Raw genomic sequence first — 57,671 nt, 5'->3', positions numbered from 1 at the left:
GGGCGCTGCTGCGCCGGGTGGCGCAGCGTTATCCGGGTCGCTGCTGGCAGCTCGACTGCGAGGATCGCCAGGGGCGGACGCAGCGCTACCGGGCGGACTTCGCGCAGCGCACCCGTGGCGGCAGCGAACTCCCGACGGTCTGGCTGCTGCAGGGCGAACACGCCGGCGACAATGCGCAGCTGACCGCCATCGCCGAGGCCTTGGGGTGGCCCTATGAAATCAAGCAGCCAGGTACCCCTGTCGAAGCGCTGGCAGCGCCATGGCCGGATCTGGTGCTCAGTGCCGGATGGCGCACGGCGCTGCCGGCCCGCTGGATACAGCGCCAGTCGGGGGGGCGTGCGCGTCTGGTGGTGGTGGGCCGACCGCGCGCCGAGCTTTCCGGGTTCGACCTCGTGATAACCACTCCGCAATACAGGCTGCCGCTGCGGGACAACGTCGTCGATCTGCCGGCGCCGGTGATTGCCGCGCACCCGCTCGACGAGGCGACCCTGGAAACCTGGCGACAGCGGTTTTCCCATCTGCCGCGGCCCTGGGTCGCCCTGCTGGTCGGCGGCAACAGCACTCCCTATCAATTCGATGCGCCGACGGCCACCGCCCTGGGCCGGGAGGCCAGCGCCGCGGTCAAGGCCCGTGGCGGGTCGCTGCTGGTGTCGACCAGTCCGCGCACGGGCGAGGCCGCAACCGAGGCGTTGCTGGCCGCCATCGATACGCCGGTGTGGAGCTACCGCTTCGGCAGCGCCGCCGACAATCCCTACCGGGCGCTGCTGGCGCTGGCCGACGCCTTCGTCGTGACCGGGGAAAGCGTCTCGATGCTGACCGAGGCCTGCCTGAGCGGCCGGCCGGTGGCGGTGTTCCCCCTGCCGGTCCGGCGGCGCTGGAAGGCCAGGCTGAAGCATGCGTTCGAGCGAAAGATCGGCCTCATCGACCCGGTCGCCGGCAGCCGCGGCGTTCCGCGCCAGCAGAACAAGTTCGGGCGCCTCTACGACCGCCTGATCGAGACGGGCGTGCTCAAGCGCGAACGGCGCATGGAGGAGATCCACCTGGCACTGGGCGTGACGCCCTTGCCGGGGGGGCTGGATCGCGTGCCGGAAATGCCCCCCGAGTTGCTCGTCGCCTCGCGGACGCGGGTGCTCCTGGCGATCCGCGCGATCATGGAAGCCGAGAGGCCCACGAGCTGAAGACGGTTCGCCAGGATCGGCGTGCCCGGGTGCTGGCGGCCAACGGCTTGAACGGCCCGGCGAATGGGGAATGGTCTTGCTCGGGAAAACCCGGGCGGGCACCGGCATGAGCCCCGGCCGGGGAAGTGCGCTGCGTGGGACGTGTTGCCCGGAACAGGTGCCCGACGGTCGCGGGAAGACGACCGGCTTCGTCCGGGCACTGCGCCGCGAAGGGCGAGCCGCCCCGCGGCTCCTCGACGAACCCCGGGGGGAAGGCGATAGCGCCCTCCCCCCGGGGCCGGCGATAGCGTGGCGCCGGGCAACCCCGGTTCGCCCAAGGTCGCCGGGGTGCGGGGTGCGGGGTGCCGACGCGCTACCTGCCGCCGTGCGGCCCCGCTCTCAAGCCGATCGGGGAGCTATTCGAGAAGCGGACGACGCGGCGATCAGGCTGCTCGCTTGAACAGGCCTTTGAATTTCTTGGCAAGCCGCTTGAACGGCCGGTCCTCGTCGATCACCACGATAAAGACCTTGCGGTAAGATCCCGGCGGACAGTTGATCTCGCGCACGCCGTGCCACGAGTTGCCGCGCCGGCAGAACAGCAGGCTGTAGTTGCCCATCGCTTGCGATTCGGTAGCGCTGTCGAAGTCTTCGAATGCCGGCGCGCTTCTGGCGTCGAAACGCCCCTTGTCGTCGAGCACGACGGTCTGTCCGCCCCACTCGGGTCGCCAGTCGTCCCCGGTATTGAAATAGAAGATATGCGAGCCCAGTTTTTCGCGGGCATCGCAATGCGGCGAGACCGAACAACTGGCCGGCGTGTAGTGCCAGTGAAAACGCAGCCTGAAGGCACGCGTACCGAGCATGCGCGCGATGAACTGCCGATAGTCCGGGCCGCTCAGCTCCTTCATGAACGCCTGCCAGGGCGGCGAGAGCGAGAGCGTCGGCGAATACTCCAACGCCAGGCGGTCGTGGGAACGCTGGCCGTAACGGCGTCGCTTACCTACGACCTCCGTGAACTGCTCGACGACCGGCAGGCCTTCGCGCAGGGCGGCATAGCCCTCTTCGGTCAGCAGGCCGGCCGGATTGGTCCAGGGATAGGGATGCTGCGCTTGGAAAGCCTTGGCATCCATGCGCTCCAGGGCCTCGAAATCCAGATAACGCATTTGATACTCCTTTTTCGCAGAATCACGTGTTCAGGATCGCTGTTCGCCGAATTGAATCGACTCCGGGCGGGGCTTGCGCAGGGAATGCAGAATGGCCTCGGGGATGCGCCGGGCCAACGGCGAGCGCAGCAGGCGCAGGTATGCGCCAAGCCCGAGCTGGCGGCGGGCGCGCCGACACAGATCGATCCAGTGTTCGGTCATGACGCGTACCAGCGCTTCGGGAACATAGCGCCGGGTACGCCGGTTGGCGGCATCGATCCGGGCCAGCCACTGCTCGGCCCAGTCGAGATAATCCCAGTCCAGGGCGGCACCGAGCCTCTGGGGGCGCGCCAGGGCATAGTGGCGATCCAGGTCTTCTTCGCTGGGCGTTATGCCGAGTTCGAGCAGCGCGCGACGGCTGATCTCCCGTTTGCGGTCATGGCCCAGCCCATAGTTTTGCCGGGTGAAGCGGCCGCTGTGCTCGCGTCCGCAGACGAGTACGTCGGCAAGATTGGCCATGCGATACGTCCGGGCCAGACGCTGATGCAGTTCGTAGTCCTCGCAGCTCGGGAAGTCCTCGCTGTAGCGATACGCTTGCAGGATCGCGGTGCGCCCCATGATCGTGCGATTGGTCAAGGCACAATAGAACAGCAGGCTGGCATCCACGTCATCGGCGCTCAGCGGCCGGCGGCGAACCCGCTTGATGCGCTGGCCGTTGGCGTCCATGAAATCGCAGGCGCTGCCGATCTGCACCAGCTCGGGATGCCGGTCGAGTGTCTCGACCTGCCGCGCAAGGCGGGTCGGCCAAGCCTTGTCGTCGCTGTCGAGCAGGGCGATGTATTCGCCGCGCGCCAGTTCCAGGCCACGGTTGCGGGTCGCCGGAAGGCCCAGGTTGTGCGGGTTGCATTCCACGCGCAGGCGCGGGTCCCGGTAGCGCGACAACACCTCGAGGGTGGCATCGGTCGAGCCATCGTCGACAACCAGCAGCTCGAAGTCCTCGAAGGTCTGCGCCAGTATGCTGTCGACAGCCGTGCCGATGTAGTGCTGACGATTATGTACCGGGATGAATACGGTCACACGCGGTGTTGGGGACATGGGGAAACTTCCGTAACTGACGGACTGGCGCTGAAACTTCGGACAGCCCCGAAAGTGTGCACGGTAACACAATTGGCCTATGACGATCGGCCGAGGCGGCAGGGCAATCGCGCGATATCCCTCTGGCGTCGAACGAGGATTGCCGGTAGCCAATGGAACTTTTCCGAGTCTCCCACCCTACACCCCAATCCCCTCCCCCAACTTCGCCGGACTCGTCGATCCGCGCCGCGAACCCCGCGGTACGCCGTCCTGCGGGACATCGCTCCGGTCATTTATTGGGAGTTCGAACGCACCGACCTCGAACGTCTTCTTCACAATTCTTACGTGTTTTTTTCATTTTCTTTAGTTGTAACTAAGCAATTAGCCCGAACTTCCCACGACCGCCCGAACTGAAACGGCCGAACTCCTTACGGGCTATACCCTGCGCGCCGAACAGGAGCGCTTGAGGTCACTTCCGTAGCACTGAAAAAATTCAATGCTTTAATGCTTGAACACTGGGCGTTCTCATCGGAAGTCCGGGTCGGCGTCATCAAAAATTGATGATCTGTTTACCAGAAGTTCAGCCATGACGGTGTATTCAGCGGCTAACGGGTAAGGACGCTGGCCGGGTGGCGCTCGGCCTGAAGGCCCCCGAATCGACACCGCTTGACCGCTCTCCCGGCTGTGCATGTGCGATTTCGACGTGATGGATCACAAACTCGGCGAGCTGCGCTTCGGCAGCTCGCCCGCCTATCGGGAGAAAGCATGGATTTCTTCGACAAGACACCGGCCCCTCGGATTCTGCCCTTCCGCCGAGCAGACACCGGCGTCCCCGCTGCGGGGACCGGCGAGTCGACGACGGCGGTGCCGGCCATCGCGCCCGTCGTGCTGGAAGCCCGGCTCGGCGCCAAAGAGGCGCCGGCGGTACGGATCTTCCTCGGCACCCAGCCGGAGCAGCACCGGGCCGAGCGGGTCTTCTTCTACTCCCTGCTGCGGGTGCGCAACCCGGACCGGCGCTACGAGGTCTATCGCATGAGCGGCCTGCCGGGCTTCGACCGGCGCGGCTGGCGCACCGGCTTCACCAACTACCGCTTCGCCATCCCCGACCTGGCCGGACGCCACGGACGGGCGATCTACAACGACGTCGACCAAATCTACCTGGCCGACCCGGCCGAGCTGTTCGACCTGCCGATGGACGAGCACGGCTACCTGGCGCTGCTGCCCGAGGATACGGCGGTGATGCTGATCGACTGCGCGCGCATGGCCCCCTGCTGGAATTTCGCCAGTGCCTGCCACACCGCCAAGAAGACCCTGTGCACCGAGGCGGCCGCCGAGCCGGGCCGCTGGGGAGCGCTCGATCCCCGCTGGCATGCGCGCGACCAGGAGTACCGCCACGGCGAATCCAAACTGCTGCATTACACCGCCCTGCACCTGCAGCCTTGGCGGCCCACGCCCGACCGCTATTCGTACCATATCAATCCCCATGCCGAATGCTTCCACAGCCTCGAGCAGGCGGCCAACCGGGAAGGTTATGAAATCTACACGGCCGAAAACCCCAGCCCCGGCTTCTCCTCCGCCTGCCGGCAGCTAACCGGGGCCGCGGCGACGCGGCCGGACGAGATCTGCCGCCAGGTGCGGGAACGCGGCGCGGCGAGCCTGGCGCTGGTCGGGGCATGGAGCGAGGCGAACGCCAGCGGTCTATCCGTCGCACACCGGCCCATCGAAGCGCTGCGCCGCAGCGACCTTCCGCGCCAGGATACGGTCGCCGTCACGGGTCTCGAGCAACTGCCGCCGGAGGATCTTCCCTGGCTGGTGGATCGCCTGTTCCAACTCGCCCGCCAGCAGGTCTTCGTCAAGGTATCGGTGGGGCCGGAAGGGGCACCGAACGGCGACCTGGAGAGCTGGCGAACCCTGCTGCGGCGGGTGGCGCGGCGTCATCCGGATCGCGGCTGGCAGCTCGACGGCGAGGATCGCCAGGGGCTGGTCCAGCGTTATCGGGCAGACATGGCGCGGCGTATCCAGGACAGCGATACGCTGCCGACGGTCTGGCTGCTGCACAGCATCCACCCCGGCGACAACATGCAACTGATCGACCTCGCCAAGACCCTGGGCTGGCCCTATGAATTCAAGCGGCTACAGGACTGCCTGGCGAAGCCGGCAACTCCTTGGCCGGATCTGGCGATCAGCGTGGGCTGGCTCTCGTCGTGGGTGGCCCGCCGGATAAAGCGCCGTTCGGGAGGGAAAACCCGCCTGGTGGTGCTGGGGCGGCCGTTCGCGCCGCTGTCGCACTTCGATCTGGTGGTGACGACGCCCCAGTACGGGCTGCCGCTGCGGCGCAACGTGGTCGACCTGCCGGCACCCTTCCTCAACGAACGCCCGCTCGATGCGGCGGCACTGGACGCCTGCCGGCAGCGCTTCGCCCATCTGCCTCGACCCTGGATCGCGCTGCTGGTGGGCGGCAGCAGCAAGCCCTACCGGCTCGATGCGCAGACGGCCACCGCCCTGGGCCGGGAGGCCAGCGCCGCGGCCAGGAGCCGGGGCGGCTCGCTGCTGGTCTCGACCAGTCCGCGCACCTCGGATAGCGCGACCGATGCGCTGCTGGCAGCCATCGATGTCCCCGTGTGGAGCTATCGCTTCGGCAGCGCCGGCGACAACCCCTACCCGGCACTGCTGGCGCTGGCCGATGCCTTCGTCGTGACCGGCGAAAGCATCAACATGCTGACCGAGGCCTGCATGACCGGCCGGCCGGTGGCCATGTTTCCCCTGCCGGCCCGGCGACTGCCGCTGGGAGGGCTGCTGAATGCCTCCGAGCGTTTCCTGAACGCCATCGGCCGGATGGCGAGCCGCCGCGGCACGCCGCTGCAGCAGAGTCTTCTCGGGCGTCTCTGCGACAAGGCCGTCGAGGTGGGCTGGTTCAACCGCGAGCGCCTTATCGGACAGGTGCATCGGGCACTGGGCGTGAGTCCCTTGCCGGAGGGGCTGGACCGGCTGCCCGGACTCTCCCCCGAATTGCTCGCCGGCTCCCGCGCGCGGGCCGTCCAGGCGATCCGGGACCTGATGCTGGACCGAGAGGCCCAGGCCTTCCGGAGCAGCCCCGAAGGCGTCGGGCCTGTCGAGGCCGACCTCGCCAAGGCGCTCCAGGCGACCGATCGGAATCGCGGCATGCTCGCCCGCACGGACGCCGCGACCCGGCCTCGCCGCCGCTCCGCGAAGCACTGAGGCGTTGCCGCCGTCGCCCGGAGCAACCGGACGCCCCGGCCCGCCAGCCGGATCTCCGGGCGCGCAAAGGCTTCGACGGGAAACGCCCGAGCGGCGCTGCACCGGCCGCCATCCGGCAACCGTGCTGTACTGAACGTCTGCATCCACCAATACCCGGCAACTTCCCGCGTGAGGACATGCATGAACCTCCAAGCCAATGAATGGCTCGCTCGGTCCCGGTCGATCATCGGATCGCCCAGCCCGGCAGTGAACAGGCTCGACGCCGCACCGGGCATGACGCCCGTCGTCCTGGCGGCTCGGAAGGGCGCCCCGCCTATGCCGGAGGTGCGCATATTCCTCGCGACCCGACCGGAACAGCACCGGGCCGAGCGGGTTTTCTTCTACGCCCTCCAGCGCGTGCGCAACCCGGACCGGCGTTACGCGATCTACCCCATGACCGCGCTTCCGGCATCGCCCCGGAGCAGCGGGTTCGGCCAGGCCCGCTTTGCCGTTCCGGAACTGGCCGGAGCCCATGGGCGAGCGCTCTACAACGAGGTCGGCCAGATCTACCTCAGCGACCCTGCCGAACTCTTCGACCTGCCCATGGACGGACACGGCTATCTGGCCACGTCGCCCACCGACACCACCGTGATGCTGATCGACTGCGCGCGCATGGCCGCGTGCTGGAATGCCGATGCGCGGCGCCGCCTGAGCCCGGAGGCGCTGCAGAGCCTGGCGGCGTCCGAGCCCGACCGCTGGGGCCCCCTCGATCCCCGCTGGCATGCCCGCGACCTGGAATATCGGCCAGGGCAATCCCGCCTGCTGCATTACACGAGCCTGCCCCTGCAGCCCTGGCGTCCCCGGCCCGAGCGCTACTCGTACCACATCGATCCGCGCGCCGAGCTTTTCCATAGCCTGGAGCTGGCGGCCGACCGGGAGGGCTTCGAAGTCCATACCCTCGCCCAGCCCAGCCCCGGTTTTCTGCCGGCCTGCGCACGACTGGCCAAGGCACCCGCGGCGCCGGCGTCCGAGCTGTGCCGCCATCTGCCGGAGTCCGCCCGCCTGCAATGGGCGCTGGTCGGGGCGTGGAGCACGACGGATGCCGGCGGGCAGCCGGCGGCTCGCTGGTCCATGGAGGCGCTGAGGCGCGAGGATCTGCCGCAGCAGGATGTCATCGCCGCGAATGGGCTCGAGCACCTGCCGGTGGAAGATCTTCCCTGGCTGCTCGACCGTTTGTTCCAACTCGGCCGCCACTGGGTCCTGGTGAGGGCGGCGCCGGGGCCCAAGGGGTCGGCCATCGGCAGCCTGGCGGGCTGGAGGGCCTTGGTGCGGCGCATCGCACGGCGCTATCCGGATCGCAACTGGCAGCTCGACTGTCCGGATGCGCTGGGCCGGGCACGACGCTACCGGGCGGACGTCGCCCAACGGACCGCCCCCCCCAGGGTCTGGGTGCTGCAGAGCCGAACCGCCGGCGACTATGCCCAGTTGCTGGACATGGCCAACGCCCTGGGCTGGCCGTACGAAATCAAGCGCTACGGCACCCGGATCGACGCGCTGGCGCCGCCCTGGCCGGACCTGGTGCTCTGCGCAGGGCGCTGCGCGGTACCGCTGGCCCAGGGGATCAAGCACCAGGCCGAAGGGCGCACGCGCCTGGTCATGCTGGGACGGCCGCGCATACCGCTGTCCCGGTTCGACCTGGTGATCTCCACCCCGCAGCACTGCCTGCCGCTGCACGACAACGTGCTCTGCCTGTCCGCGCCCTTCATCGCCGAGCACCCGCTCGACAGCGAGGATCTGGCCCTCTGGAAACAGCGCTTCGCCCACCTGCCCAGGCCATGGATCGCGCTGCTGGTAGGCGGCAGGACTGGCTCCTATTCGCTCGATGCGCAATCGGCCAGGGATCTGAGCCTGGAAGCCTGTGCCGCGGCGCGGGCCCGGGGCGGCTCGCTGCTGGTCTCGACCAGCCCGCGCACGGGCAGTGCCGCGACCGAGGCGTTGCTGGCCGCCATCGACGTGCCGTCCTGGGGTTATCGCTTCGGCAGCGGCGAGGACAACCCTCACCGTGCCCTGCTCGCGCTGGCCGACGCCTTCATCGTGACCGGCGACAGCGTCGCCATGCTGAGCGAGGCCTGCATGACCGGCCGGCCGGTCGCCATGCATCCCCTGCCGGTGCGCCGGCATCCGATGCAGCGTCTCGTGAATGCGCTCGAGGGATGGCTGGGAGTCTTCCCGCGACGGGACCCGTCGCGGGAACAGACCCGGCTCGAGCGCTTTTACGACTGGCTCGTCTGGAGGGGCTGGATCGTCCGCGAGCCGCTCTACGGGCAGGCGCACCAGTTGCTCGGAGTGGCACCGCTGCCGGAAGGACTGGAGCGGACGCCGAAACTGTCCCCCGAGCTGTTCGCCGCCTCCCGTGCGCGAGCCCTGCAGGCAATCCGGGACCTCATGGCCGCCGAACGCCCGATCCGTTCCTGAAATGAAGACGCCGAGTCAGGACATCGCCGTATCGCCAGGCATTCCCTGGCGCCGTTGCCCGGCAGCAACCGCTCTTCGCAGCCCGCTCTTCGAACCAGAACGGCACGCCACATGAGGGACGACTTGCCCGCTGCGGAACATTATCAACCGGTGGGAGAACCATGCGATGCCAAGGATTGCCCTGTACACACCGAGTTTCGCAGGAGGCGGCACGGAGCGTGTCATGCTGTATCTGGCGGAAGGCTTCATAGCCCACGGCCATCAGGTCGATCTGGTGGTCAACGAGGCCGAGGGGGCCTTTCGGGATCAGGTGCCGGACGGCGCCCACATCGTGAAACTCGACCCGGCCCGCCCGCTGGGCGGCCGCTTGCTGATCCTGAGCGCATCGTCGTGGTCCGACTGGAAAGCGCTGGCACGGCCTGTGCTTTTTGCCGACAAGCCCGACAGGCAATTTCCCTACCTGGCCTCGCTGGCCCGCTATCTGCGCGCACAGCGGCCGGATGCGCTGATCGCCGCCAACTCCTACTGCAATCTGACGGCCCTGTGGGCAAAGCGGCTGGCGCGGGTATCGACCCGGGTCATGGTGACCGAGCATAACTCCCTGTCGTTCAAGATCCTCCAGAAAAGCGTCAAGGGCGCCGCCCGCTGGCGGGCGCTGCTGCCGCTGATCGGGCGTGTCTATTCCCGGGCCGATGCCGTCGTGGCGGTTTCCAACGGGGTGGCCGACGACCTGAGCGCCATTACCGGGTTGCCGCGTGGCCGTATCGCCACGATCTATAACCCGGTGATTACGCCCGAGCTGGCGGCCAGGGCCAAGGAGCCCGCTCCGCATCCCTGGCTGACCGCCTGCGATGGGATACCGGTGATCGTCGCCGCCGGACGGCTGGCGCCGCAGAAGAATTTTCCGCTCTTGCTGCAGGCCTTCGCCCTGTTGCGTCGACAGCGGCCGGTGCGGTTGCTGATCCTCGGCGAGGGACGGCAGCGGGCGCAGCTGGAAGCCTTGATCGGCGAGCTGGGGATTGGCGGGGATCTGGCGCTCCCCGGCTTCGTGAGCAACCCCTACGCAGCCTTTTCCCGTGCCGCCCTGTTCGTGCTGTCGTCGGACTTCGAAGGACTCGGCAATGCCCTGATCGAAGCCATGGCGTGCGGCTGTCCGGTCGTGAGCACGGATTGCCCCAGCGGCCCCGCCGAGATACTGGAAGGCGGCCGGTTTGGCGAACTGGTGCCCCCCAACGATGCCGAGGCGCTGTCCGCCGCCATGCGGCGGGCGCTCGACGCGCCCGTGGCGGCCGAGGTTCTGCGTCGGCGTGGCGCCGACTTCACCCTGGAGCGCAGTGTCGAACAGTATCTGGCGCTGCTGTTCGCCAACCGGCAGCCCCGTGAGGCTGCCGGTTGGCGCTCCAGCGGCGGAGCGCTGGGCGATCACCGCTGACCATGCGGACGTTGCATCGGCGCATGCGCCGGCACGGCCCGCGCCAGCCACGCTGCACCAGCGCAAGACCTCGCAGGGACTGTCGGTCGACGTGTCGTCATGCGGCGGTACGCCGATACCATTGGTAGATGCCCTGGTAGAGCCGCTTGAAGGCGGAGCGGCGTTTGCGAATCACGACGATGAACACCTTGCGACAATGACCGGGCGGACAGGTGATCGCGCGCACCCCGTGCCAGGAATTGCCGTTGCGGACAAACAGGAAGCTGTAGTTGCCCATCGCCGTGGAATCGATGGCGCTGTCGAAATCCTCGAACGCGGGGGCGCTGCGAAAGTCGAAGCGCCCGCCGTCATCGAGTACGACGGTCTGGCCGCCCCATTCCGGACGCCAGTCCTCTTCGGTGTTGAAATAGAAGATGTGCGAGCCGTATTTGGACAGGGCGTCGCAGTGCGGCGAGACCGAACAGCCGGCTGGCGCGTAGTGCCAGTGGCATCTCAACTCGTAATTGCGCGTGCCCAGCATGCGGGCGATGAAGTCCTGGTAGACCGGCCCCTTGATCTCCTCCATGAACGCTTGCCAGGCGGGAGACAGCTCCATGCCGGGCGTATAGGACAACGAAAGCCGGTCGTGCGGTTGCTGGCCGTAGGTTCGCTTCTTGCCGAAGCTGGCTTCGAAGCGGTCGACGGACGGCAACGATTGGCGCAGCGCCTCATAACCCTCGTCGGTCAGCACCCCATAGGGATTGACCCAGGGATAGGGACGCTGATGCTGAAAGGCTTGGGCATCGAGTTGATCGAGAGCCTTGGTATTTAGAAAACGCATGGTTTGTCCACCCATCATCCGCTTGGCCCAAAATACTTTTTCTAGAATCCTTTTGTGTCACTTGCAACCGCTCCATCGAGCCGGCCAAGGTAACGGCATGCGTAGGACTCTCCCGGTAGACGAAACGCACGCACCCGAAGGCCTTGGCAAACGGCTCGGCGTGCTCGGGCGCCGGATCGACGCGGTATTGGCAGGCGCATGTCGTCACGCCTTACCAACTCCTGCCCGCACGTTATGTAGGTAGATAGCCAACCCTCAAAGGAGAAGCAAGAACGGGGGTTAAGCCAAGGCTGCCTATTTGGCTCAGCCGGGACTTGCCCTCTCGAACCGGACACCGGTCCCCCATCAAGTGGATACTCCTGCCGGGCACCTGAACGCCCGCGGCCTCCTTCACGGTCTCGATAAGTGCCAAGCAATCATGAGGATTTTTGCCATGCAAAAATTTTTGCATGCTCTTCGCACAGTATGGTCTATCTTCAAAGTGAGCGAATTGAAGGACCGTATGTGCGCAAGTACCTATTTGCCCTCCCCTGCGGAGGGATTTTTTTGCGCAGCAAAAATCACTTCCCCCACGCTGGGGAACCCCGCCTCTCCCGCGCTGTAAGCCATCGCCTACAACAGATCGAGCGTTCTCCCAATTGGCTCGGAACAGCTGCCGGAGTAGATTGAATCCCACAAAGACGTCGACGGAACGACGCAAGCCGACCAAGGATGGCGGCCAGGGAAAGTCGCAGGATAGCGACCTCCTCAGGATGAGGAACCAGGGATGCGGTTGAACGACACGAAGCGGCGAGGCTAACCCCTCGCCGTTTTTGTTCGTGCCGAAGATTTCCGCCTGTCGTGCCGGAGAATTGCTCAGCCAAGCGCGCGGCGGGAAGGAGGTCGACCCGAAAGCGCCGAAGCCCAGGCGCAGCGGCCCGGCGGCTCCGGCGCGGAGCCGTCAGAGCAACGGAATGCTGTAGTTGACGATCAGTCGGTTCTCGTCGCGGTCGCGGGTGTCGTTGCCGCGCTGCATGGCACTTCGCCAGGTGAAGCCGACGCCCTTGAACAGGCCCGACTGCACCGCGTAGTCCACCCGCAGGTCGCGCTCCCATTCCTTGTGGTCGTTGCCGGCGGCATCGATGCCGTCGCCACTGAAGTAGGTCAGGCTAGTCTTCAGACCCGGCACACCGATACTGGCGAAGTCATAGGCGTAGCCAGCTACCCAGGTTTTCTCGCCGGAACTCGCGAACTTGCCCATCTGCGCATTGGTAATCAGGTACAGCGAGCGACCGTTGCCCTGGTTGATGTGTGGAAAGTCGCTGTTGCCGGTGACTTGCTGGTAGCCGGCGCTCAGCTCGTGGCCAGCCAGGGAGTAGGTGAGCATCGCACTCCACAGGTGGCTGTCGACCTCGCCCCTGTGGGACGAGCCGGCACCCCAGTAGCCGCTGCTGACGTAACCGTCGGCGCGCCCGGAAGAGTGGCTGTTCTCGCCATCGGAGTTGCTTTCGAAGTAGCGCAGGTCGGTTTGCAGCGAACCCACCGGCAGCGCCCAGTCGTGGACCAGGCCGAAGAAGTGCTGCGTGTAGAAATCGCGCAGGTTGCCATAGTAGTACTGCAGCAAGAGGTCGTCGGTGACCTTGTAGTCGGCACCGGCGTAATAGAACTCGTTGCTGGAACGCCCATCGTCCGGGCCGTCGGCACCGGCGATCGACAGGCTATCGCTGTTGCTGGAATTGCGCTCGGTGGAGTGCTCGATCTTGCCGGCGATCAGCGTCAGGTTCTTGATCTCCTTGGAGGTGACCTGCGCGCCCTGGAACATCTGCGGCAACAGGCGTCCGTCGCTATAACTCAATACCGGTAGCTTGGGCATCAGGGTGCCGACCTGCGCCACGGTCTTGGAGTAGCGCATCTTGGCGGTCGCCCCGAGCCGACCGAAATCGCGCCTCGCCTTGCCGTTGCTCTCCAGCGGAAAAACCGAGCCCGGGCTACGCTCGACGCCCGCCTTGCCCTCACGCCCGCCGGCATCGAGGCGGACCGCGTACTGGCCCGTCAGGTCGAGGCCGAAGCCGACCGGCCCTTCGGTGAAGCCGGACTTATAGTCGAGGGTGAAGGCCTGGCCCCACTCCTCCGCCTTGGGAGCATCCTGGTTGCGAGTGTCCTGGTTGATGTAGAAGTTGCGCATCTTGAGGGTGGCCTTGCTGTCTTCGAGAAAGGCCGCCTCGGCCGCGGGCATGGCCAGGGCCGCACCCAGCGTGGACAGGGCCACGCGGCGGGCGAGTGGAGTCTTGTACATGTTGTATCTCCTGGATGGATGACGCGCTGCGCTGGCGGTGCCCGGCCTGGCAAAGGCCATACGGGGGCGCACCGGACCGGCCGGACACAGCGTGCAAAAGGGATCGGCAGTGGGTCGAAAGGCGGCAGCCGGGACGACTACGAACCGTCGACGGGGCAACCTCGTCGCACGGACGAAACGCCGGGGGCAGCGGCAGCGGGCGGGGGAACGACGGGCGACATGCACGGCATACAGTGGCTTCCTTTGTTGTTGTAGGGAAATCGCTACCACTGCGTAGGATTTCCTGAGGGAGGCGTGCCGGATCGGCCCGGATGGCCTGCGGTGGTGTGCCTCGCGGCACATCCTAGCCACGCAAGCTTTCGGCAGGCTTTCAAGGAAGGAAGTCAGGGCGCGGCCGCGCGATGAACGACGGACGGGGAAGTCCCTCGGGCCATGCAGCAATAATCACTTACAAAATACCGCCAGCATCCCTATGGACATCGAGCGAACATTTCGATCTTGCAATTAGCTTGCTAAGCAAATACCTTTCGGCGCATTGGTGAAAACAACTTGTTAAATGACATTTTGGTGACAAGCCCCGCTCCGCAGGCCGTCACGCAGTCGATGCACAGATGACAGGTGAAAAGATGCTGATCGGCTACATGCGAGCCTCCGAGACAGACGACGCCCAGACGACCGCCCCGCAGCGCGACGCCCTGGTCGCCGCCGGAGTGCCGGAGACCCATTGCTACGAAGACCGCGCTGCGGGGCGCCAGGATGCGCGACCCGGCCTGGCCGCCTGCCTGAAAGCCCTGCGCCAAGGCGACATCCTGGTGGTATGGAAGCTCGACCGCCTCGGCCAGGACCTGCGCCACCTGATCGGCACCGTGCACGAGCTGATCGCGCGCGGCGTCGGGCTGAAGGTGCTGGCCGGCCACGGTGCGGCCATCGACACCACCCAGGCGGGGAACCTGGTGTCCGGCATCTTCGCCGCGCTGGCCGAGTTCGAGCGGGAGCCAACTGCCGAGCGAACAGCGCCCGGACCGGCCTCGGCGCGAACGCGCGGCCGCAAAGGCGGACGGCCGTTCAAGCTGACCGCCGCCAAGCTGCGCCTGGCGATGGCCGCCATGGGCGAGCCCAGAACCAAGGTGTCGGACCTCTGCAAGGAACTCGGCATTACCCGCCAGACGCTGTACCGGCATGTCTCCCCCGAGGGCGAGCTGCGGCCGGACGGCATGAGGCTGCTGGAACAAGCCCGATAAGCGGCCCGTCACGGGGGGGGCCGGCTGCTGCCCCCGCAGGTCACGATACCGGCGGGCCACGCCCGTCAACGGGGCCATCCCACCCCCTCCACCGGGCGACCCGGAGCCGCCTCTCGCGCATCGACCCGTCATCTCCAGACCCATGAAATCGTCCCGGCCCCGCCGGAAACCTCCGGGCGCATCGTGCCTGCGATCTTCACGCGAAGATTGTCAAAAAACGTGTAAAAAATTTTTTTAATTTATCATTTACATAAAATTTACACTATAAAAACTTATTTCAAATTGTTGCTAAGCGTGTCGTCATCCTGTATCTCTGCACGCCTGTGCACACCGCACCGTGCGGATCGCACCTGTCTCAGGGACGAGAAAGACTGCTCGTCGACATGGCCCGGGCCGGGCCGACACTCGGGCGCTCACCTGTCCTTTCATTGCCAGGACGTCTGTCTACATGAATGCGATTGTCATTACCGCTCTGCGAAGACCCTATACGTTCGTGGTCCTCGCCTTGCTCATCTTGCTGTTCGGTATCCGCTCGGTTTTCCACACCCCGACGGACGTATTTCCCAACATCAGGGTCCCGGTGATCTCCGTCGTCTGGACCTATTCCGGCCTGATGCCGGAAGACGTCGGCGGACGCATCGTGCGCTACTACGAACAAGCCGTGACCTCCACGGTGGAAGGTATCGAGCACATCGAAAGCACGTCCTACTACGGGAGTTCGATCACCAACATCTACTTCCACCCCGGTACCGATCTGGGCCCGGCCGAAGCGGATGTCGCCTCGATTTCCCAGACGGTCATCCCGCAGCTGCCGCCGGGCATCTCGCCGCCGATGATCATGCGCCTGGAGGCGTCGTCGGTGCCGGTGCTGACCATGCAGGTGACCTCCGACTCGCGCACCCCGGCGGATCTCTACAACCTCGCCTTCGCGCGTATCCGGCCGTTCGTGGTGACGGTGCCGGGCGCCATCGTTCCTCACCCCTATGGCGGCAAGCCGCCGTTCCTGCTGATCAACCTCAAGCAGCAACAGCTGCTGGCCCATCACCTGTCGGGCGTGGACGTCGAGAAGGCCCTGGAGAAGCAGAGCATCGTGCTGCCGGCCGGCGACCAGAAGATCGGCGCCAAGGACTGGATGGTGCAGACCAACGCGATTCCGATGGCCATCGACCACTTCGACGACCTGCCGATCAAGAAGATCGGCAACGCCTACATTCACCTGCGCGACATCGCCCACGTGTCCCTCTCCGGGCCGCCGCAGACCAACTCCGTGCTGGTCAAGGGCAAGCAGGCCGTGCTGGTGGTCATCATGAAGAGCGGCGAGGCCTCGACCCTCGACGTGGTCCAGGGGGTCAAGGACCTGATGCCGAAGCTGCAGAAGATCCTGCCGCCGGACGTCCATGTCAGTCTGATGAACGACGCCTCGACCTTCGTGAAGGACTCGATCAAGGACGTGGTGCACGAGATGGTCACCGCCGCCGCGCTGACCGGGATCGTGGTCCTGCTGTTCCTCGGCTCCTGGCGCGCCACGGTGATCATCGCCACCTCGATTCCGCTGGCCATTCTCTGCTCGATCATCGGCCTCGGCTGGGCGGGCCAGACCATCAACGTCATGACGCTCGGAGGGTTGGCGCTGGCCGTCGGCATCCTTGTCGACGACGCGACGGTGATGATCGAGAACGTCGACACCCACCTGGAGATGGGCAAGGACATCGAGACGGCGATCATCGATGCGGCCAACCAGATCGTCATTCCGACCCTCGTCGCGACCCTCTGCATCTGCATCGTCTGGTTCCCGCTGTTCACCCTCGAAGGCGTGTCCGGCTGGCTGTTCATGCCGATGGCCGAAGCCATCATCTTCGCCATGCTCGCCTCCTTCGTCCTGTCGCGGACCCTGGTACCGACCATGGCCAAGTACCTGCTCGCCGGGCATGCCCACCACGCGCCGGCCGGGCATCCGCATGCGCCGCACCATCCGCACGAGGCGGCGGTACTGGATGCCGCGGAAGAGGCGAAGTTCAACGAGGAACACCATCGGCAGCTGCAGCTGGAGAAACGGGATGCCGCACAGAACCACCCGCACACGCCGGCCCAGGGTCACGGCGGCAAGCCGCCGGGCCTCTTCGGGCGCTTCCAGAAAGGCTTCGAACGGGGCTTCTCGAACTTCCGCGAGGGCTATCGCGACCTGCTGGAAAAAGCCATCGCGCACCGCGCCGGCTTCGTCCTCAGCTTCCTGATCCTAGCCGTGGCCTCGACCGGCCTGTTCTACTTCAGCGGCCGCGATTTCTTCCCGGAAATCAAATCGGGCACCCTGCAACTGCACATGCGGGCGCCGCTCGGTACGCGGATCGAAGTGACCGGCCGGATCGTGACCCTGGTCAACCGGGAAATCGAGCGCCTGCTGCCGGGCCAGGTCGAGGAAATCGTCAACAACTGCGGTCTGCCGGTCGGCCCGCACAACCTGGCGTTCATCCCGACGCCGACCATCGGCACGCAAGACTGCGACCTGACCATCTCGCTGAAGAACGAAACCGCCCCCGTGTGGGATTTCCGCGCCATTCTGCGCGACGGCCTGGCGAAGAAATTCCCCGGCACGGTCTTCACCTTCCAGCCTGCCGACCTCACCGCCAAGATCCTCAACTTCGGCTCTCCGGCGCCGATCGACGTGCAGATTTCCGGCCTCGACGCGCAGAAGAACTACGAGTTCGCGCTCAAGCTCGAGGACAAGCTGAAGAAGATCACCGGTGCCTCCGACGTCAACATCCAGCAGACCATGCGCACCCCGACCATCCTGGTCAACGGCAACCGGACCCTGGGTCTGAGCAGCGACACCACCGAAGAGGATCTGGCCAACAACGAACTGATCACCCTGTCCGGCAGCCAGCAGGTCCACCAGAGTTACTGGCTGAACCCGGAAAACGGCCTGTCCTATCCGATCAACATCTATACCCCGCAGGAGCAGCTCACCAGCGTCAACGACCTGCTGACCACCCCGCTCGGCAACGGCGACGGCAACCCGGACGGCAAGCCGACCCAGTTCCTCGGCAGCATGAGCACGCTCACCACCAAAGGCACGCCGGGCCAGGTCTCGCACTACAACCTGATCCCGCTCTTCGACATCTATGTCTCCAACGAAGGACGCGATCTCGGCGGCGTGACGGCGGACGTCGAGCAAGCCATCGCCTCCCTGGAACACGAGTTGCCGCCAGGGTCGGCCATCGACATCCGCGGCCAGACGGAAACCATGGCCAGCTCCTACGGCCAGCTGGTCGTCGGCCTGGCGATCTCGATCGTGCTGATCTACCTGCTGATCGTGGTGAATTTCCAGTCCTGGCTGGACCCGTTCATCATCATCACCGCCCTGCCGGGCGCGCTGGCGGGGATCGCCTGGGGCCTGTTCCTCACCGGGACCAACCTGTCCATACCGGCGCTGACCGGCGCCATCATGTGCATGGGCACGGCGACGGCGAACTCGATCCTGGTGGTGTCCTTCGCCCGCGAACGGCTGGAGGTGCACGGCGATGCCATCCGGGCGGCCATCGAGGCCGGCTACGGGCGGATTCGCCCGGTCATCATGACCGCCGCGGCGATGATCATCGGCATGGTGCCCATGTCCATCAGCAACTCCCAGAACGCACCGCTCGGCCGGGCCGTGATCGGCGGTCTGACGGTCGCCACCATTTCCACCCTGCTATTCGTGCCCTGCGTCTATGCCATCGTTTACTACCGGAAAAACCGCAAGAAGGAGAACGCCTGATGCGCAAGAGTAAGAGCAAAGGCGGCGCGATCCTCGCTGTCGCGGTCGTCGCAGCCATCGGCGGGATTAGCGGCTATCAGGTCTACAGCCGGGTCCAGCATACCGAAGCGCTGCGCGAGGAAACCCTCGAAAGCGCGATTCCCAAGATTTCCGTCGTCAACCCGCAGGCCGGGCCGAGCGAGGAAAACCTCACCCTGCCGGGATCGGTCGACGCCTGGTACCAGGCGCCGATCTACGCGCAGGTCTCCGGCTACGTGAAGATGTGGCACAAGGACTTCGGCGCCCACGTGAAGACCGGCGACCTGCTGGCCGAGATCAACACCCCGGCGCTCGATGCCGAATACGCCCAGGCCAAGGCCGACCTGCGCTCGGCGGAGGCCAAGTACAACTTGGCGGTGGTCACCGCCAAGCGCTGGGTGGCGCTGCGCAACTCCCAGGCGGTGTCGGAGCAGTCGATCACCGAGCAGGAGGCCAACGCGCAATCCGAGAAGGCCCTCTACGAGGCGGCGCAGCAGAACGTCAAGCGCTTCGAGGCGCTGCAGAAGTTCAAGCAGATCGTCGCGCCGTTCGACGGCACGGTGACCTCGCGCTCGATCAACGTCGGCGACCTGGTCAACGAAGGCGGCGGCAGCCTGGGCGCCAGCGGCGACGCCACGGAGCTGTTCTCGGTGGCCGACACCCACAGCATGCGGCTGTTCGTCTCCGTCCCGGCGGTGTTCTCCTACATGCTCAAGCCGGGCCTGACCGCGGACGTCGAAGTGACGCAATACCCCAACCGCCACTACACGGCGAACTTCCTGACGGTCGCCAAGGGCTACGATCCGAACACCCGCACGGCCGTCACCGAGTTCACCCTCGACAACGGCGATGCCAGCCTGTGGCCCGGCTCCTATGCCACGGTCAAGCTGACGGCGCCGGCGGACAATCGCATCCTGACCATCCCGACCAGCGCCCTGGTCTTCGAGGAAAACGGCCTGCAGGTCGCGACCGTGACGGCCGACCAGCGCATCCATTACAAGCCGGTCACCGCCGGCAAGATTCTCGGCGAACAGGTGCAGATCACCGACGGCCTCACCGCGGGCGACCGGATCGCCGACAACCCGCCCGCCGCGCTGATGGAGGGCGAGGAGGTCGAACTCGTCCCGCCGACCCCGGGCTACAGCCATGTCGCCCCCGCTGCCGAAGCGGCCGGGAGCGAGACGCCCCACCGGCAAACGCCCGAAACCAACCTGCAATCCTCGGCCGGCGAGGTGAAGCGATGAAGCGATTCTTGCGTGCGGTCGGGCGCTCCGCCGGTCTTTCGCTGTTTCTGGCCCTGTCGGCGTGCGACCTGGCCCCGACCTATCAACCCCCGGAACTCGTCGTCCCGGCGAACTGGAACGGGAAAACGCCGTCCGGCGCCCCCGACCAGGTCGTCCAGAGCGATTGGTGGAAGCTTTACAAGGACCCGGTCCTCGACCGGATCGAGGAACAGGCGACCGCCAACAACGCCGACCTGCAAGCCGCTGGCGAGCGTTTCCAGCAGGCGCGCGACACGATGATGCAGGCCCGCTCCAAGCTCATGCCGCAGGCCATTCTCGGCTTCGGCGCCTCCGCCAGCCTGGTGTCCTGGGAACCGGACATCTGGTCGGCGATCCGCAACGAAACGAAAGCGCAAACCGCCGTCGCCCAGCAGCGCGCCGCCGAATACGCGGCGGCGCGCCTGAGCCTGCAGGCCGAGATCGCCCACGACTATTTCGCCTTGCGCGGCCTCGACGCCCAGGATGCGAACTACCGGCAGTCGATCACGCACTACGAGAAATCGCTGGAGATCGTGCAAACCCGCGTGGCCGGCCTCCTCTCGCCCAAGCTCGACGCCGTGCGGGCCCAGGAGCTGCTCTACAACACGCGGGCGGAGGAACTCGACATCCAGGCCCAGCGCCAGGTCATGGAGCACGCCATCGCGATCCTCGCCAACGTCTCGCCGAGCGAATTCCACATCGAGCCGGTCGACAGCAACATGGGCATGCAAGTCCCGGAGACGCCGGTGAGCGTCCCCTCGCAACTGCTGCAGCGCCGACCCGATATCGCCCGCGCCGAACGCATGATGGCCGAGGCCAACCGCAGCATCGGCGTGCAGCGCGCCTCCTTCTATCCGAACGTCTCCCTCGAGGCGACCGACCTCAAGCCGGAGGTGGCCATCGAACTCCCGCTCTTCACCGGCGGGGCGCGGCGGGCCGGGGTGCAGAAAGCCTGGTCGATGTACCGCGAGACCGGCGACAACTACCGCTCGACGGTCCTCAACGCCTTCCGCGAAGTCGAGGACGGCCTGAGCCGGGTGAGCCGCCTGGGCGAGGAGGTCAAGAACCAGCATGCGGCGGTCGACGCGGCGGGCCAGACCCAGAACATGACCATGGAGCTGTACAAGGGCGGCCTCAACACCAGCCTCGACCTGATCGTGGCCCAGGTGAACACCCTGACCTCCCGCAGCCGGGAAGTGCAGATCAAGACGGAGCTGCTCCAAGCCTCGGCCGAACTGATCCGTGCGCTCGGCGGCGGCTGGGAGCGGAGCGCCCTGCCGACGCCCGAGCAGATCCAGCCCTTCGGCACCCTACAATACGGCCACCTGGACAAGTCCCCGCCCGCCGGCGGCATCGACGTGAACACCGACCCCAAAGCCGGCACCGATCTGACCCTGTCCGGGCTGCACGGCACCTCCTCCCCCCATTGATCGCGGACCCGCGGCCTGCGGCGCGGCAAGCCCGGAACGGTGCACCGTTCCGGGCTTGCGAGCACAACGCCCCTCGCCGGACATGACAGGAGCAGCGGCAGCCCGGCTACCTCGCCTCTCCCACTGTCAGGCGCTCGCTGCAGAAGCGGAACACCGGCCTCGCCAAAAACAGTACCAGCAGCAGGCGCAGCACCTGCATCGCGGTGACCAGCGGCACCACCAAGCCCAGCGCCTCGGCGGTGAGACTCATCTCGGCGATGCCGCCGGGCACCATGCCGAGCACCAGCGTCCGCGCGTCCAGGCCCGAAACCCAGCTCATCAGGAGGGCGATCGGCACCGCGAGAAGGACTGCCGCGACCGTCGCCAGCAGGGTGCGCAGCATGAACGCCGGGGCGCGACGGAAGAACGAACGCTCGAAATGGCAGCCCAGGCTGCTGCCCAGCAGCCACTGGCCGACTTCGCCGGCGCCGTCCGGCAGGCCGATGTGCAGGTCGAAGGTGACGCTGAACAGGCCGCTGACCAGCAGGGCGCCGAGTTGCCAGGCGTTGGGGAAACGCCAGCGCTGGAAGACCAGCGCGACCAGACCGCCGAGGACGAACAGCAGAGCCAGCCAGCCGGCATCGGGGCAGAGGTGGGTGACGGTAGCCGCCTGCCCGCCGGCGAACAGCCAGGTGTAGATGGCAGGGATGCCCACCAGCACCAGCATCATGCGCAGGCTGTGGCTGGCGGCCACGTGCTGCAGTTCGGCGCCATGCGGCCGGCCCAGGTTGACCATCTCGCTGGCGCCGCCGGGCATGCTGGCGAAGTAGGCGGTGGCGAAGCTTTCCCCGTGACGCCGGTGCAGGACGATGCCAATGACGCAGGTGAGCACGGTCAGCAAGGTGCCGACCAGCACCAGGCCGAGGTGGGCGAGGATCTGCTCGAGCACTGCCGGGTTGAAGTGCAGGCCGATCCCGGTGGCTATGATCCACTGGCCGACCTTGATGCCATGGGGCATGGGGAGGGTCAGGCAGCCCAGGCAGCGCAGCGCCGCGACGCCGAGCAGCGCGCCGATCATCCAGGGCAGCGGCCAGCCGAGCAGTTGGGCGAGGCCGCCGCCGAGAGCACCGGCCAGCGGGCTGAGAATCCAGGGTTTGCAGCGGGCAAGCAGGCCTGCCGGGACGGGGGGAAATTTGATGGTCACATGACGGCCTTGAGCAAGAAGCGGATCGCATCCGTCACGGTGGATGCGATCCGCAGGTCGAAAGACCAGGCAGGTCTGTATTGCCGGGGCAACGTCGGTGTGTCCGCCCCAACGGCAGCAGCAACCTTACCATTGTCGGAAAAGGCCTCTGCCTCCTCCTTTCAAAGCAGGGGAATGCTGTAGTTGACGATCAGACGGTTCTCGTCCTGGTCCCGCTGCCCCACGTCGTTGCCGCGCCACATGGCGTTGCGCCAGGTGAGGCCGACGCCCTTGAACAGGCCCGACTGCACCGTGTAGTCGATCCGCATGTCGCGCTCCCACTCGCGGCGGTCGCTGCCGGCGGCGTCGATGTCGTCGCCGCTGTAGTACATCAGGCTGGCCTTCAGTCCCGGAATGCCGGCCTTGGCGAAGTCGTAGGCGTAGCCGGCCACCCAGGTGTTCTCCCCGGCGCTGGTGAACTTGCCCATCTGCGCATTGGTGATCAGGTAGGGCACGCGCCCATTGCCCTGGTTGATATGGGGAAAATCGCTGTTGCCGGTGATTTTCTGGTAGCCAAGGCTCAGCGCATGGCCATCCAGGCTGTAGGTGAACAGGGCGCTCCACAGACGGTTGTCGACCTCGCCTTGGCTGGACGAGCCGGCGCCCCAGTAGCCGCTGCTGACGTAGCCCTCGGCCCGACCGGAAGCACTGGAGTTTTCGCCGTCGGAATCGCTGTCGAAGTAGCGCAGGTCGGTCTTCAGCGAACCGACCGGCAGTGCCCAGTTGTGCACCAGGCCGAGGAAGTGCTGTTTGTAGAAATCACGCAGGTTGCCGTAGTAGTACTGCAGCAGCAGGTCCTTGTTGACCTTGTAGTCGGCGCCGCCGTAGTAGAACTCGTTGCTGAACTGAGCCTTGCTGCCGCTGTTGGCGCCGGCGATGGACAGGCTGTCGCTGTTGCTGGAGTTGCGGTCCGTGGAGTGCTCCAGCTTGCCGGCGATCAGGGTGAGGTCCTTGATCTCGTTGGAGGTGACCTGCGCGCCCTCGAAGGTCTGCGGCAACAGGCGCCCGTCGCTGTAACTCACCACCGGCAGCTTGGGCAGCAGAGTGCCGACGTGCGCCACGGTCTTGGAGAAGCGCAGCTTGGCAGTCACCCCGAGCCGGCTGAAGTCGCGCCTCGCCTTGCCGTTGCTTTCCAGCGGGAAGACCGAGCCCGGGCGGCGGTCGATCTCGCTGATCGGCTTGTCCGCATCGCCGCCGGCGTCCAGGCGGAGCGCGTACTGGCCCAGCAGATCGAGGCCGAAGCCGACCGGCCCCTCGGTGAAGCCGGACTTGTAGTCGAGGACGAAGGCCTGGCCCCACTCCTCCACCCCGCCACGGTCCTCGTTGCGGACGTCCTGGTTGATATAGAAGTTGCGCAGATTGAGCGAAGCCTTGCTGTCCTCGAAGAAACCTTGCGAGCTGGCATAGCCGGCGGGCAACAGACTCAGACAGGACAGGGTCAGGCCGCAGGTGAAACGCTTGTGCATGGGACTACCTATTATTCTTGTGCGGTAGGTACGGGTTGCCGTGCGCCCCGACTGTCGGGCGCACGGATGGATCAGGCAACGATGGGTCCGGGAGGGCGGCCTACTGGCCGGGGATGTCCCGGCTCAGATGCACCGGTTCCGCGCGTGGGCGGCGCATGCGGATGTTCAGCGCTTCCACCGCCAGCGAGAAGGCCATGGCGAAGTAGACGTAGCCCTTGGGCACGTGCACCTCGAAGCTGTCGGCGATCAGCACGGTGCCGACCACGATGAGGAACGACAGGGCGAGCAGCTTGAGGCTCGGGTGCCGGTCGATGAACTCGCTGATGGTGCCGGAGGCGGCCATCATCACCAGTACGGCGGCGATGATCGCGGCGATCATCACCGGCACGTGGGAGACCATGCCGACGGCGGTGATCACCGAGTCCAGGGAGAACACGATGTCGATGATCGCGATCTGGATGATGGTGCCGATGAACTGGCCGCTGCCCTTGGGGGCTTCGTTGGTTTCGTCGTCGCCTTCCAGGCCGTGGTAGATCTCGGTGCTGCTCTTCCACAGCAGGAACAGGCCGCCGAAGAAGAGGATCAGGTCGCGTCCGGAGATGCCCTGGCCGATCACCCAGGAGATCGACAGCAGCAGGAGAATCCGGGTGACCATCGCCAGCGCCAGGCCGAACAGGCGGGTGCGTGGCTGCATCTCTTTCGGCATGCGGCCGACGAGGATGGAGATCATGATGATGTTGTCGATGCCGAGCACGATCTCCAGCGCGGTCAGGGTGAAGAAGGCAACCCAGATCTCCGGGTTGGTCAGCCAGTCCATAAAGGGTCCTCAGATTGTCGGTTGAACGGCCGGGGGCATCCGGCCGCTTAGGGGTCAGGCGATGAAGGTCAGGGCTCCGGTGACCAGGGCCAGGGCGGTGATCACCAGCGAGGTGAGAACTGCCCACTTGAAGGTGGCCTTCTGGAACTCGCCGATGTCGCGGTCGACCATGCCCACCAGCAGCAGGGTCGAGGCCACCAGCGGGCTCATCAGATGCACCGGCTGGCCGAGCACCGAGGCGCGGGCGATCTCCAGCGAGTCGATGCCATAGGCCGCCGCGGCATTGGCGAGGATCGGCACCACGCCGAAGTAGTAGGCGTCGTTGGAGAGCACGAAGGTCAGCGGCATGCTGGTGATCGCCACCACCAGCGGGAACAGCGCCCCCCACTCCGGCGGAATCATGTCCACCAGCCCCTGGGCCAGGGCATCGACCATCTTGGTGCCGGAGAAGATGCCGGCGAACACCCCGGCGGAGAACACCAGCAGCACCACGGTCATGGCGTTGCCGGCATGGGCGAGAACCCGTTCCTTCTGCTGTTCCAGATGGGGATAGTTGATCATCAGCGCGACCACGAAACCGATCAGGAACAGCACGGCCGAGTGCATCACGCCCATCACCAGAGCCACCATCACCGCAGCCACCAGCAGCAGGTTCAACCAGGCCAGGCGGGGCCGCTTGTGGGTGCTGTCGCCGAGAATCTCCTCGATGTAGCAGTTGCTGCCGCCGGACTGCAGGACGACGCTGCCGACCCGCTTGCGTTCGCCGCGGCCAAGCATCCAGGCGGTGAACACCACCCAGGCGGCCCCGCCGATGACGGTTGGCAGCAGCGGCACGAAGAACTCGCCGGCATCCAGGCCGAGCACGGCGATGGCCCGGGTGGCCGGACCGCCCCAGGGCGACATGCCGCTCATGATGCTCATGATGCTCATGATGCTCATGATGCTCAAGGACAGCATGGCGAGGATCGCCAGAACCATCGGGTTCATGCCGATACGCTTGTACAGCGGCAGCATGGCGGCGCAGGTGATCATGTAGGTGGTGGTGCCGTCGCCATCCAGGGCGACCAGCAGCGAGAGCAGCGCGGTGCCCATGGCGATCTTCACCGGATCGCCGTTGACCACCTTGAGGATGCGGCGGATCAGCGGGTCGAACAGCCCGGCATCGATGAGGATGCCGAAGAACAGGATGGCGAACAGCAGCAGGGCGGCCGAGGGCGCCACCATCTTGAGGCCATCCAGCATCATCTTGCCGAGGCCGCCGCCGAAACCGGCGATCAGGGCGAAGACGATGGGCACCACGGTCAGTGCAACGATGGGGGACAAACGTTTGGTCATGATCAGGACGGTGAATACGACCACCATCGCGAGACCGAGCAGGGCGAGCATAAGCGGATTCTCTTGTAGTTATTGATCGAACCGTATGGGTCAAGGTTTGCCCAATGTGCAGGCAGAGGGTCCCCTACCCGCCGGGCGGCGCACCTGTCGTACGCCGCCCGGCGGTCGGGAATAGCTCAGGGAAAAGGCCGGCGCGGCCTCAGGTACGCTCGGCTTCCCGAGCGGCGGGTTGCCAGTTTTCGTCGGACGCCTTAGCGACCGGCGCCTCGCCGTTCAAAGTGCGCAGCAGGAGCGTGCGGTCGCAGGCGTTTTCCGACAGCGCAATCAGCACGGTCGCCACCGCGTTGCTGGCCAGGCTGGTGAGGGCGCGAGCCTCAGACATGAAGCGGTCGATGCCGATCAGGAGCGCCAGGCCGGCCAGCGGGATGTCGTGGATCACGGTCAGGGTCGAGGCCAAGGCGACGAAGCCGCTGCCGGTGACGCCCGCCGCCCCCTTGGACGACAGCAGCATCACCGCCAGCATGGTCAGGGTCTGGGTCATCGACAGCTCGATGTTGCAGGCCTGGGCGATGAAGACGGCGGCCAGCGACAGGTAGATGGCGGTGCCGTCCAGGTTGAAGGAGTAGCCGGTCGGCAGCACCAGCCCCACCAGGCTCTTGCGGCAGCCCAGTGCCTGCAGCTTTTCCAGCATCCGCGGCAACACCGGCTCGGTGGACGAGGTGCCCAGCACCACCAGGAACTCCTCGCGGAAGTAACGCAGCAGCTTCCACAGGCTGAAGCCATGCCAGCGGCAGAGACCACCCAGCACAACGAGGACGAAGAAGGTGCAGGCGATGTACAGGGTCAGGATCAGCTTGGCCAGCGAGCCCAGCGAGCCGATGCCGTAATGGCCGACGGTGAAGGCCAGCGCGCCGAAGGCGCCCACCGGGGCGAAGCGCATCAGGTAGGAGAAGATCTTGAAGACCATGTGCGAGGCGCTTTCGAGCACGTTCAGCACCGGCTTTCCATGTTCACCGAGCGCGGACAGCGCGAAGCCCGACAGCACCGCGATGAACAGCACCGGCAGCACCTCGCCCTTATTGAAGGCACCGACGAAAGTCTCCGGGATGATGTGCATGAAGAACTCGACGACGCCGAGCTTGGCCGCGGATTCGGCGTACTTGCCCAGCCCGGCGGTACTCAGCTGGCTCGGGTCGATGTTCATACCGGCACCGGGCTGGAACAGGTGGACTGCGACCAGGCCGATGACCAGGCTGACCACCGTCAGGCCGAGGAACAGCAACAGCGTCTTGCTCATCAGCCGGCCCAGCGACTGCTTGTCGCTCATGCCGGCGATGCCGGTGACGATGGTGCAGAACACCACCGGGGCGATCATCATCTTGACCAGCTTGATGAAGGCGTCGCCAAGGGGCTTCAGCACGACGGCCTGCTCGCCCCAGAGGTATCCGACCAGCACGCCGAGGATGACGGCACAGATAACTTGGAAGTACAGCGATTTGACCAACTTCATGATGCATCACCGATTGTTCGAGTTGTTTTGATGCGCAGGCTGCCCGCCTGCGTGGCTCAAGGCGGCTTCGTCAACTGGCGAGGCGCTGCGCGGCGGGCACATAGGCCTCGCCGGAGAACAGCCGGCGCGCGGTACGAATCACTGCGGCGCGGATGGTCCTGCCGTCGGCGCCGGTACGCGCCAGCGCGACCTCGATGGCACCGCTCGGGTGTTCCAGGCGCACCTGCTCCAGATCGCGCGGCAGACGCTCGCCGAGCATCCGGGAGATCACGCTGCCCTCGCTGACGCAGGCGGTCGCCAGCCCGATCGAGCCGGTGATGGCCAGCGACCGATGGCAGTTGCTCGGCATGAAGTAGCGGACCTGCAGGGTGCCGCCGGCCTTGGGCGGCGAAACCAGCACCGGCTTGGGAATCACCTTGTCGCTCACATCGCCCAGCCCCATGGCCAGGCCGGCGCGCAGGCGCAGGGCCTCCAGACGGCGCAGGAAATCCTGGTCGGCATCCAGTTCGGCGGGGCTCTCGTCGCCGCGCTTGCCCAGCTGGCTGGCCTCGACGATCAGCATGGGCATGGCCATGTCGATGCAGGTCACCGGGATGTCGTCGAACCAGTCGAGCACCTGCCCGGTAGGGAACAGCTTGCCGGTCTTGCTGCCCGCGGCATCGAGGAAGGTCAGCTTGATCGGCGCCGCGGTGCCGGGCACGCCGTCGATGGCGGTGTCACCTTCGTAGCGGACCTTGCCGCCGGGCGTCTGCACTTCCGAATCGACGAAGGTGTTGGTGTTCAGGTTGCGGATGCGTACCCGGGTCACCGCGCCACTGGCCGGGACGAGCCCCTGCTCGACGGCAAAGGGGCCGACGGCGCAGAGCATGTTGCCGCAGTTGGGCGCGGTATCCACGCGGCGCTGGGACACCATCACCTGGACGAACAGGTAGTCCACGTCGGCGTCGGGATGCTCAGAGGGGCTGACGATGGCGACCTTGCTGGTCTGCGGACTGCCGCCGCCGATGCCGTCGATTTCCAGCTCATGGCCGGAGCCCATGATCGCCAGCAGCAGCTCGTCGCGCTCCTGGGTCGAGCCGGGCAGGTCGCTGGCCAGAAACACCGGACCTTTGGAAGTGCCGCCACGCATCAGCACGCAAGGGATACGCTGCATAATTACTAACTCCTGTTTATCAATTCGGCTCATTGATGCTTTTTTATGAGGTTCACACGGAAACAAAAATGCTTCCAATGCAAATATCTGAGTTATTATTCCGATTCTGTTATCAAAACTGGCAGCAGCCCACAGCGGCGCCGACAGCGCAGGAGTAGCGAAAAACCATGGAATATGATCTCCAGGACATCAGATCTTTCGTTAAAATCGCCGAACTAGGCAGTTTTCACGAAGCCGCCGAAACCCTGCACCTGTCCCAGCCGGCGCTGACGCGGCGGATCAAGAAACTCGAGCAGGGGCTGGGCACCCCACTGCTCGACCGCACTACCCGGCGGGTCAGCCTGACCAGCGTGGGACGCGACTTCCTACCCAAGGCGAGGCGCGTGCTGGACGATCTCGAGGACTCGATCATGAGCATCCGCGAACTCGCCGAGCGCCAGACCGGCCAGGTCACCCTGGCCTGCATTCCCACCGCGGCGTTCTACTTCCTGCCCTCGGTCATCCGCCTGTACAACGAGCAGTACCCGAAGATCCGCATCCGCCTGCTCGACCTCAGCGCCAACGAGGGGCTCGAAGCCGTCCTGCGCGGCGAGGCCGACTTCGGCATCAACATGATGAGCGGGCAGCATCCCGACATCGAATTCCTCTCCCTGGTCAACGAGCCCTTCGTCCTGGCCTGCCGCCGCGACCACCCGTTGGCGACGCGGGAATCGGTACGCTGGGCCGAGTTGGCCGACTACCGCCTGATCGGCGTGGGCCGCCTGAGCGGCAACCGCATGCTGCTCGACCATGCCCTGGCGGGCCTGAGCTGGCGGCCCAAGTGGTTCTATGAGGTCCAGCACCTGTCGACCTCGCTCGGCATGGTCGAGGCCGGACTGGGCGTTTCCGCCGTCCCCAGCCTGGCCATGCCCGCTGCGGATCACCCGACGCTGGTCAGCGTCCCGCTGATCGAGCCGGTGGTGAACCGCAGCCTGGGCCTGGTTCGCCGCCGCGGCGCCTCGCTGTCGCCGGCGGCGGACAAGTTCGTCTCCATCCTGCTGCAGCAGTGGCCGCAATGACGCCATCGCCACATCCCCCGGCCTGCCGCCCTCACTCGCCGCCCATCCGCAACCGGCCGGGCTGGCGCTTCTCGATGGCGAACTTCAGCAAGGCGGCGCTGCGAAAGATCCCATGGGCGAACTTGCCGTACGGCATGGTCAGGAAAAACGCCATGACCGCGCCCAGGTGCAGCGCCAGCAGCAGCGCCATGGCCCCACTGTCCCGCCCGGCCAGCAGCACCAGGCCGCTGAGGCTGACCAGCAGCAGCAGCGCGATGAAGCCACGGTCCATGGGGCGCTGCGCGCGGTCGCCGTGCTCCGGATGGCGGCGCCGGTTCAGCCACAAGAGGCCGGCGGGGCCGACCAGCAGCCCGAGACCGCCGGCCGTCCCCAGCAGAACCGGCAGGCTCGTCAGGGGATAGGGCGCCTCCAGGCCCAGCACGAAGTGGTACAGCGTGGCGACGGAGGTGGCGGCGAAGCACAGCAGGAAGCCGTAGAAGGTGCAGTGATGGAAGCGCCGCCGCCAGAGGGTGAAGCGGTCGCTTTCCTCGTTGCAGCCCTCGCCGTGTCCGCCGTCGAGGTACTTCAGCTGCAGCACGGCGCGCGAGGCTTCGAGCGCCGCCGCGCCGCTCCGCGCGGGCTCTTCCGAGGGAGGCGAAACCTCCCGCCAGAAGCGCCGCACGGCCATGCCGAGGGCCAGGGTGGCGAAGGCGAAGACCAGGCCGAACATCAGCGCCAGCGCGTCGTGGGGAAAGATCGCGTAGAAGTTGCCCACCAGCGGTCCGGGAAACAGGGTGCCCTTGATGGCCAACGTCAGCGCCAGGAAGAGTCCCAGGCCGGCGGCGGTGGCCAGCGACAGCGTCAGCCCGTTGCGCCGGTAGAGCCGGCCCAACGCCGGCGGCCAGGCGTATTCGGCATAGGTGTCCAGGCGCACCCTGGCCATCGCCCGCGGGACGTTCACGGCGAACTCGTGGGGTTCGGCGTATTGGCAGGCATGCAGGCAGGCACCGCAGTTGTGGCAGAGGTTGGCCAGGTAATGGATATCCGCCTGGGCGAAGTCGAGGCGCCGGGTCATGGCCGGGAACACGGCGCAGAATCCCTCGCAGTAGCGGCAGGCATTGCAGATATGCAGCTGCCGGTCGACTTCCGCCGCGGCGACGTTGAGCACCGGGATCGGCTGGAGGGCGCCGCCGGCGCCGGAGATGGGCGGTTGTGCCCCGGGATCAAGCGATTGCATGGTCTTGTCCTGCAGTCATGGAAGCTGGGTGATGGCCGGCCGCGGCGGCGGCCTGGCTGCCGGCGATCCGGCCGAACGCCGTGCCGATGCTCATGCCGACCCCGGCGGTGTAGCCCTTGCCGAGCACGTTGCCGGCCATCATTTCCCCGGCGACGAAGAGGTTCGGGCTGGGCTTGCCGGAGAAGTGCACGGCGGCCGTCTCGTCCGTCCTGAGCCCCAGGTAGGTGAAGGTGACGCCCGGACGCAGCGGATAGCCATAGAAGGGCGGCGTGTCGATCGGCCGGGCCCAGTGGGTCTTGGCCGGCGAGAGGCCTTCGGTGCGGCAGTCGTCGAGTGCGGTATGGTCGAAGGTGCCGACCCGGCAGGCCTGGTTGTAGGCCTCGATGGTCTCCACGAACGCAGCTTCGGGCAGGCTCAACTGACGGGCCAGTTCACCAAGGGTGCTCGCGGCAGTGCCGGGAAACACCGGTGGCATGAAGCGGCCGACGGCCTTGCGGTCGATGATGGAGTAGCCGACCTGGCCGGGCTGCTGCGCCACCAGGCGCCCCCAGATTGCGTAGCGCTTGGGCCAGAAATCCTCGCCCTCGTCGTAGAAGCGGCGGCCGTCACGGTTGACCACCACGCCCAGCGACACACAGTCGATGCGGGTGCAGATCCCACCGTCGTAGAGCGGTGCACGGGCGTCGATGGCAACCATGTGGGCCTGGGTCGGGTCGCCGACAGGATCGGCACCGGCGTCGATCAGGGCGCGCAGCAGCGTGCCCGTGTTGAAGCGGGTTCCGCGGATCAGGAAGTTGTCCGCCGCCCAGTCGCCGTTCTCGTTCTGTCCCCAGGCCTCGCGCAGCCAGTCGCGGTTGGATTCGAAACCGCCGGCGGCCAGAACGCAGCTGCGCGCCTCGATGCGTTCGGCCGGCCGGCGCACGCCATCGACCTCCCGCGCGGCCAGATGCACGGCGACGAAGCGATTGCCCTGCAGTTCGATCCCCGTCACCGGGCTGTCGTAGCGAATCTGCACGCCCAGTGCCTCGGCGCTGCGGTAGTAGGCATTGATCAAGGCCTTGCCGCCACCGGTGAAGAAGGCATTGGTGCGCGCCAGCTGCAGCGTGCCCGACAGGGATGGCTGGAAACGCACGCCATGGCGGCGCATCCAGTCCCGGCAACGGGACGAGTCGCGGATGACGCGCCGGGCGAGACGCTCGTCGGTCATGCCGCCGGTGACCTTCAGCAGGTCCTGCCAGAACTCCTCTTCGGTATAGGCATCGACCAGCACGTCCTGCGGGGCCTCGTGCATGAAGCGCAGATTCCGGGTGTGCTGGGAATTGCCGCCGCGCCAGCGGCGCGGTGCGGCCTCCAGCAAGAGCACCCGGGCACCGGCCTCGCGTGCCATGAGGGCGGCGCACAGCGCGGCGTTTCCGCCGCCGACCACCAGTACATCGATCATCTCGTCTCCTCCTCGGCGGGGAGGCGAAACGAAGGGGCTCCCCACCCGTGGAAGGCACGATAGTCAGGCGGGGATGGCCCCGACAGGCCACTTTGCGCGGGGGGTGTTCAGTAAAACTGAAGACCCCGGATCACTCGCCCAGCAGGCTGGCGCCGGGCCAATGCCCGGTGCGGACCAGTTCGCGGGCGACGCCGGCAACCGTCACCCGGGTGGCCAGGGCCGCAGGCGACAGCTCGTCGTCCGACAGGCTGGCGAGCAGGTTGCGCCGGCTCACATGGGCATCAATGATCGGCACGACGCAGAGCCCGGCCTCGTCGGAATGCGCCGCCGCGGCGCCCGGCTGGATGGTCGCGGCATGCCCGGCACGCACGGCGTCCATAAGGGTGGCCAGGCCGTCGATCTCCATGATCACGTTGGGGACGACTCCGGCGCTTTCGAAGGCGGCCATCAGGCGGGTACGCAGGCCGTGCTGTGCGCTGGGCAGGACCAGCGGCAGGTCGCCGAGATCGGCCAGCCTCAGGCTCTCGCCCGGGGGGGCGGGACGCGCCGGGGAATGGATGACGAACAGTCGCTCGTCGAGCAGCGGCATCACGCTCCAGCGCTTGGCCATGTCGGTCTGGAACAGCACCGCGAGATCCAGCTGGCGGGCATTGAGCTGGCCGGCCAGGTAGCCCGAGAGCATTTCCACCAGGTGCAGCTGGATATCCGGGTAGCGCGCGCGCATGGCCTCGATCAGCGGCAGGGCCAGCACGCTGGCGGTGGTCGGCGCCAGCCCCAGGCTGACATAGCCGCTCATGCGGTCGCGGCGGGCGGCCTGCACGGCATTCTCGGCCTGGCGCAGGGTCAGTTGGGCATGGTGCAGGAAGGCGAGGCCCGCGCTGGTCGGCGTCACGCCGGTGGAGCTGCGATTCAGCAGCCGGGCGCACAGCTCGCTTTCCAGCTTGGCGATCTGCTGGCTCAGCGCCGAGGTGCCGACACCCAGCTCCAGTGCGGCCCGCCCCAGGCTTCCCAGTTCGACGACCTTGACGAAATAGCGCAACTGCCTGAGTTCCATCGGCTGTCCTGCGAGAACGTTCGCTCAGGAATGAAGGAGCGGCAACTTAGCATGGCGGCAAGGACGGCTGTCCAGATCGGCCGGCCAGTTTTCGGTGGCTGTCGCCGGGAAAGCGCCCTTCCGAAGCCACCCCGTCCTGCGTCGCCCAGCGGACGGGCTGCGAAGCCAAGAACAAGGCAGTTACCCCCCAAAAGCCCGACGCTGACTTCACCATAACGACCACTCTCCGGCGAAAGCTCGCTGAAAGCTTGGCTGCGTAGCATCTCCCTCCAAAGCCGGCCTCCGACCGGTCCGCTCGACAAGAACAATTAGTGGAGATTGCCATGCACCCCGTTCCCCGTTCGTCCGCCTCCGCCCCGCCCTCCCCCAGCCCGTCGACCTCCCTGCGCTGACCGTCCGGCCACGCAGCACGTCCCCCCACGTCCGGAGTACTCGCCATGCTGACTTTCCTCGGCTTCGCCATGGTCATCACCTTCATGGTCCTGATCATGACCCAGCGCCTTTCGGCGCTGATCGCCCTCATCGTCATCCCCGTCGTGTTCGCCCTGTTCGGCGGTTTCGCCGGCGACATCGGCCCGATGATGCTGCAGGGCATCACCAAGCTCGCCCCGACCGGGGTGATGCTGATGTTCGCCATCCTCTACTTCGCCCTGATGATCGACTCGGGGCTGTTCGACCCGCCGGTGCGCTTCATCCTGCGCATGGTCAAGGGCGACCCGCTGAAGGTCGCGGTGGGCACCGCCGCACTGGCGCTGATCGTCTCCATGGACGGCGACGGCGCCACCAGCTACATGATCTGCGTCGCCGCCATGCTGCCGTTGTACAGCCGCATCGGCATGAACCCGCGGATCATGGCCGGGCTGATCATCCTCGCCGGCGGGATCATGAACATGACCCCCTGGGGCGGCCCCACCGCCCGCGCCGCCAGCGCCCTGCACGTCGACCCGTCGCACGTCTTCGTGCCGATGATCCCGGCGATGGCGGTCGGCGTGCTCGGCCTGCTGGCCATGGCCTACTTCTACGGCAAGCGCGAACGCGCACGCCTCGGCGTGCTGCACCTGGCCGACGGCCCGGAGGATCATTCCGACGTCAGCGTCTCCCAGTATCCCGAGGCGCGCCGGCCGAAGCTTTTGTTGATCAACGCCATGCTGACCCTCGGGCTGATGGGCACGCTGATCGCCGGCGTGCTGCCGCTGCCGGTGCTGTTCATGATCGCCTTCAGCATCGCCATGATCATCAACTACCCCTGCCTCAAGGCCCAGAAGGAGCGCGTCGCCGCCCACGCCGGCAACGTGCTGGCGGTGGTCGGTCTGATCTTCGCCGCCGGCATCTTCACCGGCATCCTCTCCGGCACCGGGATGGTCGACGCCATGTCGAAAAGCCTGCTGGCGCTGATCCCCGACGCCATGGGTCCGTACCTCGCGGTGGTGACCGCGCTGGTCAGCATGCCGTTCACCTTCTTCATGTCCAACGACGCCTTCTACTACGGCGTGCTGCCGGTGCTCACCGAAGCGGCCGGGCATTACGGCATCAGTCCGGTGGAGATGGCGCGCGCCTCGATCGTCGGCCAGCCGGTACACCTGCTCAGTCCGCTGGTACCCTCCACCTACCTGCTGGTGGGCCTGGCGAAGATCGAGTTCGGCGACCTGCAACGCTTCGCCCTCAAGCTGGCCACGCTGCTCTGTCTGGCGATAATGCTCGCCGCCCTGCTGGCGGGGGTCTTCCCGCTGGCCGGCAACTGAACGGCGCGTTGACGAAATTTTCACACAGTCGCGTACAGACTCCCCCGGCCGGCGGCCAGAAACCGCCGACCGCACAACCGACGATTTAGAGGACCCTTTATGGACTGGCTGACCAACCCGGAAATCTGGGTTGCCTTCTTTACCCTGACCGCGCTGGAGATCGTGCTCGGCATCGACAACATCATCATGATCTCCATCCTCGTCGGCCGCATGCCGAAAGAGATGCAGCCCCGCACCCGCCTGTTCGGCCTGGCGCTGGCGATGGTCACCCGGATTCTCCTGCTGCTGTCGATCTCCTGGGTGATGGGCCTGACCGCCGACCTCTTCCATGTCTTCGGCCAGGGCATCTCCGGGCGCGACCTGATCCTGTTCTTCGGCGGCCTGTTCCTGCTCTGGAAGAGCAGCACCGAGATCTACCACGGCCTGGAAGGCGAGGACGAAACCGACCAGACGCCGAAGGGCAAGGGTGGGCTCTTCCTTGCCACCATCGTCCAGATCGCGATCATCGACATCGTGTTCTCCCTGGACTCGGTGATCACCGCCGTCGGCATGGTCTCCCACGTGCCGGTGATGATCGCCGCGATCATCGTCGCCGTGCTGGTGATGATGGCCGCCTCCGGCACCATCAGCGAGTTCATCGACCGGCACCCGAGCCTCAAGCTGCTCGCCCTGTCGTTCCTCATCGTGGTAGGCACCGTGCTGATCGCCGACAGCTTCGAGGTGCACGTGCCCAAGGGCTACGTCTACTTCGCCATGGCCTTCTCGCTGGCGGTGGAAGCGCTGAACATCCGCATGCGCAGCGCGCGGGCGGAGCCGGTGCACCTGCGCAAGGACATTCCCGGCCAGTAAACCGCATCCGCAGCACAGAAAACGGGGCCCGCGCGGCCCCGTTTTCGTTGGTCCGCTATTCGCCCGCAATCGCTTTGCTCCGGCCGACGGAGTAGGCAATTCCACACGTTCGACATGGGCATCCCACAGGGCTTTCAATACACTCCTTCCGCCTCGCGAAACCCCTCTGGAACTGGCGTTCCAGCCAATTGCCAGGACCCCGTCCGACGGGAAAACCTGGCGCCTCGCCGAGGCAGGGAGCCGCCGCCGGCACAGGCCGCGGCGGCACGACGACGACGAAGAAATTCAAGGACCCACGAAGCCCATGACCAGCACTCACCGGGGCCGCCTGTTCGCCCTTTCCTCCACCGTTGCACTCGGGGTCGCCGTCCAGCTCGCCCCCGTCCAGCAGGCCGCGGCGGAAGTGCCCGCCGCGCGCATCGTCCGCGAACCGCCGGCCGCTCTGCTGCGCGGTACGCCCGCCGCCGCCGGCCAGAGCGGGCCGAGCCTGATGGCCGCGACGCCGCTCAAGGCCCGTCCGCAGACATCCAGCGTCGGCACGGAAGTCTTCTACGACCTGCACATCGACAAGGTCCAAAGCACCCTCTACAACCCGGACACCGGGCAGAACGATGAGGTGAAGCTGCGCGCCTACAAGGGCGAGGCAGTCGACCCGCAGATTCCCTACATCGGGCCCAAGGTGGAACTCTGGCCGGGCGAAACCTTCCGCCTGACCCTGCACAACGACCTCGACGCAAACGATCCGAGCTGCGTCGCGAACGGGGAACACAACGGACCGCATTGCTTCAACAGCACCAACATGCACACCCACGGCCTGTGGGTGAGTCCGGCCGGCAACTCCGACAACGTGCTGCTGAAGATCGCCCCGCAGACCAACTTCCAGTACGAATACAACGTACCGGCCGACCATCCGGCGGGCACCTTCTGGTACCACCCGCACCTGCACGGCTCGACCGCGCTACAGGTTTCCTCGGGCATGGCCGGCCCGCTGATCATCCGCGGCGACCGCCTGCCGCAGGCCAAGGGCGACGGCAGCCTGGTCTCCGGCGACCTCGACACCCTGCTGACCGAGCCCAACGGCGAGGCCCTCCGCGAACGCGTCCTGGTCTTCCAGCAGATCGCCTACGCCTGCCGCGACCAGGACGGCAACATCAAGAAGGACGCTGCCGGCAAGTGGGTCTGCGACAAGGGCGACGTCGGCGGCATCGAAAGCTACAAAGGCCAGTTCGGCATCACCCCGACCGGCGGCACCGAATGGAACGCCTCCGGCCGGCGCACCGCGATCAACGGCCTGGTCGAGCCCTACGTGGTCGGCGCCAGGGCCGGCAACGTCGAGCGCTGGCGCTTCATCCACGCCGGGGTCCGCGACTCCATCCGCCTGAGCTTCCGCAAGCTCGACCCGGCCCAGGCCGCCGCCACGCCCGGCAAGGGCCAGAAGGCCCGCGAGCAGTTCATCCAGCAGGCCTGCACCGGCGCGCCGCTGGCGCAGTTCGCCGTCGCCAGCGACGGCCTGACCCGCGGTGCGGTCTCCCGGCGCGACACGACGGTGTTCCAGCCCGGCTACCGCGAGGACCTGCTGATGGTCTTCCCTGAGCCCGGCACCTACTGCATCGTCGACGAAACCCTGCGCCCCGAGCAGAGCGTCAACAACGAAAGCTACCCGCGCGAGCTGCTCGGCTACGTGACGGTGGACGGCTCGGCCGCCGGCAAGGCGCCCGAGGCGGTCCTCGCCCAGGCGCTGGAAACCGCCGCCAAGGCGCGCATGCCCCAAGGCACCGTGCGCGACAAGGTGCTCGCCGACCTGGCCGACGGCCTCAAGCTGAGCGCCTTCGCTCCCCACGCCGACATCGCCGCCAACGACGTGACCGGCCATCGCAGCCTCGGCTTCCAGATCGTCCTGCCGCCCGGCCAGCCGCCGGTGTTCGAGGTCGGCGAGATCGGCACCGGCGACGACGGCAAGCCCGTGCCGGTCAACAGCTCGCCCTACGAGCCGGGCCGCCTCGACCGCCTGCTGGAACTGGGCGCCGTCGACGAGTGGAAGCTGACCGCCTTCGCCTTCGGCCATCCCTTCCACATCCACGTCAATCCCTTCCAGATCGTTTCGGTGAAGGACCCCGACGGCAACGAGGTGAGCGGTGCGCCGGTCCCGGACGCCAACGGCATCCCCAGCCAGTACGCCAACCTGCAGGGCACCTGGCGCGACACCCTGTTCCTCCAGCAGGGCTACACCGCCACCGTGCGCTCGCGCTATCGCCGCTACATCGGCGACTTCGTGCTGCACTGCCACATCCTCGACCACGAGGACGAGGGCATGATGCAGAACGTGCGCATCGCCCTGCCCGGCACGGAAAACTCCGGCCTGCCGATGGCCCACCACTGAAAAAGACCGGGCGGCGCCAGTGGCGCCGCCCGGTTCCGAGCACAGCCGCTGCGCTTGCCGGGTTGTGCAAGCTCGCCGCTAATGCTTAAATATGGCCTCTTTGCTTCAGGGGCACCGGTCGCCCGACCGAATCAACGCTCCCGAAACACCCCCTTAACGCGCTCGTAGCTCAGCTGGATAGAGTACTGCCCTCCGAAGGCAGGGGTCGTGGGTTCGAATCCCGCCGAGCGCGCCAAATACCTGTTTATAGCTGTCTCCAACAGTCTACAAACACCCCTGAAAAGCCCGCCCTGTGCGGGTTTTCTTGTTTCTGGCTGTCTCTCCTTATCTCCCCCTAGAACTTCCCGCCGTGTATGCCAGCTTGTATGCTGGCGAAAAACTCGAACCAAAGGCATACAAGGCATGAAGCGCAGCGAGATCAAGCGCCGCCCGCTGGCGGATACCACCCTGGCCGGCCTTGAACCGGAAAGCTCGGCCTACAGGGAGCACGATGGGCAGAGCCTGTATTTCCGGGTGAAGCCGAACGGCAGCAAGTCCTGGGAGTTGCGCTACAAGAAACCGGATGGCAAGTGGTCATGGATTGGCCTGGGCAGTTACCCGGAGGTGAGCGGGGCCGCCGCCCGGCAGAAGGCATCCGAGCTTCGCGCAGACGCCGCCGATGGAAAGAATCCCCTCGCCGCCAAGCATGCCCGCAAGGCTTCCGACCTAGAGGCAGCCACCAACACCTTCGAGGCCCTGGCTCGGGAATGGATAGAAATCCGTAGCCCCGGCTGGGCACCCAGCACGGCCAGACGCAACGTCGGCGCCCTGGAGCTGCACGTCGTTCCCGTATTCGGCAAACGCCTGTATGCCGAGATCCTGCCCATCGAGTGGATGGAGTTTTTCCGGGGTATGGAGCGCCAGGGAATAATCGAGCAGATGGGCCGGGTGCGCCGATCCTGTAAGGAGATATACGACCTGGCCAGGGTTACAGGCCGGGCCGTGCATAACCCCCTTGAGGGGTTGAGCCGTTTCCTCCAGTCCAAGCCGGCAGAGAACTATGCCCACGTAACAGCCAAGGAGCTGCCCGCCCTCCTACGGGCGATCAGTGCCTACCCCCATGCACATGACCTACGGCTGGGCCTGCGCCTGCTGATGCTGACGGGGGTACGCCCCAGCGAGTTAAGGGAGGCCCGCTGGGAAGAGTTCGACCTGGCTGCCGGCCTGTGGGCAATCCCCACCGAGCGCATGAAGAAGCGCCGCCCCCATATCGTGCCCCTCTCCCGCCAGGCGCTCGAAGCCCTGGAGCAACTGCACCGGATGAGCGGGGCCTATCCGCTGTTGTTCCCTGGGCGTAACGACCGCACCAAGCCGCGCAGCAACATGGCCTTCAACATGGCCCTTCGCCGCATGGGCTACGAAGGCCGGCAGACCGGGCACGGCTTTCGCCATATCGCCTCGACCACCCTACGGGAACATGGCTTTCCGAAAGATCATGTCGAGGCACAGCTGTCCCACGCTGAAGACGGGGTGGCCGGCGTCTACAACAAGGCGATCTACTTGGAGCAGCGCCGCACCATGATGCAGTGGTATGCCGATCACCTGGACGAACTGGAGAAAGGCAACGTGGTGCAAGGGCATTTCGGCAAGGTGGTTTGAAGCGTGCAAACCACTATCCCTCGAAAATCCCGTGTTACTGGTGTTATTGGTGTTACCGAATCGCTGAAATCCAGTAACGACGGGGCCTCCAGCGAAGTAACACGAAACGCGAAACGGATGAACACCAAGGAAAAAGAACACCTCCCGTGTTACACACAGCAGTCGACTCGGCGAACACCAGCCCTGCCCTTTCCTGCTGGCCGCCGCCGTTTTGAGGCCCGGACTCGGGACACGAGCGAAGGCGCGCGCTGAGGTCTCATGGCGCTTCTGGGGTGTGGGGGGATGGATTGAGCGATGCCTTGATCGTTGGTGGAATGCCGGTCGCCCCGGTCGGAACACCCATTTCCGAAATCCGGGCACGCCTGGCTGTCCTTCCGGGTTTCGAGCGCTATGCCGGACAGGTCGATGCGACCCTGGCGCTCTTGGAGAAATGCAGGGAATGGCTGCCAGACGATACGGGGCCGGCACTCTGCCTTGGCGCCATCGCCCATACCGACTCGATTTACCAGGCAGCAGCCAGCTATTCGCCATCGCTACTTGCCGACGAAGTACGCCTCGCCTCCGGTTGCGATGGGGTAACGGACATTCAGGCAATAACCGCATTCGCCATGGCCTGTTCGCTACACGCCCTCTGCGAACTCGGTAAGTGCCTGCAAGGTGTGGTGCCGGATGAAATAGCGGCACTCGATCTGTACCGAACACACCTCGATGGGATTGTTGAATGCGTTTCCAGCGCCGGTGCATGGCTGCCACCCGACGAATGCGAGGCATGCATCGAGCTGGGCGAACTGGCCGGCGAGGCGTCCAAACAGGTGGGCCATAAGGCTTGGGGCTGCTGGGGTGAAATCGAAAGGCGCCGGCAGTCTGGTGAGGCCCAGCGTGATCAGGCCATCCGAATGAAGGCGCTCGAACTGATCCACTCCGGCACTCGCTTTCACAACCTGAACAGCAAGCTGCGCGCCTGGCAGGAGCGGGAAACCGGCAAAGCCCTGTCGAAGCCGGCCATGGGCGCCATATTGCAGCGCCTCGGGCTTTCCATTTCACCTGATCCGGTTAACCAACGGAAAAAGTAAAGCCCCCCTGCCGCCACTACTGTGCCACCCGTAGCCTCTTCCCTGTCTCAACCAGTACAGGGAAACCTCCATGCCAAAGCCCGTCCGGCACTTCGCCGACGCTTCGCCGCTCTCTCCCGCCGACCTGATGACCCCGGAGCAAGTCGCCACCGCCCTTGATCTGCGCACCAAGACCCTGGCCGCCTGGCGCAGCAATCGTCGTAGCGACCTGCCTTGGTATCGCATCGGCAACCGCATCCGCTACCGCCGCCAAGACGTGATCGCCTGGCTGGAAAGCCGCCGGCAAACCAACGGCTCGGCCGCATGAAGGGGATGGCGATGACCAAGAACGCTCCGTCTGCTGCTCTGGCCTGCCCTCTGAAGCCTTTGGCCGGCTCCCCCCAGCCGATGCGCAAGGCCGGCGCAGAACCCTACCCGTTCGATCCTGCCACCACCCTGGTTCGCATGAAAGACGTGGAAACCATCGTCGGCCTGGCCCGGCCGACCATCTACAAGCTGATGAAGCAGCCGGAGAGCGGCTTTCCGCTGCCCGTGAAGCTGAGCGACAGCACCGCCCGGGGCGCTCCGGTGGCCTGGGTACTGGGCGAGATTCAGGAATGGGTACGAGCACGGATCGCCGCTCGCGGGAGGGCCGCCGCATGACCAAGCGCCGCTATCAGGCCGGCCCCTTCCTCGACAGCTACGGCCTGGGCTTCGCCTTTCCTGGCGGGAATGGCCCGCGTGGTCGCCATCGCACCATCGCCGCCGTGAGCTGGGACGGCTCCAGCCGGGACGCCCAGTTCGTCAACGGTGCAGGCCTGGCGGTGCCCTGCGAGCCCCTGGACGGACTGCCCGCCGTGCTGGCGCGAGCCAGCCGCCGCGAGTATGGCGTCGTCGTCGGCGACGGCCTGTTCGCCAAATCGGCGGCCATGCTGAAAGCCTGGGAAGGCGCCGGCCTCCTGCGCAAGTGGGTGACGTACCACTTCGACCTGGGCGAGTTCTGCCTGTACTTCGACGACAGCGCCGCCTGGGATACCTACGAACAGCGCGAGCTGGACGAGCTTGATCGGCACTACCGGAGACAGATTGCCGGCCTCGAGGAGTACTGCAAATCGAACCCTTCCTGGTCTTCGACTCAAGCCGCCGAAATCGAACGGTTGGAGCAGGAGCGCCGGCAGGCCCTTTCCCATGATCGGCGGCGCCTGGCCGACCAGCGCCAGATGGGGATCGAGCAAGACCGCCAGTTGGCCGCCTGGCTGCGCGGCGAGCTACCGGAGCCGCCCCTACTGCGTCTGGCGGGTTCGGCCTGATGGACTTCGCCAACGCCAGCCATGGCGCCACCCACCTGGCCCACTCCGGGCGCCTGCACCCGTTCGAGACACTGCGGCAAACCGGCCTGTCCACCACCAGTCTGGCCCGCTGCAACCGCTACCGGCGCAAGCGGGAGCGGCAAGGCGCCCGGGTGGCCTTGATGGCTTGGCCGGACGGCACCTGGTGCGTGCTGGCCATGCACCCGACGCGGGCCGGCCTGGTCGTGCTGGGCGACGACAGCAAGGCCGATGCCTACGAGGACGCCCGGCAGATGATCCGGGACGGCTTCCTGCCCCTGCTGGCCCTGCGGGACCTCTCCCCCTGAAAAGCAAAACGCCCACGGCTGGAACCGTAGGCGTTTCGAGAAAACCGCAGCCCTCATCACCGAACTGCAAGGAAAGTCTATGCCCAACGGCTACCACCAGCAAGGCCGGCGACGTGCCGCGCTTGCGCTCCGCCATGGCCGGCGCTACTCTCCCGCCGTCGCTGCAAATTCAGCGACCGGGCGTGAGAACCCGTTCAACTCTAGGCGCAACAGCGCCCCTAAGACCATTGCAGGCGCTTTTTTTGCGTCCGCAGTGTCGTGTTATGGCGGCTGTGCGCGGGCAGGCTTCGGCCTGGCCGGGTTCCTAGAGTCCCGGTTTCTCACCCCGCGTACAGTCCGCCACCAGTTGCCGCGTGAGAACGGCGGTGGCGGCTCCCAAACTCTAGGAGCACCACCCATGAAGCACGACCACGCCCTCAATCCGTCCGCACTCCGGCAACGCGCCGCCGCACACCGCGCCATGGCCCTTGCCGCCCTCCGCGCCGACTCTTCCCTCTCCTCCCGCTTGGCCCGCTACAACCACCACATCACCATCGCTCGCTCCCTGGAAGCTACCGGGGGTGCGCAATGAAGCCCGCTCCCGTCTTCCGCCCCCTGCGCGCCGATTCGCAGGCCAACTCGCTCGCGGTGCTGGGCTATCGCACCGACGCCAGCTACCTGGAACTGACCAACGAGGCGGACATGCGCCAGAGCGCCGCCCAGCACCTGCTGAACGTACTGAGCTGCGTCACCGACCTGGACGAGTTCACGGCCTCCGAGCTGGCCGGCTGCTTTCTCGCCGTCCGCCTGCTCAGCTCCGATGCCCGCACGCTCTATGACGCGGCCTGCGATTGCCGGCGGCGCGAGCATCAGGCATCGAAAGGGATCGGCCAGGCCTCGGAAGTCCATGGCCTCCATACGGTCAAGCACGCGAGGGCCGGCCAATGACCGGCCAGAAACCCAAGCGCCCGAGCTTCGCCGACGTCAAAGCCGCTTCCCTACGCGCCATCGAGCAGGTGCTCGCCCACTGGCTGCCCGGCGGCAAACGGGTGGACGGCGGCAAGGAGTACACCGCACCCAATCCCACCCGTGCCGACAAGCATGCCGGATCGCTCAAGGTGAACCTGGCCAAGGGCACCTGGTCCGACTTCGCCACCGGCGACAAGGGCGGCGATCTGATCGACCTGGTGCGCTATCTAGAGCACTGCACGGACGTGGAGGCCTGCAACCGGCTGGCGGACTTCCTGGACGTGACCGCCGGCGACAGCACGGCACCGGCCAGCAAGACCAAGGCGCCCGAGTGGGAGCCGGTGCTGCCGATCCCCACCGAGGCCATGGCCAAGGTTTACAAGACCCACCGCCAGCACGGAGCACCGTCCAAGGTGTGGGTCTATCGGGATGCCGAAGGCCGGCCCCTGTTCGTGCTCTATCGCTTCGACCTGGGGCCGGATGCCGACGGCCAGCGGGAAAAGGTCTTCGCTCCGCTGACCTGGTGCAGAAACGCCGACGGCGCCCATCAATGGCGCTGGTCCGGCCTGCCCGAGCCGCGCCCGCTGCTGCGCCTGGACGAGCTGGCCCGGCGCCCGGGCGCGCCGGTAGTCGTCTGCGAAGGCGAGAAGGCCGCCGACGCCGCCGCCGAGCTGCTGCCCGGGCATGTCGCCACCTGCTGGCCGAACGGCTCGAACTCCTGGCACAAGGCGGACTTTGCCCCGCTGGCCGGGCGCGACGTGCTGCTCTGGCCGGACAACGACGCTCCCGGGCTGGCCTGCATGGAGCCGCTGGCCGAGCGGCTGCGCGAGCTGGGCGCTGCCTCCGTGCAGGTGCTGGCCCTGAGCGTGTTCAACCAGCGGCCCGGCCTCGACGGCGACCGCCCGACCTTCGCTCCCGGCGGCAAATGGGCCGAGGGCGACGACGCCGCCGACGCCCAGTCCAAGGGCTGGACGCCGGCGCACCTGGCCGAGTTGCTGCGCAGCGGGGAACTGTTCGCCCTGACGCCGGCGACCGCCCCGGAACGGCAGGACCATGACGCTCCGGCTCCGGCACCCGCCGAAGCCACCGGCAAACCCGCCAGCCGCTCGAAACGTAAGCCGGCCCGCTCCGCAGGAGAAACCGCAAACGGCACCGGCGGCCAGCCGGCCGGGTACAAGGTGACGGAGGCCGGGGTGTTCTGTTCCGGCGATGACGGCGAGGCCCGGCACATCTGCTCACGCCTGGAGATCCTGGCGCGCACCCGCGACGACAAGGGCCACAACTGGGGCCTGCTGGTGGAGTTCGACGACCCGGACGGGGCGAAAAAGCGCTTGAACATTCCGGGCAGCGCCATGGTCGGCGAGTTCGGCAAGGACGTGGTCGCCCCGCTGGTCAACATGGGCCTGCGCATGGCGCCGGCACGCAGCGCCCGCAATGCGCGCAACGACCTGCAGGGCTACCTGCAAGCCTACGACAGCCCGGCCCGCGCCCGGCTGGTCAGCCGCCTGGGCTGGCATGACAGCGCCTACCTGCTGCCCGACCGCAAGCTCGGCAGCAGCGACGAGCACCTGCACTTCTACGAGGCCGGCACGCCGCTGCCGCCCATCGAGCAGGCCGGCACCCTGGAGCAGTGGCAACGGCAGATCGGCGCACTGTGCGTGGGCAATCACCGCCTGGCTTTCGCGGTCTGCGTGGCCTTCGCCGGGCCGCTGCTGCACCTGGTCGGGCAGGAGTCCGGCGGCTTCCACTTCTACGGCATCAGCTCGACCGGCAAGAGCACCACCGGCCGCGTCGCCTGCTCCGTGTACGGGCCGCCGGCCTTCGAGCGCTCCTGGCGCTCGACCGACAACGCCCTGGAGTCCATCGCCGCCGCCCACTCGGATGGGCTGCTGGTGCTGGACGAGATCAGCCAGTGCGATCCGCGCATCGTCGGCGAAACCGTCTACATGCTCGGCAACGGCACCGGCAAGGCGCGGGCCAACGACCGGGGCCAGGCGGGCCGACAGGTGCAGGAATGGCGTCTGCTGTTCATCTCCAGCGGGGAATACACCCTGGCGCAGCACATGGCCGAGGCGAACAAGGAGCTGAAGGCCGGCATGGATATCCGCATGCTGGCCATTCCGGCCGATGCCGGCAAAGGCCACGGGCTGTTCGACACGCTGCACGGCTTCGACGGCGGGGCCGCCCTCTCCGAAGCGCTCAAGGCCCGCGTCGGCCGCTACTACGGCACGCCCCTGGTCGCCCTCCTGTCGGCGCTCTGCGAGCCGGGCCGGCTGGACGCCTACCGGGCGATCCTGCGCAGCACCCTGGAACGCTTCGTCGCCGAGGTGCTGCCCGCCTCTGCCAGCGGGCAGGCCCAGCGCGCCGCCGCCCGCTTCGCCCTGGCTGCCGCCGCCGGCGAACTGGCCACCGCACTCGGCGTGACGGACTGGCCGGAGGGCACGGCCACGGCAGCGGCCCGCGTCTGTCTCGACGCCTGGCTGGCCGAACGGGGCGGCGCCGGCAATCTGGAGAGCGACGCCATCGTCGCCCGCCTGCGCTTGGTCGTCGAACGCTACGGGGAAAGCCGCTTCACCCGCTGGGAGTCCGTCGCCGCCAAGGTCGACGACCACGCGCCGCGCACCGGCGACCGCCTGGGCTTCCGCCGGACCCTGGAGCACGGCGTGGGGGATCTGCTCTACACCTCGGTGACCTACTACTTCCTGTCCACCGCCTGGCGAGACGAGGTGTTCAAGGGGATGAACCTGCGCAACGTCAATCGCGAGCTGATCGCGCGGGGGATTCTGGAGCCCGACGACAACGGCAAAGCCGCGCAGGTCGTGGCGCTGCCGGGCATGCCGCGCACGCGGGCCTATGTGGTGTCCGCCGCCGCCCTGCTCTCCGACGAAACCGACGCCCTCGCCGCCTGAGGCCAGGTCACTACAGGAGAGCCGCCGGCGCCTTCGGGCCTGGCCAGCCCGCGAAGAACACCCCATCACCTATTCAGGAACAAAGACCATGACCGACAACATGAAGCAACTGAAACATCGCCTGGCTGAAATCGCACGCCTCAACGAGCAGCTGCCGCAGCTCAAGCAATCCGCCGATGCGGCCTTGGCGATGTTCAAGAGCAGCCGCGCCAGCCGTCCCGCTTACCCGCATGAGGTTCTGGCTCCTTACAGCCAGGCGAAGACCGAGATCGAGGAACACCGCAAGGAAGTGGCCCGGCTGCAACGCCTGGTCGAATGGGAGGAAGGCGTGAAGAACGCGCCGGCCTCGATCAAAGCGGCCCGCAAGACCATGGACACCGCGCAAGCCGAGCTGCGGCAGCTTGAGGCGAAGCGGACCGCATTGGCCGGCAAGCTGGAGAGCATGCAGGCCTCCCAGCGCCACGAGCTTGAAGCCGCACAGGCACAAGAGCACGAGGCTGCCCGTCTGTATGCCGAGGCGCTGGCGACGGACGACAAGGCCGCCGAACAGCGGGCTCGGGTTGCACTCGAAACCGCGACCAACGCGGTGGCCACCTGCACGGGAGGTCAGACCGCCGCAACGGCCGTTGCGGAAGCACTCGCTGGCGAGCTGGACAAGCTGCAGGCGGGCATCGACGAAGCCCGGCAACGCCATCACGACGCCCACCGCGAGGTGTTGCTGGCCGCTCGCTACCTGTGGGCCGCCAAGTTGGATCGGGCTGCCCGCGACCTGGCCAACATCGCCGCCCATGTGGCAGCCGTCGACAAGGCGTTGGGCTTCAATGACGCGCTGTCCGAGCTGCATCTGCCTCTGCTGGCACCGAACGGGCCGCGTTACCTGGGCTCGCGTTACCTCGCCGAAGCCCGCGCCGAAATCGGCATCGAGCAGTTGACCGCGGCGTGACGCTTACCGGGCCACTGGCGTTCGCACGGTGGCCCGGCCTACCCGGAGAGAATCCCGATGATGAACAGAGCCTTTGAACGAGCAACCGGCCAACCTTGGCTGATGCTCCCCGAATCCCTCGACGCGCTGCTGGCCATTGCCGACCGCCAGGGCAATCCCGAAGCCCTGGAGGCCCGCCTCGGTCGCCCGCTGGACAACACCCGCGCCGTCACCCTACGCGACGGCGTGGCGGTGATTCCGATCACCGGGCCGATCATGCGCTACGCCAACCTGTTCACCCGCATCAGCGGGGCGACCAGCACGCAGGAGCTGGCTACCGATCTGCGGACCGCGCTCGACGACCCGAAGGTCAAGGCCATCGTCCTCAACATCGACAGTCCCGGCGGCGAGGCCACCGGCATCAACGAGCTGGCGGATATGGTGTATGCCGCCCGCAGCCGAAAGCCGATCAAGGCCTACGTCGGCGGCACCGGAGCCAGCGCCGCCTACTGGATCGCCAGCGCCGCCGGCGAGGTGGTGGTCGACGACACCGCCCTGCTCGGGTCCATCGGCGTGGTGTTGGAAGTAGCAGTGCGTCAGGCCGAAGCCGGCCAGAAGCGCTACACCCTCGTCAGCAGCAACGCCCCGAACAAGCGGCCCGACGTCGAAACCGAACGGGGCCGTGCCGAGATCGCCAAGACCATCGACGCCCTGGCCGACGTGTTCACCGCCAAGGTGGCCCGAAACCTCGGTGTCAAACCCGAGAAGGTGGCCGCCATGGGCGATCACGGCGGCGTGCGGGTGGGGGCTGCGGCGGTCGAGGCCGGGCTTGCGCACCGCACCGGATCGCTCGAGGCCCTGATCGCCGAGCTGAGCGGCCGATCCGGCACATGGGTCGGTATCGCTCCGACCGTCGTCAGAACTACCGCTGAGTTTCGGGCGGCTATCGCGGCCGGCGTCGATCCGCGAACCATCCAGATCGGCAACCTGAACGCCATCAGGGCACAGGCCGCCGCAGCCGCCATCCTCGCCGAGCGGGAGCGTGCCAAACGTATTCGGGCCATGGCGGTGCGCGGCCTGGAAGACACGGCGACGGCGGCCATTGCGTCGGGTATCAGTGCAGAGGCTGCCGCTCTTAGCCTGCTCAAGGCGGCCAAGGAGCGCGGCATCAAGATTGGTGTTTGAGCTTTGCCGGATCACCGAGAGTTATGGGGTGGCCTTCAGCCAATGCTCTCCTTGGCTACTGTTTGCATACGTCTGGCCAGTCATGTCTATCGGTTGCGTAATAGGCAGAAGCCGGCCAGAAGCTGCCATTGATGACCGACCATCCTTGCAGACATCGTTACTTGTAAGAAAGGAAGGGCAATTTACAGTTCGCTCACTGCCCCTGGCCACGCTCCGAACCGACCGTAATCTGAGTTGACATAGGGGCGTGTAAGGGGTATTGAGCCTTGCGGCCTGATAGGCTGCCAAGTGTGGCTTCTAGGATCGACACAATGGCAAGGATAGAATTTTGTCTGACCTGAATTATAAAAAACAAGCGCAAGCCTACTATGGCAAGGCTCCTCTCATCATCCTGGGCAGCGGTGCATCAGCTGCCCATGGCATGTCTGGAATGTGGGCCCTCGCGAACCACTTGGTGGCAAATACTGACATTTCAAGCTTATCCGATGGCGAAGTCGAGGCATGGGATAGGTTCTGCAAAATTCTAAAAGACGGCGTTGACCTGGAGTCGGCGCTACATGAGGTGGCTGTTACTGACGAGCTAACCTCCAGAATTATCAAAGCAACTTGGTCGCTCATCAACGCTGAAGATATTCAAATTTTCAACAAAAGCCTTCAGAATCCAAGAATGTTTCCGCTGAGCCGACTGCTGCGCCACATGTTCAAAAGCAGCCTCACAAAATTGAACATCGTTACTACGAATTACGACAGGCTCGCCGAATATGCATGCGATCAGGAAGGGCTTCACCATTACACAGGTTTCACGCACGGGTTTATCCGGCATTCGGCCGCCCCGAATGAGATAAATTCTGCCCGCAGGGTCAACATTTGGAAGGTTCACGGCTCTCTAGATTGGTTTAAATCGCCGCACGAAGACACTGTGGCTCTTTCAAACATCCAAGGTATACCTGCCGATTATAAGCCAAAAATCGTAACACCGGGAACCCAAAAATACCACGCCACTCATTTAGAGCCATACCGCTCGATAATCCATAGCGCAGACCAAGCCATCACCGCTGCTAATTCGTATCTATGCATTGGCTACGGCTTCAATGATGAGCATATTCAGCCGAAACTTATGGCACGATGCCAGCGCCAGAATACCCCCATCACGATTATTACCTATTTGCTTTCAGGCGCAGCCAGGAAGCTTATTTTTGACGACAAGGTGCAGAATTACCTAGCAATAGAACGGGGAGCAACAGACGACCAGTCCATCGTCTACTCCTCTTTGAGCGAGGCTCCACTGACCATTGAAAAAAATATCTGGAGTCTTGAGGGTTACCTGTCACTCATTATGTAGGAAGAAGAGATGCCGATTTTTAACTTTAAGGATGAAGATGCGCTTGGGAAGGTTGCCTCCGTCGATACGACAAACGTAATCGTGGACGTGGGAAATGTCGACCAACTTAAGAGGTTGCAGGTCAACCATCTGGCTGTGCTCCAAAGCAGCAGGCCGGGACAGAATCTCATCGGCCTGATCACCCAGGTGACCCGCAAGCGCGGCATTGAGGATATTGACAACGACGGCATCAGCGACCAAGTCGCTGAACTGAATCTATGCAAAATCGCCCTGATTGGCACGATGCTGGATCGTGACGGAGAAAAAGAAAATGTCTTTCGGCGCACTCTGGAAAGCGTTCCGGAAATTGACGCTAATTGCTTCTCCCTAGAGGGCGAAAACCTTACTGATTTTATGCGTACGCTCTCTAGCATTTCAGCCGGTGGGAATACTTTGACGTTGGGCAGATACACACTGGACGAACATGCTGTTGCCTACCTCAACGGTAACAAGTTTTTCCAGCGCCACGCCTTCATCGGCGGCAGCACCGGATCAGGTAAGTCCTGGACCACAGCCAAGATCATTGAGCAAATGTCGGGGCTCTCTACGGCGAACGCCATTGTTTTTGATCTCCATGGCGAATACGCGCCATTGGTAGACCATAGCATCCAGCATTTTAAGGTGGCCGGTCCCGCCGACGTTGAGGCAAAATGTACCATTGGTGATGGTGTGCTTTACCTGCCTTACTGGCTGCTTTCGTATGAAGCACTCGTGTCAATGTTTGTTGATCGGAGTGACCAGAATGCGCCCAACCAGGCCATGATCATGGCCCGTGAGATTAACCAGGCCAAAAGAAAGTATCTGGAGGATGGCGACCATAAGGAAATTCTGAAGCACTTTACCGTTGATAGCCCGGTTCCATTTGATCTGGATGTGCTGATGAGCCGGCTGAACAAGATCAATGTGGAAATGGTTCCGGGGGCTGCGGCCGGCAAAGAAAAGCAGGGAGATTTTTTTGGTAAGCTCGCCCGGATGATTTCCCGTCTAGAGAACAAAATTTCTGATAGACGCCTGGGATTCATGTTCAGCGGCGGTGGAGATGTTCTGGACTTTTCCTGGCTTGAAAAATTCACCACTGCCGTGCTCGGCAGCTCTGGCGAGAATGGCAAGGCCGGTATCAAAATTATCAACTTTTCTGAAGTTCCATCAGACGTCCTCCCATTGATCGTTTCGCTTGTCGCGCGGGTTACGTTTTCCGTACAACAGTGGACACCTTCCGAGTTGCGCCATCCGATTGCGCTTCTATGTGACGAAGCTCATCTCTACATGCCCCAGCGAAACATGGCGGATTCCGCTGACGATATCTCACTGGATATTTTCGAGCGTATCGCGAAAGAAGGTCGCAAGTACGGCATCAGTCTCGTGGTGATCAGTCAGCGACCATCCGAAGTGAATAAGACGATGCTCAGTCAATGCAGCAACTTCGTATCCATGAGGCTGATCAACGCCGAGGACCAAGGCGTAATCAAACGGCTTCTTCCCGATAGCCTCGGTGGGTTTAGCGACATCCTGCCGACCCTCGATACAGGCGAGGCCCTAGTTGTTGGCGATGCCAGCTTGCTGCCAAGCAGAATCAGAATCGATGAGCCAAAAAACAAGCCAAATAGCGGTACGGTAAATTTTTGGGATGAATGGCAAAAAACCGTCAAAGACAAACGTCTAACGATTGCGGTGGATAACTGGCGCAAGCAAAACATCCAGTAATTGCTTCACGAACTGCAAGCCTGAGTGGTATTACGGATCGGATTTATAGCCGCTCCGTTCGAGAGCTCAAGGATGCAATATTTTTTTGCTCTCATCACGCGCCGTGATATATGCCAGGGGTGCTAAGGAATTGTGAGTTACCCCTAGTTTTGTAGACACATCCGAGCGTCTGCTTCTGACCGGTTTCTGCCGGTCGCCACCGGCAGCTATGGGTCGGTAGCTGCCCGTCGCCCTTGCGATCTTAAATCGATCAATCTCAATACGCTCGGATACCTGGCGCTTGCATGCCTGGGGGCATGAGTGCGCCCGCATGACACCCGATGACCAGGGTGCAGCCCTGACATGGGGTAGGCAGGAAGCGAATTCCTCTTTGCGAGCTGCGCGCTTGGGCTTCAGGCGCATTTCAACGTATGTCTCAACTGGGGTGATGCCTGGTTCGGCGTTGCCTTAAGCGAGTGCATGCTGAAAATCCGTGGAGGCGTTGTTTACTTATGGCACTATCACTCAAGAGAAATGAATTAGCGCAAGCTGGACCGACTCCGGAGCCTGCTGCGTGCCGACGACGCAAATATGGAGGTTCGGCAGCCACCGCCCAAGAGCGCGGCGCCCGATGGTATGGAAACCAATCCAACGCGGAAGAATCGCTTTGCAGTCAAGCGCGGTGTCATTCCTCCGTCATCGCAGGTCTTGCTCATTCACGCCGACCAGTGGGAAAAGCTCATTGAGGAGGCTTGTCGCAATCGACCTTTGGGTGGAGACGCGAAGTACGTATTCGTCAAGCAGCTGGGCGGCGCAGGCGACGGCGGGCGCGATATCGAAGCGCGTCTAGTCCTTGCTTTGTCCGAGAGGCAGTGGGATCTCTTTCAAGGCAAACATTACAACCACGCCTTGACACCGGCCGACGTTTTCAAAGAGTTGGTCAAGTTCTTCAAGCACTTGGAGGCGAAGACTTACCCTGCGCCGCGGTACTACTACCTCTGCGCGCCACGCGGCGTGGGCAACGACCTTCACAACCTTCTGAGCAAGCCCGACGAGTTCAAGAAGCGCTTTCTGGATGACTGGAAAGCGGGGAAGACCGGGCTCAAGGGACGCGCTACAGAGCTAACCCCAGCACTCGAACAGCTGATCCTGGCCTTCGATTTCAAGAGCATTGTGGAGTGCCAGACGCGAGACATCCTGGAGTGGCATGCGCTGGACCGGAAGGCGCACTTCGAGCTGTTCGGTTTTGAGGGTGAGCGCGGTGATGACCCCTTGGCACCCGACGCCCCCGCAACACACGAGCAGGTCTACGTCGAAGAATTGCTGAAGGTCTATTCCGAACTAATCGACAAGGGCTTGGCGCTGGACGAGCTGATAGCCTCGGACTGCGGCGAACACTTCCAGAGTCAACGCGCACTTTTCTACTGCGCCGAAGGTCTGAAGACATTCAGTCGGGACACCTACGGCGAGGCAGAGTTCGACGCGCTGTTGGACATGGTGCTGACCGGCATCAAGCCGAAGGTCAAGAGCCCTCGGCATAAGACCGGTCTGGACCGGCTCGAGGCCGGCACCGAGGGTGCGCAACTGTTGGTCGTCAATGACAGTGCGCTGGCTCCTAAACTGCGGCCCGGCGACCTGCCGGGCACCTGCCACCACCTGGTAAACCAGAGGAGGCTCAAGTGGGTCAAGTAAAACGGCACGCGTTGCCTGTGTTCAACTCCCCATTTGAACTCGGCATCCGCATGGTCTACCTCCTGCAGGCACTCGTGCCGCACGGGGCGGACCTTCAGAAGCTGGTGCTGCTGGACTATGCCATCGTGTACTCCGCTGATCTGAACGGGCCGAGCAGCCTACACACACCCATTCCATTCCGAGGCGCAGAACTCATGAGCAGACGCGAGCTGATTGAGCAAGGGCTCTACCTCATGAGTACGCGAGGCCTGGTGACGGCCACATTGGGAACAGATGGCATCACTTACTTCGCGGGAGAGGTCGCGAGGACGATGACGGGCGCTCTGACGTCAAAATACTTGCGTGAACTGGAGCAGCGCTGCGCGTGGGCAGCCGAGCGCTATGGTCAAGCTGACTCCACCGCGCTGACCGCCCAATTCGCTGCGAGTGGCCACCTGTGGGGAGCGGAACTCGAATTGATGGCGCGAAATGGAGGCGGCGCATGGGCATAGTTCTCACGTCGCTGTCGGCCCAGGGACCAGACCGCGAGACCGCCGAGGTCCTATTCCACTCCAGGCGACAGCTGATTCGAGGCCCCAGCGAGACCGGAAAGTCCTATATCTACGATTGTCTCTGGTACATGCTGGGAGGTAACGACCTGCCTGAATCATTTCCGCTGACGCAGGGCTACCAGGAATTCCGCCTGCGGTTTAAGGCCGCCGACGGTGAATACGAAGTACGCCGGGGGCTGTCTGGCGGAGGCGCCGCCGTCTACACGCGCGTGCTCGGCGACACCGAGGATCAAGCGTTCGAACCACTAGACCAAGACCTCGGGGAGTTGCTCGTAGCATTATGCGGTGCGAGTGGCAAACAAATTCTTCGCAATCACAGCAAGCGTGGCGCCGTAACGGGTGACGATCTTCGCCACTGGTCGTTGTGGTCGCAGTCCGACATTCCTGCCAAACAGCCCAGCGCGGGCAGCGGCCATGCCGCATCGAAGCATGAAGCTGCGTTCCACTTGTTTTTGACAGGCACCGATGATTCGGCCATCCAACTCCGGAAGTCCGCAACAGAAGCTGAACGTGCCCGCGGCGAGCTACAGTCTGCCGAGACTGCTCTGAAGCGCATCGAAGCCCTCATGCCGAAAGACCTGAGGCGCAACGAAGTGGAAGAGGCGCTGGAGCGGGTGGATACGACCCTGTCGGCGATGACGAGCCAATACGAAGCGCGTGCTTCCGCGCTAAAGGACTTGCGCAGGCAGCTTGCGGAAACGTCCGATGCATTGCACCGGGTTGAAAACGACTGGAATCACTCACAGTCCATGATTAGCCGCTTCGAGCTGCTCGACAAGAAGTACGCGAACGACCAAGCACGCCTTGGAGGTACTAACGAGGGTGTCGCGTTCTTCCAGGAACTACCGACAGTAGACTGCCCGTTGTGCGGAACCCCGGCAGAAAGCCAAGTGGACCCTAACGATCTGCGCCCTACGGCGCCCAGCCGCTACCGAGCAGCCATCGCCGCTGAAGCAGAAAAAATTCGAGCACTCCGCGTGGGCTTGCTCGCTGCCCTGCAACATGAACGAGGCCGCTATCAAGATCTCAAAGCACGCGCTTCGAAACTAGCTGCTGACCTCAACGTGCTGCAGAACCGCGAAGCGATGGTGCTCATGAATACCCGTGTCGAGTTCACTGCCAATCCAAAAACATTGGCGTTGCGACGTTCAGAGCTGTCCGAACAGCTGAGCAATTTCGACGAGATACAGCGCCTTACGGCCGAGGTTGATCGTCTAAGAAAGGCGAGCGTACGCAAACGTATCACCGTGACTCGTGAGGGCGGGACGTTTGGTCGTGAGGTGGCCAACCGCGCAAAGGAGTTGCTGAATACTTGGGGTTTCACTTCCATCCAGAACATCGCTCTCGCCGACGGACCCTGCGACCTGCGTATCGACGACCGTTCGCGCCTGAGCTACGGCGCCGGAGTGAGAGGCCTGTACCTATCCTCTCTGGTGGTTGCGCTCATGGAACACGCGCTCGAGAAAGGACACCCCCATCTCGGCGTAGTCGTCCTCGACTCACCGCTAAAGACGTACGCTCATCCGGACTCGACCGAAGAACATGAAGTGCCGCCTGCGACGGTCATTGACCGGTTCTATGGCTGGATGTCGACTTGGCGGGGGCGCGGTCAAGTCATCGTTCTCGAGAACGAACCGATCAAACCAGAAACAGCGGAAGCGCTCGAACCCATCACGTTCACGCGTATTCGAGGCAAGGGCCGATACGGCCTTTACCCACTACGCGATGGCGTCGTGCCACGCAATGATGCAAGCGACGAAGGCGATGCGAACTAGATGACATCGAGCTAATTAATGTGCTGCTGCGATCCTGCGCACCAGCTTCAATCTTCAAGCACTGTTAGATACTTGAGTATCGAAGTGGATGATGCCCTGGAGATAGCAGAGCAGACTGAAGTATGACCTTGCCAACGCGCCGGCCGTTCCTAGGTCGGCACTTTCTAGAGGCAGCTTCCGGCCGATGCCTGCCGTACCAAACAGGCTTGGCGTAACACATTTTACTCATGGCTTGGTGTTCAGTCTTTCAGCAATTCGTGTTACTTCGCTGGAGGCCGCGTCATTACTGGCTTTCAGCGTTTCGGCTACACAATAGACACCAGTTACACCCAATTTTTGCAGGGGCGGTGTTCGACTGATCGGCGGATTTACGTAACACGATTGGTGTTCTGAACACCACGTGTTCCGCCTTGCGTGTGTTGGTGTTACATCGCTGTAAGCCTTGCCATTACTGGCTTTCAGCAATTCGGTAACACCAAGAACACCAGTAACACCATATTTTCGAGGGGAAAGGTTTGAATGTCCCCAAGCCCCCGGTCGGGGCGAAGACCTGCAGCGAGGAAAGTCTATGCCCTGCTCCGGACGGATCGGCATGAGGGGGCATGGGAGTTTGCGCTGATCCTGGTCATTGCCCGTCATCACCGCGGGTCCTCCCCAAGGGGCCACCCTACACGGGTAATTCGAGCCGCGTTCACGTGGTAGTGGCTGGGTCTGAAAGTTAGTTAACAGGTTGACGGTTAACCGCCTTGGTTAACAGTTGGCCAGACCAGGTAGAAACCGGCAGGCAGGCATTGGGTCCTTCCAGAGGCCCCCACCCTATGCGGGTAATTCGAGCCCCGTTTTCTCTCTAGCTGAGGCTTGGCCAAGGACTTCCTTACTTTTTCGAGGTAGCCATGGGCTGCCAGGCCAACAGGTGTGAGCTGTCGGAAACCCTTGATGTGCTCGAGCTTCTTAACTGGCGGCAGGCTCAGATCAGCCAAGGAGGTCAACACCAGGCGCTGCAGCTTCCAGCACGACACTGCATCCATAGTCGGTCGCTTGGGTGATCACCAAGGCGAAAGCCCGTGCTGCTGGAGCAGGGGAAGAAAGACGGACATCTCCGAGCAAATCTCAGCTAGAGAGAAAACGGGGTTCGAATTACCCGCATAGGGTGGCCCCTTGGGGAGGACCCGCTGTAATGACGGGCAATGACCAGCATCAGCGCAAACGCCTATGCCCCCTCATGCCGATCCGTCCCGAGCAGGGCATAGACTTTCCTCGCTGCAGGTCTTCGCCCCGACCGGGGGCTTGGGGACATTCAAACCTTTCCCCCTCGGAAATCCGGTGTTCTTGGTGTTCTTGGTGTTCCAGAATCGCTGAAAGCCAGTAACGACGCGGCTTACAGCCATGGAACACCAACACGCGCAAGGCGGAACACGTGGTGTTCGGCACACCAGTCGTGTTCCGTAAATCCGCCGATCAGTCGAACACCGCCCCCGCCATTCCCTGCTGGCCGCCCCGCCTTGGCGGTCGGACAAGGAACACAAGCACAGGCCTGCAGCACTCTTTCGCATAGACTAGAGCTGATCAGAAAGCAGCCCAAACAAGGCTAGCAACCGGGAGCCTGTATGCCTGTCTGTATGCCGCCAAAAATCAACTCACATAAAATCCTTTACTTTCAGTAAGTTGATGAATAGGTTAGAAGCTCGCCGAGCGCGCCAAATACCTGTTTATAGCTGTCTCCAACAGTCTACAAACACCCCTGAAAAGCCCGCCCTGTGCGGGTTTTCTTGTTTCTGGCT

At 64.8% G+C, this 57,671-nt stretch carries 42 protein-coding genes and 1 tRNA gene (1 of these 43 only partly in view); 29 read left to right on the top strand and 14 right to left on the bottom strand.

All coding sequences use genetic code 11. The features are described from left to right. Positions 1-1,178, top strand: partial view of an ELM1/GtrOC1 family putative glycosyltransferase gene (locus tag BMY22_RS10465; protein WP_090621776.1) — the 3' portion only. The gene continues 1,141 nt to the left of window position 1, outside the view; the window shows 1,178 of its 2,319 coding nt (coding positions 1,142-2,319); its start codon lies off the left edge, out of view; it ends in the stop codon at positions 1,176-1,178. 422 nt (positions 1,179-1,600) lie between these two features. Here BMY22_RS10465 and BMY22_RS10460 read toward each other — a convergent pair whose 3' ends face one another. Together BMY22_RS10460 and BMY22_RS10455 are read right to left on the bottom strand one after the other, a co-directional pair. After that, positions 1,601-2,317, bottom strand: a complete 717-nt coding sequence (locus BMY22_RS10460; protein ID WP_090621775.1) for a 2OG-Fe(II) oxygenase — start codon at positions 2,315-2,317, stop codon at positions 1,601-1,603. Positions 2,318-2,347: 30 nt separating this feature from the next. Further along, positions 2,348-3,391: a glycosyltransferase family 2 protein gene (locus BMY22_RS10455; RefSeq protein ID WP_090621773.1), complete on the bottom strand. Its 1,044-nt coding sequence runs from the start codon at positions 3,389-3,391 to the stop codon at positions 2,348-2,350. A 744-nt stretch (positions 3,392-4,135) separates the two neighbouring features. Between BMY22_RS10455 and BMY22_RS10450 the strand changes: the two genes are divergently transcribed. The 3 genes from BMY22_RS10450 to BMY22_RS10440 all read left to right on the top strand — a co-directional run bounded on the left by BMY22_RS10450 (position 4,136) and on the right by BMY22_RS10440 (position 10,475). Continuing rightward, on the top strand, positions 4,136-6,589 hold the full coding sequence (locus BMY22_RS10450) for an ELM1/GtrOC1 family putative glycosyltransferase (protein ID WP_090621771.1): 2,454 nt from the start codon (positions 4,136-4,138) through the stop codon (positions 6,587-6,589). Positions 6,590-6,904: 315 nt separating this feature from the next. After that, positions 6,905-9,043, top strand: a complete 2,139-nt coding sequence (locus tag BMY22_RS10445) for an ELM1/GtrOC1 family putative glycosyltransferase (RefSeq protein WP_244158843.1) — start codon at positions 6,905-6,907, stop codon at positions 9,041-9,043. 166 nt (positions 9,044-9,209) lie between these two features. Then, positions 9,210-10,475, top strand: coding sequence for a glycosyltransferase (locus BMY22_RS10440; protein WP_090621769.1), 1,266 nt, complete (start codon positions 9,210-9,212; stop codon positions 10,473-10,475). A gap of 97 nt (positions 10,476-10,572) precedes the next feature. Here the strand turns inward: BMY22_RS10440 and BMY22_RS10435 are convergent, their stop codons facing one another. The 3 genes from BMY22_RS10435 to BMY22_RS10425 form a co-directional block, all read right to left on the bottom strand. Continuing rightward, entirely contained in the window at positions 10,573-11,295 is a 723-nt protein-coding gene (locus BMY22_RS10435; protein WP_090621767.1) for a 2OG-Fe(II) oxygenase, read from the bottom strand. Further along, on the bottom strand, positions 11,183-11,503 hold the full coding sequence (locus BMY22_RS25360) for a helix-turn-helix domain-containing protein (protein ID WP_090621766.1): 321 nt from the start codon (positions 11,501-11,503) through the stop codon (positions 11,183-11,185). Before BMY22_RS25360 ends, BMY22_RS10435 begins: the two co-directional genes overlap by 113 nt. A gap of 732 nt (positions 11,504-12,235) precedes the next feature. Continuing rightward, positions 12,236-13,570, bottom strand: a complete 1,335-nt coding sequence (locus BMY22_RS10425) for an OprD family porin (RefSeq protein WP_090621764.1) — start codon at positions 13,568-13,570, stop codon at positions 12,236-12,238. Positions 13,571-14,181: 611 nt separating this feature from the next. Here BMY22_RS10425 and BMY22_RS10420 point away from each other — a divergent pair. From BMY22_RS10420 to BMY22_RS10405, 4 genes are all read left to right on the top strand, one after another. Next, on the top strand, positions 14,182-14,811 hold the full coding sequence (locus tag BMY22_RS10420) for a recombinase family protein (RefSeq protein WP_425265970.1): 630 nt from the start codon (positions 14,182-14,184) through the stop codon (positions 14,809-14,811). Between the two features lie 448 nt (positions 14,812-15,259). After that, positions 15,260-18,565, top strand: a complete 3,306-nt coding sequence (locus BMY22_RS10415; RefSeq protein WP_090621760.1) for an efflux RND transporter permease subunit — start codon at positions 15,260-15,262, stop codon at positions 18,563-18,565. Then, positions 18,565-19,827: an efflux RND transporter periplasmic adaptor subunit gene (locus tag BMY22_RS10410; RefSeq protein ID WP_090621758.1), complete on the top strand. Its 1,263-nt coding sequence runs from the start codon at positions 18,565-18,567 to the stop codon at positions 19,825-19,827. Before BMY22_RS10415 ends, BMY22_RS10410 begins: the two co-directional genes overlap by 1 nt. After that, positions 19,824-21,275 carry a TolC family protein gene (locus BMY22_RS10405; RefSeq protein WP_090621757.1) on the top strand — a complete coding sequence of 484 codons (1,452 nt, stop codon included), beginning with the start codon at positions 19,824-19,826 and terminating at the stop codon, positions 21,273-21,275. Before BMY22_RS10410 ends, BMY22_RS10405 begins: the two co-directional genes overlap by 4 nt. A 106-nt stretch (positions 21,276-21,381) precedes the next feature. On the opposite strand, the gene BMY22_RS10400 is transcribed toward BMY22_RS10405, so the two are convergent. From BMY22_RS10400 to BMY22_RS10375, 6 genes are all read right to left on the bottom strand, one after another. Next, entirely contained in the window at positions 21,382-22,452 is a 1,071-nt protein-coding gene (locus BMY22_RS10400; protein ID WP_244158845.1) for an AbrB family transcriptional regulator, read from the bottom strand. Positions 22,453-22,619: 167 nt separating this feature from the next. Next, complete coding sequence (locus tag BMY22_RS10395; RefSeq protein ID WP_090621753.1) at positions 22,620-23,963, bottom strand: OprD family porin; 1,344 nt, start codon at positions 23,961-23,963, stop codon at positions 22,620-22,622. 100 nt (positions 23,964-24,063) lie between these two features. Beyond that, the gene (locus BMY22_RS10390) at positions 24,064-24,780 is read right to left on the bottom strand and encodes a TerC family protein (RefSeq protein ID WP_090621752.1); all 717 of its coding nucleotides are present in this window, start codon (positions 24,778-24,780) and stop codon (positions 24,064-24,066) included. Between the two features lie 54 nt (positions 24,781-24,834). Then, positions 24,835-26,166 carry a CitMHS family transporter gene (locus tag BMY22_RS10385; protein WP_090621750.1) on the bottom strand — a complete coding sequence of 444 codons (1,332 nt, stop codon included), beginning with the start codon at positions 26,164-26,166 and terminating at the stop codon, positions 24,835-24,837. Between the two features lie 148 nt (positions 26,167-26,314). Next, positions 26,315-27,625 (bottom strand): dicarboxylate/amino acid:cation symporter, encoded by a 1,311-nt coding sequence (locus BMY22_RS10380; RefSeq protein ID WP_090621749.1) that lies wholly within the window; start codon positions 27,623-27,625, stop codon positions 26,315-26,317. A gap of 70 nt (positions 27,626-27,695) precedes the next feature. Continuing rightward, on the bottom strand, positions 27,696-28,778 hold the full coding sequence (locus tag BMY22_RS10375; RefSeq protein ID WP_090621747.1) for a 4-oxalomesaconate tautomerase: 1,083 nt from the start codon (positions 28,776-28,778) through the stop codon (positions 27,696-27,698). A gap of 167 nt (positions 28,779-28,945) precedes the next feature. On the opposite strand from BMY22_RS10375, the gene BMY22_RS10370 reads away from it, so the two are divergent. After that, the gene (locus BMY22_RS10370; protein WP_090621746.1) at positions 28,946-29,836 is read left to right on the top strand and encodes a LysR family transcriptional regulator; all 891 of its coding nucleotides are present in this window, start codon (positions 28,946-28,948) and stop codon (positions 29,834-29,836) included. 31 nt (positions 29,837-29,867) lie between these two features. Here the strand turns inward: BMY22_RS10370 and tcuB are convergent, their stop codons facing one another. From tcuB to BMY22_RS10355, 3 genes are all read right to left on the bottom strand, one after another. After that, on the bottom strand, positions 29,868-31,052 hold the full coding sequence (gene tcuB, locus BMY22_RS10365; protein ID WP_090621744.1) for a tricarballylate utilization 4Fe-4S protein TcuB: 1,185 nt from the start codon (positions 31,050-31,052) through the stop codon (positions 29,868-29,870). After that, positions 31,039-32,493 (bottom strand): FAD-dependent tricarballylate dehydrogenase TcuA, encoded by a 1,455-nt coding sequence (tcuA, locus tag BMY22_RS10360; RefSeq protein ID WP_090621743.1) that lies wholly within the window; start codon positions 32,491-32,493, stop codon positions 31,039-31,041. The genes tcuB and tcuA overlap by 14 nt, the downstream gene beginning before the upstream one ends. A gap of 130 nt (positions 32,494-32,623) precedes the next feature. After that, on the bottom strand, positions 32,624-33,547 hold the full coding sequence (locus tag BMY22_RS10355; RefSeq protein WP_090621741.1) for a LysR family transcriptional regulator: 924 nt from the start codon (positions 33,545-33,547) through the stop codon (positions 32,624-32,626). Positions 33,548-33,984: 437 nt separating this feature from the next. Between BMY22_RS10355 and BMY22_RS10350 the strand changes: the two genes are divergently transcribed. The 20 genes from BMY22_RS10350 (at position 33,985) to BMY22_RS10260 (ending at position 55,890) form a co-directional block, all read left to right on the top strand. Then, positions 33,985-35,289 carry a CitMHS family transporter gene (locus BMY22_RS10350; protein WP_090621740.1) on the top strand — a complete coding sequence of 435 codons (1,305 nt, stop codon included), beginning with the start codon at positions 33,985-33,987 and terminating at the stop codon, positions 35,287-35,289. A 99-nt stretch (positions 35,290-35,388) separates the two neighbouring features. Next, a complete protein-coding gene (locus tag BMY22_RS10345; protein ID WP_090621738.1) occupies positions 35,389-36,138 on the top strand; it encodes a TerC family protein in 750 nt (249 codons plus the stop codon). Positions 36,139-36,442: 304 nt separating this feature from the next. Further along, positions 36,443-38,518, top strand: a complete 2,076-nt coding sequence (locus BMY22_RS10340; protein ID WP_090621737.1) for a multicopper oxidase family protein — start codon at positions 36,443-36,445, stop codon at positions 38,516-38,518. A 158-nt stretch (positions 38,519-38,676) separates the two neighbouring features. Then, positions 38,677-38,753, top strand: a tRNA-Arg gene (locus BMY22_RS10335). Between the two features lie 167 nt (positions 38,754-38,920). After that, the gene (locus BMY22_RS10330) at positions 38,921-40,156 is read left to right on the top strand and encodes a tyrosine-type recombinase/integrase (RefSeq protein WP_090621735.1); all 1,236 of its coding nucleotides are present in this window, start codon (positions 38,921-38,923) and stop codon (positions 40,154-40,156) included. A 287-nt stretch (positions 40,157-40,443) separates the two neighbouring features. Beyond that, positions 40,444-41,229 (top strand): hypothetical protein, encoded by a 786-nt coding sequence (locus BMY22_RS10325; RefSeq protein ID WP_143068479.1) that lies wholly within the window; start codon positions 40,444-40,446, stop codon positions 41,227-41,229. Between the two features lie 70 nt (positions 41,230-41,299). After that, positions 41,300-41,536 carry a helix-turn-helix domain-containing protein gene (locus BMY22_RS10320; protein WP_208599261.1) on the top strand — a complete coding sequence of 79 codons (237 nt, stop codon included), beginning with the start codon at positions 41,300-41,302 and terminating at the stop codon, positions 41,534-41,536. Between the two features lie 80 nt (positions 41,537-41,616). After that, entirely contained in the window at positions 41,617-41,871 is a 255-nt protein-coding gene (locus BMY22_RS10315) for an AlpA family phage regulatory protein (RefSeq protein ID WP_090621814.1), read from the top strand. Then, the gene (locus tag BMY22_RS10310; RefSeq protein WP_090621732.1) at positions 41,868-42,518 is read left to right on the top strand and encodes a hypothetical protein; all 651 of its coding nucleotides are present in this window, start codon (positions 41,868-41,870) and stop codon (positions 42,516-42,518) included. Before BMY22_RS10315 ends, BMY22_RS10310 begins: the two co-directional genes overlap by 4 nt. Further along, positions 42,518-42,844 (top strand): hypothetical protein, encoded by a 327-nt coding sequence (locus tag BMY22_RS10305; RefSeq protein WP_090621731.1) that lies wholly within the window; start codon positions 42,518-42,520, stop codon positions 42,842-42,844. The genes BMY22_RS10310 and BMY22_RS10305 overlap by 1 nt, the downstream gene beginning before the upstream one ends. Positions 42,845-43,241: 397 nt before the next feature. Beyond that, positions 43,242-43,415, top strand: a complete 174-nt coding sequence (locus BMY22_RS24330) for a hypothetical protein (RefSeq protein WP_167363724.1) — start codon at positions 43,242-43,244, stop codon at positions 43,413-43,415. Beyond that, positions 43,412-43,771, top strand: a complete 360-nt coding sequence (locus tag BMY22_RS10300) for a hypothetical protein (protein WP_090621729.1) — start codon at positions 43,412-43,414, stop codon at positions 43,769-43,771. The genes BMY22_RS24330 and BMY22_RS10300 overlap by 4 nt, the downstream gene beginning before the upstream one ends. After that, the gene (locus tag BMY22_RS10295) at positions 43,768-46,701 is read left to right on the top strand and encodes a DUF927 domain-containing protein (RefSeq protein WP_090621726.1); all 2,934 of its coding nucleotides are present in this window, start codon (positions 43,768-43,770) and stop codon (positions 46,699-46,701) included. The genes BMY22_RS10300 and BMY22_RS10295 overlap by 4 nt, the downstream gene beginning before the upstream one ends. Positions 46,702-46,789: 88 nt before the next feature. Beyond that, complete coding sequence (locus tag BMY22_RS10290; RefSeq protein ID WP_090621725.1) at positions 46,790-47,644, top strand: coiled-coil domain-containing protein; 855 nt, start codon at positions 46,790-46,792, stop codon at positions 47,642-47,644. 102 nt (positions 47,645-47,746) lie between these two features. Next, the gene (locus BMY22_RS10285) at positions 47,747-48,808 is read left to right on the top strand and encodes a S49 family peptidase (protein WP_244158842.1); all 1,062 of its coding nucleotides are present in this window, start codon (positions 47,747-47,749) and stop codon (positions 48,806-48,808) included. Between the two features lie 328 nt (positions 48,809-49,136). Continuing rightward, positions 49,137-50,150: an SIR2 family protein gene (locus tag BMY22_RS10280; protein ID WP_090621723.1), complete on the top strand. Its 1,014-nt coding sequence runs from the start codon at positions 49,137-49,139 to the stop codon at positions 50,148-50,150. A 9-nt stretch (positions 50,151-50,159) separates the two neighbouring features. Further along, positions 50,160-51,893, top strand: a complete 1,734-nt coding sequence (locus tag BMY22_RS10275) for an ATP-binding protein (RefSeq protein WP_090621722.1) — start codon at positions 50,160-50,162, stop codon at positions 51,891-51,893. A 615-nt stretch (positions 51,894-52,508) separates the two neighbouring features. Next, complete coding sequence (locus tag BMY22_RS10270) at positions 52,509-53,564, top strand: ABC-three component system protein (protein WP_090621811.1); 1,056 nt, start codon at positions 52,509-52,511, stop codon at positions 53,562-53,564. Continuing rightward, positions 53,552-54,055 (top strand): ABC-three component system middle component 2, encoded by a 504-nt coding sequence (locus BMY22_RS10265; RefSeq protein ID WP_208599260.1) that lies wholly within the window; start codon positions 53,552-53,554, stop codon positions 54,053-54,055. Before BMY22_RS10270 ends, BMY22_RS10265 begins: the two co-directional genes overlap by 13 nt. Further along, entirely contained in the window at positions 54,046-55,890 is a 1,845-nt protein-coding gene (locus BMY22_RS10260) for a hypothetical protein (RefSeq protein ID WP_090621719.1), read from the top strand. The genes BMY22_RS10265 and BMY22_RS10260 overlap by 10 nt, the downstream gene beginning before the upstream one ends. Positions 55,891-57,671: the final 1,781 nt, after the last annotated feature.

The sequence above is a fragment of the Azotobacter beijerinckii genome (genome assembly GCF_900110885.1).
GTDB lineage: Bacteria > Pseudomonadota > Gammaproteobacteria > Pseudomonadales > Pseudomonadaceae > Azotobacter > Azotobacter beijerinckii.
The sequence above is the reverse complement of the archived record's forward strand: the minus strand, read 5'-3'. Positions and strand labels throughout refer to the sequence as shown.

Excerpts from the sequence above, each read along its gene's own strand:
- BMY22_RS10460 (WP_090621775.1), bottom strand. The coding sequence starts at position 2,317 with ATGCGTTATCTGGATTTCGAGGCCCTGGAGCGCATGGATGCCAAGGCT.
- BMY22_RS10455 (WP_090621773.1), bottom strand. The coding sequence starts at position 3,391 with ATGTCCCCAACACCGCGTGTGACCGTATTCATCCCGGTACATAATCGT.
- BMY22_RS10450 (WP_090621771.1), top strand. The coding sequence starts at position 4,136 with ATGGATTTCTTCGACAAGACACCGGCCCCTCGGATTCTGCCCTTCCGC.
- BMY22_RS10445 (WP_244158843.1), top strand. The coding sequence starts at position 6,905 with ATGCCGGAGGTGCGCATATTCCTCGCGACCCGACCGGAACAGCACCGG.
- BMY22_RS10440 (WP_090621769.1), top strand. The coding sequence starts at position 9,210 with ATGCCAAGGATTGCCCTGTACACACCGAGTTTCGCAGGAGGCGGCACG.
- BMY22_RS10435 (WP_090621767.1), bottom strand. The coding sequence starts at position 11,295 with ATGCGTTTTCTAAATACCAAGGCTCTCGATCAACTCGATGCCCAAGCC.
- BMY22_RS10425 (WP_090621764.1), bottom strand. The coding sequence starts at position 13,570 with ATGTACAAGACTCCACTCGCCCGCCGCGTGGCCCTGTCCACGCTGGGT.
- BMY22_RS10420 (WP_425265970.1), top strand. The coding sequence starts at position 14,182 with ATGACAGGTGAAAAGATGCTGATCGGCTACATGCGAGCCTCCGAGACA.
- BMY22_RS10415 (WP_090621760.1), top strand. The coding sequence starts at position 15,260 with ATGAATGCGATTGTCATTACCGCTCTGCGAAGACCCTATACGTTCGTG.
- BMY22_RS10410 (WP_090621758.1), top strand. The coding sequence starts at position 18,565 with ATGCGCAAGAGTAAGAGCAAAGGCGGCGCGATCCTCGCTGTCGCGGTC.
- BMY22_RS10405 (WP_090621757.1), top strand. The coding sequence starts at position 19,824 with ATGAAGCGATTCTTGCGTGCGGTCGGGCGCTCCGCCGGTCTTTCGCTG.
- BMY22_RS10395 (WP_090621753.1), bottom strand. The coding sequence starts at position 23,963 with ATGCACAAGCGTTTCACCTGCGGCCTGACCCTGTCCTGTCTGAGTCTG.
- BMY22_RS10390 (WP_090621752.1), bottom strand. The coding sequence starts at position 24,780 with ATGGACTGGCTGACCAACCCGGAGATCTGGGTTGCCTTCTTCACCCTG.
- BMY22_RS10385 (WP_090621750.1), bottom strand. The coding sequence starts at position 26,166 with ATGCTCGCCCTGCTCGGTCTCGCGATGGTGGTCGTATTCACCGTCCTG.
- BMY22_RS10380 (WP_090621749.1), bottom strand. The coding sequence starts at position 27,625 with ATGAAGTTGGTCAAATCGCTGTACTTCCAAGTTATCTGTGCCGTCATC.
- BMY22_RS10375 (WP_090621747.1), bottom strand. The coding sequence starts at position 28,778 with ATGCAGCGTATCCCTTGCGTGCTGATGCGTGGCGGCACTTCCAAAGGT.
- BMY22_RS10370 (WP_090621746.1), top strand. The coding sequence starts at position 28,946 with ATGGAATATGATCTCCAGGACATCAGATCTTTCGTTAAAATCGCCGAA.
- tcuB (WP_090621744.1), bottom strand. The coding sequence starts at position 31,052 with ATGCAATCGCTTGATCCCGGGGCACAACCGCCCATCTCCGGCGCCGGC.
- tcuA (WP_090621743.1), bottom strand. The coding sequence starts at position 32,493 with ATGATCGATGTACTGGTGGTCGGCGGCGGAAACGCCGCGCTGTGCGCC.
- BMY22_RS10355 (WP_090621741.1), bottom strand. The coding sequence starts at position 33,547 with ATGGAACTCAGGCAGTTGCGCTATTTCGTCAAGGTCGTCGAACTGGGA.
- BMY22_RS10350 (WP_090621740.1), top strand. The coding sequence starts at position 33,985 with ATGCTGACTTTCCTCGGCTTCGCCATGGTCATCACCTTCATGGTCCTG.
- BMY22_RS10345 (WP_090621738.1), top strand. The coding sequence starts at position 35,389 with ATGGACTGGCTGACCAACCCGGAAATCTGGGTTGCCTTCTTTACCCTG.
- BMY22_RS10340 (WP_090621737.1), top strand. The coding sequence starts at position 36,443 with ATGACCAGCACTCACCGGGGCCGCCTGTTCGCCCTTTCCTCCACCGTT.
- BMY22_RS10330 (WP_090621735.1), top strand. The coding sequence starts at position 38,921 with ATGAAGCGCAGCGAGATCAAGCGCCGCCCGCTGGCGGATACCACCCTG.
- BMY22_RS10320 (WP_208599261.1), top strand. The coding sequence starts at position 41,300 with ATGCCAAAGCCCGTCCGGCACTTCGCCGACGCTTCGCCGCTCTCTCCC.
- BMY22_RS10315 (WP_090621814.1), top strand. The coding sequence starts at position 41,617 with ATGCGCAAGGCCGGCGCAGAACCCTACCCGTTCGATCCTGCCACCACC.
- BMY22_RS10310 (WP_090621732.1), top strand. The coding sequence starts at position 41,868 with ATGACCAAGCGCCGCTATCAGGCCGGCCCCTTCCTCGACAGCTACGGC.
- BMY22_RS10305 (WP_090621731.1), top strand. The coding sequence starts at position 42,518 with ATGGACTTCGCCAACGCCAGCCATGGCGCCACCCACCTGGCCCACTCC.
- BMY22_RS24330 (WP_167363724.1), top strand. The coding sequence starts at position 43,242 with ATGAAGCACGACCACGCCCTCAATCCGTCCGCACTCCGGCAACGCGCC.
- BMY22_RS10300 (WP_090621729.1), top strand. The coding sequence starts at position 43,412 with ATGAAGCCCGCTCCCGTCTTCCGCCCCCTGCGCGCCGATTCGCAGGCC.
- BMY22_RS10295 (WP_090621726.1), top strand. The coding sequence starts at position 43,768 with ATGACCGGCCAGAAACCCAAGCGCCCGAGCTTCGCCGACGTCAAAGCC.
- BMY22_RS10290 (WP_090621725.1), top strand. The coding sequence starts at position 46,790 with ATGACCGACAACATGAAGCAACTGAAACATCGCCTGGCTGAAATCGCA.
- BMY22_RS10285 (WP_244158842.1), top strand. The coding sequence starts at position 47,747 with ATGCTCCCCGAATCCCTCGACGCGCTGCTGGCCATTGCCGACCGCCAG.
- BMY22_RS10275 (WP_090621722.1), top strand. The coding sequence starts at position 50,160 with ATGCCGATTTTTAACTTTAAGGATGAAGATGCGCTTGGGAAGGTTGCC.
- BMY22_RS10270 (WP_090621811.1), top strand. The coding sequence starts at position 52,509 with ATGGAAACCAATCCAACGCGGAAGAATCGCTTTGCAGTCAAGCGCGGT.
- BMY22_RS10260 (WP_090621719.1), top strand. The coding sequence starts at position 54,046 with ATGGGCATAGTTCTCACGTCGCTGTCGGCCCAGGGACCAGACCGCGAG.